Source organism: Streptomyces sp. T028, assembly GCF_048159505.1.
Classification (GTDB): Bacteria; Actinomycetota; Actinomycetes; order Streptomycetales; family Streptomycetaceae; genus Streptomyces.
This window is the reverse complement of record NZ_JBLRVZ010000039.1, coordinates 1-57156: the sequence shown is the minus strand read 5'-3', so window position 1 is coordinate 57156 and position 57156 is coordinate 1. Positions and strand designations below refer to the sequence as shown.

49 protein-coding genes and 4 pseudogenes (1 of these 53 only partly in view) are annotated in these 57156 nt (G+C 72.4%); 18 read left to right on the top strand and 35 right to left on the bottom strand.

From position 1 onward, the window contains the following. On the top strand, positions 1–447 hold the 3' portion of the coding sequence (locus tag ACLZN2_RS34475; protein ID WP_416983373.1) for a YbaK/EbsC family protein. 108 nt of this gene lie to the left of the window's left edge; only the last 447 of its 555 coding nucleotides appear in the window; its start codon lies beyond the left edge, outside the window; it ends in the stop codon at positions 445–447. 92 nt (positions 448–539) lie between these two features. Here ACLZN2_RS34475 and ACLZN2_RS34470 read toward each other — a convergent pair whose 3' ends face one another. Continuing rightward, on the bottom strand, positions 540–1607 hold the full coding sequence (locus ACLZN2_RS34470; protein WP_416983372.1) for a cation diffusion facilitator family transporter: 1068 nt from the start codon (positions 1605–1607) through the stop codon (positions 540–542). 62 nt (positions 1608–1669) lie between these two features. On the opposite strand from ACLZN2_RS34470, the gene ACLZN2_RS34465 reads away from it, so the two are divergent. Then, positions 1670–2029, top strand: a complete 360-nt coding sequence (locus ACLZN2_RS34465; protein WP_416983371.1) for an ArsR/SmtB family transcription factor — start codon at positions 1670–1672, stop codon at positions 2027–2029. Positions 2030–2067: 38 nt separating this feature from the next. Here the strand turns inward: ACLZN2_RS34465 and ACLZN2_RS34460 are convergent, their stop codons facing one another. From ACLZN2_RS34460 to ACLZN2_RS34450, 3 genes are read right to left on the bottom strand one after another with little or no spacing between them, the layout of a single operon-like run. Next, positions 2068–3279, bottom strand: coding sequence for a 4-hydroxybenzoate 3-monooxygenase (locus tag ACLZN2_RS34460; RefSeq protein ID WP_416983370.1), 1212 nt, complete (start codon positions 3277–3279; stop codon positions 2068–2070). 40 nt (positions 3280–3319) lie between these two features. Next, positions 3320–4246 (bottom strand): formylglycine-generating enzyme family protein, encoded by a 927-nt coding sequence (locus ACLZN2_RS34455; protein WP_416983369.1) that lies wholly within the window; start codon positions 4244–4246, stop codon positions 3320–3322. A 54-nt stretch (positions 4247–4300) separates the two neighbouring features. Then, the gene (locus ACLZN2_RS34450) at positions 4301–4708 is read right to left on the bottom strand and encodes a CoA-binding protein (RefSeq protein ID WP_416983368.1); all 408 of its coding nucleotides are present in this window, start codon (positions 4706–4708) and stop codon (positions 4301–4303) included. Positions 4709–4919: 211 nt separating this feature from the next. On the opposite strand from ACLZN2_RS34450, the gene ACLZN2_RS34445 reads away from it, so the two are divergent. The 3 genes from ACLZN2_RS34445 to ACLZN2_RS34435 are packed head-to-tail and all read left to right on the top strand — an operon-like array spanning position 4920 to position 6828. Then, a complete protein-coding gene (locus ACLZN2_RS34445) occupies positions 4920–5633 on the top strand; it encodes a hypothetical protein (protein ID WP_416983367.1) in 714 nt (237 codons plus the stop codon). After that, on the top strand, positions 5630–6169 hold the full coding sequence (locus tag ACLZN2_RS34440) for a SixA phosphatase family protein (protein ID WP_416983366.1): 540 nt from the start codon (positions 5630–5632) through the stop codon (positions 6167–6169). The genes ACLZN2_RS34445 and ACLZN2_RS34440 overlap by 4 nt, the downstream gene beginning before the upstream one ends. A 32-nt stretch (positions 6170–6201) precedes the next feature. After that, positions 6202–6828 carry a YigZ family protein gene (locus tag ACLZN2_RS34435; RefSeq protein ID WP_416983365.1) on the top strand — a complete coding sequence of 209 codons (627 nt, stop codon included), beginning with the start codon at positions 6202–6204 and terminating at the stop codon, positions 6826–6828. A gap of 49 nt (positions 6829–6877) precedes the next feature. On the opposite strand, the gene ACLZN2_RS34430 is transcribed toward ACLZN2_RS34435, so the two are convergent. Next, positions 6878–7618 (bottom strand): class I SAM-dependent methyltransferase, encoded by a 741-nt coding sequence (locus tag ACLZN2_RS34430; RefSeq protein WP_416983364.1) that lies wholly within the window; start codon positions 7616–7618, stop codon positions 6878–6880. Positions 7619–7817: 199 nt separating this feature from the next. Between ACLZN2_RS34430 and ACLZN2_RS34425 the strand changes: the two genes are divergently transcribed. After that, positions 7818–8981: an exonuclease SbcCD subunit D gene (locus ACLZN2_RS34425; protein ID WP_416983363.1), complete on the top strand. Its 1164-nt coding sequence runs from the start codon at positions 7818–7820 to the stop codon at positions 8979–8981. Continuing rightward, positions 8978–12064, top strand: a complete 3087-nt coding sequence (locus tag ACLZN2_RS34420; RefSeq protein WP_416983361.1) for an AAA family ATPase — start codon at positions 8978–8980, stop codon at positions 12062–12064. Before ACLZN2_RS34425 ends, ACLZN2_RS34420 begins: the two co-directional genes overlap by 4 nt. Here ACLZN2_RS34420 and ACLZN2_RS34415 read toward each other — a convergent pair. Beyond that, complete coding sequence (locus ACLZN2_RS34415; protein WP_416983360.1) at positions 12025–12471, bottom strand: Lrp/AsnC family transcriptional regulator; 447 nt, start codon at positions 12469–12471, stop codon at positions 12025–12027. The two genes, ACLZN2_RS34420 and ACLZN2_RS34415, sit on opposite strands and share 40 nt — an antisense overlap. Before the next feature lie 94 nt (positions 12472–12565). Between ACLZN2_RS34415 and ACLZN2_RS34410 the strand changes: the two genes are divergently transcribed. Beyond that, entirely contained in the window at positions 12566–13042 is a 477-nt protein-coding gene (locus ACLZN2_RS34410; RefSeq protein WP_416983358.1) for a rhodanese-like domain-containing protein, read from the top strand. Between the two features lie 15 nt (positions 13043–13057). Here the strand turns inward: ACLZN2_RS34410 and ACLZN2_RS34405 are convergent, their stop codons facing one another. The 3 genes from ACLZN2_RS34405 to ACLZN2_RS34395 form a co-directional block, all read right to left on the bottom strand. Then, positions 13058–13861, bottom strand: coding sequence for an ATP-grasp domain-containing protein (locus tag ACLZN2_RS34405; RefSeq protein ID WP_416983357.1), 804 nt, complete (start codon positions 13859–13861; stop codon positions 13058–13060). 71 nt (positions 13862–13932) lie between these two features. Then, positions 13933–15636, bottom strand: a complete 1704-nt coding sequence (locus ACLZN2_RS34400) for a DUF885 domain-containing protein (RefSeq protein ID WP_416983356.1) — start codon at positions 15634–15636, stop codon at positions 13933–13935. Between the two features lie 119 nt (positions 15637–15755). Next, positions 15756–16235: an Lrp/AsnC family transcriptional regulator gene (locus ACLZN2_RS34395; RefSeq protein WP_416983355.1), complete on the bottom strand. Its 480-nt coding sequence runs from the start codon at positions 16233–16235 to the stop codon at positions 15756–15758. A gap of 60 nt (positions 16236–16295) precedes the next feature. On the opposite strand from ACLZN2_RS34395, the gene ACLZN2_RS34390 reads away from it, so the two are divergent. Further along, positions 16296–17588: a trans-sulfuration enzyme family protein gene (locus tag ACLZN2_RS34390; RefSeq protein WP_416983354.1), complete on the top strand. Its 1293-nt coding sequence runs from the start codon at positions 16296–16298 to the stop codon at positions 17586–17588. On the opposite strand, the gene ACLZN2_RS34385 is transcribed toward ACLZN2_RS34390, so the two are convergent. From ACLZN2_RS34385 to ACLZN2_RS34370, 4 genes are all read right to left on the bottom strand, one after another. Continuing rightward, positions 17585–18847: a GNAT family N-acetyltransferase gene (locus ACLZN2_RS34385; protein ID WP_416983353.1), complete on the bottom strand. Its 1263-nt coding sequence runs from the start codon at positions 18845–18847 to the stop codon at positions 17585–17587. The two genes, ACLZN2_RS34390 and ACLZN2_RS34385, sit on opposite strands and share 4 nt — an antisense overlap. 109 nt (positions 18848–18956) lie before the next feature. Further along, positions 18957–20543 (bottom strand): alkaline phosphatase D family protein, encoded by a 1587-nt coding sequence (locus ACLZN2_RS34380; protein ID WP_416983352.1) that lies wholly within the window; start codon positions 20541–20543, stop codon positions 18957–18959. A gap of 233 nt (positions 20544–20776) precedes the next feature. Next, the gene (locus ACLZN2_RS34375) at positions 20777–21607 is read right to left on the bottom strand and encodes an alpha/beta fold hydrolase (protein ID WP_416983351.1); all 831 of its coding nucleotides are present in this window, start codon (positions 21605–21607) and stop codon (positions 20777–20779) included. Positions 21608–21708: 101 nt separating this feature from the next. After that, entirely contained in the window at positions 21709–22362 is a 654-nt protein-coding gene (locus tag ACLZN2_RS34370; RefSeq protein ID WP_416983350.1) for an NADPH-dependent F420 reductase, read from the bottom strand. A gap of 252 nt (positions 22363–22614) precedes the next feature. Here ACLZN2_RS34370 and ACLZN2_RS34365 point away from each other — a divergent pair, with 252 nt between their 5' ends. Beyond that, positions 22615–23376 carry a GntR family transcriptional regulator gene (locus ACLZN2_RS34365; protein ID WP_416983349.1) on the top strand — a complete coding sequence of 254 codons (762 nt, stop codon included), beginning with the start codon at positions 22615–22617 and terminating at the stop codon, positions 23374–23376. Positions 23377–23436: 60 nt separating this feature from the next. On the opposite strand, the gene ACLZN2_RS34360 is transcribed toward ACLZN2_RS34365, so the two are convergent. The 3 genes and pseudogenes from ACLZN2_RS34360 to ACLZN2_RS34350 form a co-directional block, all read right to left on the bottom strand. Next, positions 23437–24597, bottom strand: a complete 1161-nt coding sequence (locus tag ACLZN2_RS34360; RefSeq protein WP_416983348.1) for an ROK family transcriptional regulator — start codon at positions 24595–24597, stop codon at positions 23437–23439. Positions 24598–24696: 99 nt separating this feature from the next. Then, positions 24697–25354: pseudogene (locus ACLZN2_RS34355) on the bottom strand (response regulator). A gap of 14 nt (positions 25355–25368) precedes the next feature. Then, positions 25369–25806, bottom strand: a pseudogene (locus ACLZN2_RS34350) (sensor histidine kinase); the annotation flags it as partial. On the opposite strand from ACLZN2_RS34350, the gene ACLZN2_RS34345 reads away from it, so the two are divergent. Continuing rightward, positions 25789–26457 carry an ABC transporter permease subunit gene (locus tag ACLZN2_RS34345; RefSeq protein ID WP_416983385.1) on the top strand — a complete coding sequence of 223 codons (669 nt, stop codon included), beginning with the start codon at positions 25789–25791 and terminating at the stop codon, positions 26455–26457. The pseudogene ACLZN2_RS34350 and the gene ACLZN2_RS34345 overlap by 18 nt on opposite strands. A 142-nt stretch (positions 26458–26599) precedes the next feature. Here ACLZN2_RS34345 and mug read toward each other — a convergent pair whose 3' ends face one another. The 4 genes from mug to ACLZN2_RS34325 form a co-directional block, all read right to left on the bottom strand. Beyond that, positions 26600–27154: a G/U mismatch-specific DNA glycosylase gene (mug, locus tag ACLZN2_RS34340; protein WP_416983384.1), complete on the bottom strand. Its 555-nt coding sequence runs from the start codon at positions 27152–27154 to the stop codon at positions 26600–26602. Further along, positions 27151–28593, bottom strand: a complete 1443-nt coding sequence (gene purB / locus ACLZN2_RS34335; protein ID WP_416983347.1) for an adenylosuccinate lyase — start codon at positions 28591–28593, stop codon at positions 27151–27153. Before purB ends, mug begins: the two co-directional genes overlap by 4 nt. Before the next feature lie 131 nt (positions 28594–28724). After that, positions 28725–30248: an aKG-HExxH-type peptide beta-hydroxylase gene (locus ACLZN2_RS34330; RefSeq protein WP_416983346.1), complete on the bottom strand. Its 1524-nt coding sequence runs from the start codon at positions 30246–30248 to the stop codon at positions 28725–28727. Then, a complete protein-coding gene (locus tag ACLZN2_RS34325) occupies positions 30245–31540 on the bottom strand; it encodes an FxsB family cyclophane-forming radical SAM/SPASM peptide maturase (RefSeq protein WP_416983345.1) in 1296 nt (431 codons plus the stop codon). Before ACLZN2_RS34325 ends, ACLZN2_RS34330 begins: the two co-directional genes overlap by 4 nt. A gap of 276 nt (positions 31541–31816) precedes the next feature. Between ACLZN2_RS34325 and ACLZN2_RS34320 the strand changes: the two genes are divergently transcribed. The 3 genes from ACLZN2_RS34320 (at position 31817) to ACLZN2_RS34310 (ending at position 36979) form a co-directional block, all read left to right on the top strand. Further along, positions 31817–32023 carry a hypothetical protein gene (locus ACLZN2_RS34320; RefSeq protein ID WP_416983343.1) on the top strand — a complete coding sequence of 69 codons (207 nt, stop codon included), beginning with the start codon at positions 31817–31819 and terminating at the stop codon, positions 32021–32023. A 223-nt stretch (positions 32024–32246) separates the two neighbouring features. Then, positions 32247–35918 (top strand): FxSxx-COOH system tetratricopeptide repeat protein, encoded by a 3672-nt coding sequence (gene fxsT / locus ACLZN2_RS34315; RefSeq protein WP_416983342.1) that lies wholly within the window; start codon positions 32247–32249, stop codon positions 35916–35918. Positions 35919–35971: 53 nt separating this feature from the next. Beyond that, positions 35972–36979, top strand: coding sequence for a hypothetical protein (locus tag ACLZN2_RS34310; RefSeq protein WP_416983341.1), 1008 nt, complete (start codon positions 35972–35974; stop codon positions 36977–36979). A 13-nt stretch (positions 36980–36992) separates the two neighbouring features. On the opposite strand, the gene ACLZN2_RS34305 is transcribed toward ACLZN2_RS34310, so the two are convergent. The 12 genes and pseudogenes from ACLZN2_RS34305 to ACLZN2_RS34250 form a co-directional block, all read right to left on the bottom strand. Beyond that, complete coding sequence (locus ACLZN2_RS34305; RefSeq protein WP_416983340.1) at positions 36993–39266, bottom strand: hypothetical protein; 2274 nt, start codon at positions 39264–39266, stop codon at positions 36993–36995. Positions 39267–39342: 76 nt separating this feature from the next. Further along, positions 39343–40437: an ATP-binding protein gene (locus ACLZN2_RS34300; protein ID WP_416983338.1), complete on the bottom strand. Its 1095-nt coding sequence runs from the start codon at positions 40435–40437 to the stop codon at positions 39343–39345. Beyond that, positions 40434–41378: a hypothetical protein gene (locus tag ACLZN2_RS34295; RefSeq protein WP_416983337.1), complete on the bottom strand. Its 945-nt coding sequence runs from the start codon at positions 41376–41378 to the stop codon at positions 40434–40436. The genes ACLZN2_RS34300 and ACLZN2_RS34295 overlap by 4 nt, the downstream gene beginning before the upstream one ends. A 119-nt stretch (positions 41379–41497) precedes the next feature. Beyond that, positions 41498–42742: a hypothetical protein gene (locus tag ACLZN2_RS34290; protein WP_416983336.1), complete on the bottom strand. Its 1245-nt coding sequence runs from the start codon at positions 42740–42742 to the stop codon at positions 41498–41500. A gap of 237 nt (positions 42743–42979) precedes the next feature. Then, positions 42980–43996, bottom strand: a complete 1017-nt coding sequence (locus tag ACLZN2_RS34285) for an aminotransferase class I/II-fold pyridoxal phosphate-dependent enzyme (protein ID WP_416983335.1) — start codon at positions 43994–43996, stop codon at positions 42980–42982. Next, positions 43993–45333, bottom strand: coding sequence for a radical SAM protein (locus ACLZN2_RS34280; RefSeq protein WP_416983333.1), 1341 nt, complete (start codon positions 45331–45333; stop codon positions 43993–43995). The genes ACLZN2_RS34285 and ACLZN2_RS34280 overlap by 4 nt, the downstream gene beginning before the upstream one ends. A 146-nt stretch (positions 45334–45479) precedes the next feature. Then, positions 45480–46319, bottom strand: coding sequence for an SGNH/GDSL hydrolase family protein (locus tag ACLZN2_RS34275; RefSeq protein ID WP_416983332.1), 840 nt, complete (start codon positions 46317–46319; stop codon positions 45480–45482). Between the two features lie 91 nt (positions 46320–46410). Then, a complete protein-coding gene (locus tag ACLZN2_RS34270) occupies positions 46411–47424 on the bottom strand; it encodes a hemolysin family protein (protein WP_416983330.1) in 1014 nt (337 codons plus the stop codon). Beyond that, entirely contained in the window at positions 47421–48755 is a 1335-nt protein-coding gene (locus tag ACLZN2_RS34265; protein ID WP_416983328.1) for a hemolysin family protein, read from the bottom strand. The genes ACLZN2_RS34270 and ACLZN2_RS34265 overlap by 4 nt, the downstream gene beginning before the upstream one ends. A 184-nt stretch (positions 48756–48939) precedes the next feature. Next, positions 48940–49173: pseudogene (locus ACLZN2_RS34260) on the bottom strand (GNAT family N-acetyltransferase); the annotation flags it as partial. A gap of 34 nt (positions 49174–49207) precedes the next feature. Further along, positions 49208–49627, bottom strand: a complete 420-nt coding sequence (locus ACLZN2_RS34255; RefSeq protein ID WP_416983327.1) for a GNAT family N-acetyltransferase — start codon at positions 49625–49627, stop codon at positions 49208–49210. A 140-nt stretch (positions 49628–49767) separates the two neighbouring features. Then, positions 49768–50019, bottom strand: coding sequence for a hypothetical protein (locus ACLZN2_RS34250; RefSeq protein WP_416983326.1), 252 nt, complete (start codon positions 50017–50019; stop codon positions 49768–49770). Between the two features lie 33 nt (positions 50020–50052). On the opposite strand from ACLZN2_RS34250, the pseudogene ACLZN2_RS34245 reads away from it, so the two are divergent. Continuing rightward, a pseudogene (locus tag ACLZN2_RS34245) lies at positions 50053–52452 on the top strand (Tn3 family transposase); the annotation flags it as partial. Positions 52453–52545: 93 nt separating this feature from the next. On the opposite strand, the gene ACLZN2_RS34240 reads toward ACLZN2_RS34245, so the two are convergent. Together ACLZN2_RS34240 and ACLZN2_RS34235 are read right to left on the bottom strand one after the other, a co-directional pair. Continuing rightward, entirely contained in the window at positions 52546–52932 is a 387-nt protein-coding gene (locus ACLZN2_RS34240) for a PPOX class F420-dependent oxidoreductase (protein WP_128382426.1), read from the bottom strand. Positions 52933–52940: 8 nt separating this feature from the next. Continuing rightward, entirely contained in the window at positions 52941–53855 is a 915-nt protein-coding gene (locus tag ACLZN2_RS34235; protein ID WP_416983325.1) for an alpha/beta hydrolase, read from the bottom strand. 108 nt (positions 53856–53963) lie between these two features. On the opposite strand from ACLZN2_RS34235, the gene ACLZN2_RS34230 reads away from it, so the two are divergent. Beyond that, positions 53964–54398, top strand: a complete 435-nt coding sequence (locus ACLZN2_RS34230) for a MarR family winged helix-turn-helix transcriptional regulator (RefSeq protein WP_416983324.1) — start codon at positions 53964–53966, stop codon at positions 54396–54398. Positions 54399–54494: 96 nt separating this feature from the next. Here the strand turns inward: ACLZN2_RS34230 and ACLZN2_RS34225 are convergent, their stop codons facing one another. Beyond that, on the bottom strand, positions 54495–56267 hold the full coding sequence (locus tag ACLZN2_RS34225; RefSeq protein WP_416983323.1) for an IS1182 family transposase: 1773 nt from the start codon (positions 56265–56267) through the stop codon (positions 54495–54497). 176 nt (positions 56268–56443) lie between these two features. Here ACLZN2_RS34225 and ACLZN2_RS34220 point away from each other — a divergent pair, with 176 nt between their 5' ends. Both ACLZN2_RS34220 and ACLZN2_RS34215 read left to right on the top strand, forming a co-directional pair. Beyond that, a complete protein-coding gene (locus ACLZN2_RS34220) occupies positions 56444–56875 on the top strand; it encodes a hypothetical protein (RefSeq protein ID WP_416983322.1) in 432 nt (143 codons plus the stop codon). An 11-nt stretch (positions 56876–56886) separates the two neighbouring features. Beyond that, complete coding sequence (locus ACLZN2_RS34215) at positions 56887–57021, top strand: transposase (RefSeq protein ID WP_416983321.1); 135 nt, start codon at positions 56887–56889, stop codon at positions 57019–57021. The last annotated feature ends 135 nt before the right edge of the window (positions 57022–57156 follow it).

Below are 57156 nucleotides of genomic sequence, written 5' to 3'. Positions count from 1 at the left end.
CCCGCCGACCGGATCGTCTACGTCGACACCGACCCGCAGTGGGCCGACACGGCCGTCTTCGTCGAGCACTACGGCCGGGACCTGCTGGAGTGGTCCGCGAACTGTGTCGTCGTCGCGGGCAAGCGCGGCGGTGAGACCACCCTCGCCGCGTGTGTCGTCCTGTCCACCACCCGTGTCGACGTCAACGGCGTGGTCCGCAGGCAGTTGAACGCCCGCAAGGCGTCCTTCGCCGCCATGGACACGGCGGTGGGGGAGACCGGCATGGAGTACGGCGGGATCACCCCGATCGGGCTCCCCGCGGCCTGGCCGGTGCTGGTGGACTCCGCCGTCGTCGACCTGCCGTGGGTCCTGGTGGGCAGCGGACGCCGGCGCGGCAAGCTCCTCGTCCCGGGCAAGGCGTTCGCCGAACTGCCGGGTGCGGTGGTGCTGGAAGGGCTCGGCGCCTGACCGTCGTCAGGCCGCCGTGTGGTGGGCGAGGGCCAGATGCGGATCCGCCTCACGCCGCCGTGTGGTGGGCGAGGGCCAGATGCGGATCCGCCTCACGCCGCCGTGTGGTGGGCGAGGGCCAGATGCGGATCCGCCTCGCCCGGCACCGGTGCCGGATCCGCGTGCACCAGGGCCGCGGTGAGTCGCGGGACCGCGTGCAGCAGCGCGTGCTCCGCGTGCACGGCGATCGCGTGCGCCTGACGTACCGTCGCCTCGCCGTCCACCACGACCGCCACCTCGGCCCGCAGCCGGTGCCCGATCCAGCGCAGCCGCAACTCGCCCACCCCGCACACCCCTTCGACGTCCAGCAGGGCCCGCTCGGCCCGGTCGACCAGCGCCGGGTCGACGGCGTCCAGCACCCGCCGGAACACCTCCCGCGCCGCGTCCCGCAGCACCAGCGCGATCGCCGCCGTGATCGCCAGCCCCACCACCGGGTCGGCGAGCTGCCACCCCAGCGCCGAACCGCCCGCGCCGAGCAGCACGGCCAGTGAGGTGAACCCGTCCGTGCGCGCGTGCAGCCCGTCCGCCACCAGCGCCGCCGAGCCGATCGAGCGGCCCACCCGGATGCGGTACCGGGCCACCCACTCGTTCCCCGCGAAGCCGACCAGTGCGGCCACCGCGACCGCGCCCACATGCTCGACCGGTCGCGGGTTCAGCAGCCGCTCCACCGCCGTCCATCCGGCGAAGACCGCCGACGCGGCGATGGTCAGCACGATCGCGAGGCCCGCCAGGTCCTCGGCGCGCCCGTAGCCGTAGGTGAACCGCCGGGTGGCCGCCCGCCGGCCCACCACGAAGGCGATGCCCAGCGGTACGGCGGTCAGCGCGTCCGCCGCGTTGTGCACCGTGTCGCCGAGCAGCGCCACCGACCCCGAGACCACCACCACGACCGCCTGGGCGAGCGCCGTCACGCCCAGCACCGCCAGCGAGACCCACAGCGCGCGCATGCCCCGGGCCGAGGACTCCAGGGCCCCGTCGAGCTTGTCGGCGGTCTCGTGGGAGTGGGGGGTCAGGAGATGGGAGAGGCGGTGGCGGAGGAGGGAGGCCGCAGGGGAGTGGTGGTGCGGATGCTCGTGCGCGTGTCCGTGGTGGTGCTCGTGCCCGTGGTCGTGCTGCTCGCTCACGTGGGTCCCTTCCGCTGCGCCGGGGGTGGACGCGCATCCGTCCACTCCCTCATTATGTGCGTATGAGCGCACGCACGCACCTATCACCTGCACACCATGTGCACCCGCGCACCCCCGGCGAGGAGCAGCTCGCGCTCGCCGCCGAGCTGCTCGCCCTGCTGGGCGACCGCACCCGGCTCACCCTGCTGCACGCCCTGACCTCGGGCGAGGCCGATGTGACCACGCTGACGGAGGCATGCGGGGCCGCCCGGCCCGCGGTCAGCCAGCACCTGGCGCGGCTCAGGCTGGCCGGGCTCGTGCAGACCCGCAAGGAGGGCCGCCGGGTGATCTACTCCCTCTCCGACGGCCATCTGCGCCGCCTGGTCGACGAGGCCCTGAACGTGGCCGACCACCGCCTCGGCGACCAGCCGCCCCACGACTAGTCGTTATCAATAGGTCGATGGGTCGATGGGTCGATGGATCAATAGCGCTCGGCGCTCCCGAGGTACTGCTCGGCGAAGGCCGCCGCGGCCACCGGCGAGGTGAACAGCCGGCGCAGCCGCGCGAACGTCGTGCCTGCCCGGAACGGATCCTTGGCGGACGTCCCGTGGTAGACCTCCGACAGCCACTGCGAGAACTCCTGGTAGTCCCACACCCGCCGCAGACACGCCTCCGAGTAGCCGTCCAGCCCGTCCCCGTCCCCGCCGTCGAGGTAGCCCACCAGCGCGTCGCCCAGCAGGAACGCGTCATGCAGGGCGAGGTTCATGCCCTTCGCGGCGATCGGCGCGACCAGGTGGGCCGCGTCACCGGCCAGGAAGAGCCGCCCGTACGTCATCGGCTCCACTACGTAGTCGTGCATGTCGAGCACCCGCTTCTCGATCAGCGGGCCTTCCGTGAGCGGCTGGGCGCCCGAGCCGCCCGCGAGCCGTACGTGCAGCTCGGACCAGATCCGGTCGTCGGGCCAGTTCTCCGGGTCGTCGCCGGGCGGACACTGGAGGTAGTAGCGGGTGACCTCGGGGCTGCGGGCCATGTGCCCCGCGAACCCGTTCTCGTGCACGCCGAACAGCACGCAGTCGGAGGACGGCGGCGCCTCGGCGAGCAGCGCCAGCCAGCCGATGCCGTAGTCGTGCCGGGCGATGCGCGCGTGCTCCGGCGGTATCGCGGCCCTGCTGACCCCGCGCGCGCCGTCGGCGCCGACCACGAAGTCACAGGCGAACATCCGCCGTTCACCGCTCTCCCCGCAGCTGTACGACACGGAGGGGTGCCCGGTGTCCAGGTCGTGCAGCTCGACGTCGCGCACCGAGAACCGGGCGTCCCCGCCGCGCACGTCGACGTACTCGCGGACCAGATCGGTCACCAGCAACGGCTGCGGGTACACCCAGTGGTGACGACCCGTCAGATCGCCGTAGGAGAAGCGGTACCGCTCGCCGCCGAAGCGGAACTCGCACGCCGTGTGGCGCTGGGCGCGCGCCAGCAGGTGGTCGGCCAGTCCGCGCTCGCGCAGCCCGCCCACGGCCCACTCCTCGATGACGCCGGCCCGCGGCCGCTGCTCGATGAACGCACGGCTCTCCGTCTCCAGGACGACGCAGTCGACGGACGCGGCCCGCAGGATGTTCCCGACCGTGAGCCCCGCGGGGCCCGCGCCGACGATGACGACCTGAGTGCGCTGGAAGGAAGGGGAGTTGGTGGTCACCCGGTCATTATCGGGTCATGGTCGACCGGGCCGCCGCTCCTCAGACGTCCCGGGCACAGCGGAAACCCGCGTGTCCGCTGGAGCTGTCAGGGGTGTTGGCGCTGCGGGCGGCCACGCGGTAGCGGTTGCAGTAGGAGGCGTGGCACATGTGCGAGCCGCCCCGGATCACCTTCAAAACCGGGCTCTGCGCGGACCATGCGTCCGCACACCACTCCCAGACGTTGCCCGACATGTTGTACAGCCCGAATCCGTTCGGTGCGAACGCGCCGACGGGCGCGGTTCCGCGGTATCCGTCGGCGGCCGTGTTCTTCGTCGGGAAGGTGCCCCGCCAGATGTTGCAGCGGAATTCCCCGCCGGGGTTCAGTTCGTCGCCCCACGGATAGCGCTTCTGCTCCAGACCGCCCCGGGCCGCGTACTCCCACTCGGCCTCGGTGGGCAGCCGACCGCCCGCCCACGCGGCGTAGGCGGCCGCGTCGAACCACGACACGTGCACCACCGGATGGCCCCCGCGTCCGTCCAGAGAGCTGCCGGGCCCCTCCGGCCGGTTCCAGGCCGCCCCGGAGACCGCGCACCACCAGGGGGTTCGCTCGGGGCGCGGCGAGTCGCGGCGCAGCGCGCCCGGCAGGAACCCCGCGAACACGTACGACCACCCGAGCCGCTCGGCGTCCGTGACATGCCCGGTGTCCGCGACGAACTCCGCGAACCGGTCGTTGCCGACGGCGTACGCGTCGATCCGGAAGGGGGCCACCCGCACCCCCCGCACGGGCCCCTCGCCGTCCGCCGGAAAGCCCTCCGAGTCCTCGGAACCCATCAGGAACTCACCGCCGGGCAGCTCCACCATGCCGTCGGCGGCGACGGCATGGAGCGAGGGCACGGGCAGCGCACGCGAGGGCTCGGCGTGGCCGCCCCCGGAGGGCATGCAGCACCGTGCGGAGGCGTTCTGGTTCTGGTTCTCGTTCTCGGGCATACGAGCGCCCAGCATGCCCGGGAATCCTGTGTGCCGGGGAGACCCGGTCCGGCGTCAGCCCAGGCGCGGGATCTCGATCGCCGGGCAGCGGTCCATCACCATCTCCAGGCCCGCCGCGCGCGTCCGCTCGTACGCCGCCTCGTCGACGACGTCCAGCTGGAACCACACCGCCTTCGCCCCCTTGGCGACCGCCTCGTCGGCGACGGCACCGGCGAGGTCGCTGTTGACGAAGACGTCGACGACGTCCACGTCGAAGGGGATGTCCGCGAGGGAGGCGTACCCCTGCTCCCCGTGCACCGTCTCCGCCTTCGGATGGACCGGCACGACCCGCTTGCCGTAGCGCTTCAGCACCGCGGCGACGCCGTACGCGGCCCGCCGGTGGTTCGTCGACAGCCCCACCACGGCCCAGGTGTCACCGAGCCCGGTGAGGATCTTGCGGATCGTCGCGTCGTCGCCGTACACCGTCGGCCTCCTGAGGCATGTCGGACAGCATCTGCCGGGCCGTACAACACGCGGCGCCGGCCCCTGATTCCGCCCCCAGGCCTGCGAACCGCGCCCCTTTCCCCCGCCCGGGGGGAAAGGGGCGCGGGGAACTGCGCGCCCAGCCACAACGGTGCCGCAGACAAACGACGGAACATCGCGCCACTCCCAGCGGAGCGCATAGGCTCGCCTCGTGCTGTGCATCACCGACGCCCGAAACGGCGAAGCCGTCGTCGCCGCCCCCGTCCGCCGTGGTCTGACCCGCGTGCAGGTGCATGCCTCGGGGTACGGCGCGGGCTCGCTCCGTGTCCTGCTCGTCGCCGACGTGCTGGTGAGGGCGCTGGAACTCGCCGGAACACCCGTGTGGACGCTGCTCACCGGCGAGCATCAGCAGGCGGAGCTGCGGGCCGGCGCCACCGCCCTCGGCATGCACCCCTTCGAGGACGGCCACGAACTGGGCTCCGGGGTGGGGGAGGCGCAGATCCTGCACGTGGTGGGTGAGGACGGTCCGGAGCCCGACGGGGTGCGGATCGCCGTGGCCGGGGTGGAGGGCGCGGTCCCGGACGACCCCGCCGTGCTCCGCCTCGCGCTTCTCACCCGGCCCCGCACCGAACCCGTCCGCCTGGACGCGGCGGCGGTGGGCGAGGCCGGCGAGACTCTCGTACGCTGGCGGAGAGCCGTCGCCGACTGGGCGCGGCGACCCTCGCGGCCCGTCCCGGACGACGTGCGCGGACGGCTCCGTACCGCCTGGGAGGACGACCTGGACGTACCCGAAGTGCTGAGGGTGCTGCGGTGGGTGGAGGACGCCGGGCCGGAGCTGCCGTACGGCGCCCGCTTCGAGACGTACGCCTACGCCGACCGTGTCCTCGGCCTCGACCTCACCCGCGATCTGGGAGCCCCGCTGTGAGCGCAAAGGACGGACCGCCGCGCAGGCTCGTGGTGCTGCGGCACGCCAAGTCCGACTGGCCGGAGGGCGTCCCCGACCACAAGCGGCCCCTCGCGGCACGCGGCCGCCGGGACGCCCCCGCCGCCGGCCGCGCCCTCGCCGAGACCGGCTGCGTGCCCGACCTCGCTCTGGTCTCCACCGCCGTACGCGCCCGCCAGACCTGGGAACTCGCCTCCGCCGAGTGGGAGGCCCCGCCCCCGGTCCGCCACGACCGGCGGCTGTACGCGGCCGACGTACCGGAACTCCTGGACGTCGTACGGGAGACTCCCGCCGAGGTCGGCACGTTGCTGCTCGTCGCCCACAATCCGGGCCTGGAGGAGCTGGTCCTCGATCTGGCCGGGGACGACCTCGACCACGCGCTGGACGAGGTGCGGCTGAAGTTCCCCACGTCCGCGATCGCGGTCCTGGCCTGGCACGGGCCCGACTGGCGCTCCCTGCGCCCGGGCACCGCGCTGCTCACCTCGGTGATCGTGCCCCGGGGCAGGAAGGCGAGCTGAGCAGGCCCGCGCGGAGCGCATAGGGTGGCGGGATGCAGGACGAATACCGCACGGTCGCCCGGGAGGGCGTGCACGAGACCGAGGTCAACCGCTCCCGCTTCCTGTGCGCCCTCGCCCCGGCGGCGACCGAGCAGGAGGCCCAGGAGTTCATCGCGTCCGTGCGCAAGGAACACGCCGACGCCACCCACAACTGCTGGGCCTACGTCATCGGCGCCGACGCCGCCGTCCAGAAGGCCAGCGACGACGGTGAACCCGGGGGTACGGCAGGCGTCCCGATGCTCCAGATGCTGCTGCGCCGCGACATGCGGTACGTCGTCGCCGTCGTCACCCGCTACTTCGGCGGAGTCAAACTTGGCGCCGGCGGACTGATCCGGGCCTACGGTGGCGCCGTCGGCGAGGCGCTCGACAGCCTCGGCACCCTCACCCGCCGCCGTTTCCGCCTCGCCATCGTCACCGTCGACCACCAGCGCGCCGGCAAGGTCCAGAACGATCTGCGCGCCACCGGCCGCGAGGTCCGGGACGTCCGCTACGGCGAGGCGGTCGACATCGAGATCGGCCTCCCGGACGCCGACGTGGACGGCTTCCGCGCCTGGCTCGCCGACACGACGGCCGGGACGGCGCTGCTGGAGCTGGGCGGCGAGGCGTACGGGGACGCGTGACCGGCCCGCCTGATGGGCTGCCTGCGTGCCTGCCTGCCTGACGGGCCGGCTATGCGGGGAGCCGGTAGACCGACACATGGGAGCGGGACTCGGCGGTGAACTCCGCCCCCGCCCAGTCCGCGTGCCGGCTCTCCCGCTCGAACCCGGCCAGCTGGGCCATGAGGTCGAGCTCGGCGGGCCAGATGTAGCGGTGCGGGCTGCGGTCCAGCCGGGCCTCGTGGCCCTCCTCGGCGAACGTGAAGTGGTGCGAGACGACGTGTTGCCGCAGCGGGTCGTAGGTGTCCAGGCCGATGTAGCCCGGCTCGGAGTGCCAGACCGTGGCCGGTGTACCCGGGGGCAGCTTGCGCAGTTCGGGCACCCACAGCTCGATCACGAACCGCCCTCCGGGCGCGAGGTGGCGGGCGGCGTTGCGGAAGCACTCCACCTGCTCGGCCTGGGTGAGCAGGTTGGAGATCGTGTTGAAGACCAGGTAGACGAGCGTGTACGTGCCCGGCGCCCGGGTGGTCGCCATGTCGCCGACGACCACGGGGACCGTCGCCTCGTCCGCCTTCGTCCGCAGCTGTTCGAGCATCGGGCGGGACAGCTCGATGCCGGTCACGGGCACTCCGCGCCCGGCGAGCGGGATCGCCACCCGCCCGGTGCCCACGGCGAACTCGAGAGCGGCTCCGCCCTCCGCCAGCGCGGCCAGCCGGTCCACGGTCGGCCCGAGCACCTCGGGTGCGAACATTCCGGTGCCGGGGGTGTCGTAGCGCCGTGCGGCATCCGCGTCCCAGATCTGCTCCTGATCCATTCCGTCAACGATCGCCAGCAGTAAGGGAGTTGTCCAACGGTTTTGCCTTCGGGTTCGCCGTGACTCCGGCAGGTCCGGAGTGTTTACGGCGATTCGTTGTCGTATGCGGACAAAAGGTTGCTGTTGGTGAGGGATCAGGTGCCGAAGGCGTTAGCGTGGTCGGTGTTCACGGTCGGTTTCTGTACGTCGGAGCGGTTTCTTGAGAGTGCTGCACACGTCCGACTGGCATCTCGGCCGGTCGTTCCACCGCGTGAACATGCTGGAGGCGCAGGCCGCGTTCATCGGCAGCCTGGTCACGACCGTGCGGGAGCGCGAGGTCGACGCGGTGGTCGTGTCGGGGGACGTGTACGACCGCGCGGTGCCGCCGCTCGCCGCGGTCGAGCTGTTCGACGACGCCCTGCACCGTCTCGCGGACCTCGGTGTGCCGACGGTGATGATCTCCGGCAACCACGACTCGGCCCGCCGGCTCGGCGTCGGGGCCGGACTGATCGGGCGCGCGGGCATCCATCTGCGCACCGACCCCTCGGCGGCAGGCACCCCCGTGGTGCTCGCCGACGCCCACGGCGACGTCGCCTTCTACGGGTTGCCCTATCTCGAACCCGCCCTGGTGAAGGACGAGTTCGGACTGGAGAAGGCCGGGCACGAGAGTGTGCTCGTCGCCGCCATGGACCGGGTCCGCGCCGACCTCGCGACCCGTGCGCCCGGCACCCGGTCCGTCGTCCTCGCCCATGCCTTCGTCACCGGCGGCGAACCGAGCGACAGCGAGCGGGACATCACCGTCGGCGGGGTCGCCTCCGTGCCTGCCGGTGTGTTCGACGGCGTCGACTACGTGGCGCTCGGCCATCTGCACGGCTCCCAGACCATCACCGAGCGCGTCCGCTACTCGGGCTCCCCGCTGCCGTACTCCTTCTCCGAGACCGAGCACCGCAAGACGATGTGGCTCGTCGACCTCGACGCGGACGGCGCGGTCACCGCCGAGCGCATCGACTGCCCGGTGCCGCGTGCGCTGGCCCGGATCTCCGGCACCCTGGAGGACCTGCTCGCCGATCCCGCGCTCGCCCGGTACGAGGAGGCGTGGGTCGAGGCGACGCTCACCGACGCCGTCCGCCCCGCCGAGCCCATGGCCCGGCTCAGCGAGCGGTTCCCGCACACCCTCAGCCTCGTCTTCGCCCCCGAGCGGGCCCCGGACGACCCGGACGTGTCGTACGCCCGGCGCCTCGCCGGCCGCAGCGACCAGGAGATCGCCGAGGACTTCGTCGCCCATGTGCGCGGGGCGGGGCCCGACGGCCACGAGCGGGCCGTACTGCGGGACGCCTTCGACGCGGTCCGTGCGGACGACACCCTGCGGGAGGTGGCGCGGTGAGGCTGCACCGGCTCGACCTCACGGCCTTCGGGCCCTTCGGCGGCGCGCAGAGCGTCGACTTCGACGACCTGTCCGCCGCCGGCCTGTTCCTGCTGCACGGGCCGACCGGCGCGGGCAAGACCTCCGTCCTCGACGCCGTCTGCTACGCGCTCTACGGCGCCGTCCCGGGCGCCCGCCAGACCGTCCAGGGCCAGGGACTCACCCTGCGCAGCGACCACGCGGCCCCCGGCGTCCGCACCGAGGTCACCCTCGAACTCACCGTCGCCGGACGCCGGTTGGAGATCACCCGGCAGCCGCCGCACGAGCGCCCGAAGAAGCGCGGACGTCCGGGCACGACGGTCGAGAAGGCCCAGACCTGGCTGCGCGAGTACGACGCCGTCGCCGCCGTCTGGAAGGACCTCAGCCGCTCCCACCAGGAGATCGGCGAGGAGATCACCCAGCTCCTCGGCATGAGCCGGGAGCAGTTCTGCCAGGTCGTGCTGCTGCCCCAGGGCGACTTCGCGCGGTTCCTGCGCGCCGACGCGGAGGCACGGGGCCGGCTGCTGGGGCGCCTCTTCGACACCCGGCGGTTCGCCGAGGTGGAGAAGCGGCTCGCCGAGCGGCGCCGGGAGACGGAGGCACGCGTGCGGGAGGGCGACGCAGAGCTCGTCGCCGACGCCCACCGTATGCAGCAGGCCGCCGGGGACGCCATGGAGCTGCCGGAGCTCCAGCCGGGCGAGCCGGGCCTGGCCGAGGCCGTCGTCACCGCCGCGGCCGTGGCCCGCAGCACCGCCCGCGAGCAGCTGACGATCGCCCACTGCCGCCTCGCCGCCACCGAGTCCGCCCAGGCGACCGCCGAGCGCGCGCTGACGGACGTACGCGAACTCGGGCGGCTGCAGCGGCGGTTCGCGGAGGCCCGGGAACAGGCGGAGCGGCTGGAGGAGCGTGCCGAGGCCCACCACGAGGACCAGGCGCGCATGGAGCGGTCCCGCAAGGCCGAGGCGGTGGCACCGGCGCTGGAGCTGCGCGAGGCCGCCGAGACGGAACACCGCGGGGCGGTGGAGGCGGAGGCACGCGCGCGTGTGCTGGTGCGGGCGTCCGCAGGGGGCGGCGGCAGGCAGAACAGCGGACGGGACGACGGACAGGACGACGGACTCGCGGACGCGGGCGGTGCCGGACTCGCCGCCGCCGCTCGCCGTGCTGCCGAGGAGCTGGGCGGTCTGGAGTCGGCCCGGCGGGCCGAGCGGCGGCTGGCCGAACTCCTCGTGGAGCGGGCCGTTCTGGACCGGCAGGAGCGCGCCGACGCGGACGTCCTCCAGGAGGCGGAGTCCTGGCTGGCCGGCTGGGAGGAGACCCGTGCCGGTTACCTGAGCGCGGTCGAGTCCGCCCAGGAGGCCGCGACCCGCGCCGAAGGGCTCGCCGTGCAGCGGGAACCCGCCCGGGGGCGGCTCGCCGCCGCCCGTCGGCGGGACCGGCTCGCACGGGACGCGGACGACGCGCGACGGCACGTCCTCACCGCCACCGAGCGCGCCCAACTGGCCCGTGCCGAGTGGCTGGACGTCAAGGAGCGGCGGCTGAACGGCATCGCCGCCGAACTCGCCGCTCGGCTCACCGAGGGCGAGCCCTGCGCGGTCTGCGGCGCCGTCGACCATCCGGCACCCGCGCGCAAGGACGCCGGGCACGTCGGCCGGGAGACCGAGGAGCGCGCCCTGGCCGTGTTCCAGCGGGCCGACGAGGAGCGGGCCGAGACCGAACAGCGCCTCGGTCTCGTCGAGCGGGAGCTGGCCGCAGCCGAGGGCGAGGCCGGTGACACGCCCACCGAGGAACTCGCCGCGCTCGCCGATGAGTTGGAGCGGGAGTACGTCCAGGCCCGCGGCGGCGCCTCGACCCTGCACACCGCGCACGAGCGGCTGCGGCAGGCCGAGCAGGAACGCGACCGGCGTGTCTGCGCCCAGCAGGAGGCCGCCGTGGGCTCCGCCTCGCGGGTCGCGCGACGCGACGCCCTCGACCGTGAACGGAGCGCCCTGGAAACGGAGTTGGCGCAGGCGCGGGGCTCGGCCGACAGCGTGGCCGCCCGGGCCGCCCAGCTGGAGCGGCGGGTCGCGTTGCTCACCGAGGCCGCGGAGGCCGCGCGGGCCGCCGAGGACACCGCCCAGCGGCTCAAGGACGCCGACGCCCGGCTCGCCGACGCCGCGTACCGGGCCGGCTTCGACACCCCGCAGGCCGCCGCCGACGCCCTCCTCGACGCCGGCGCCCACCGCGAGCTGCAACGGCGCCTGGACGCCCGGCAGTCCGAGGAGTCCGCTGTCCGCGCCGTGCTCGCCGAGGCCGACACCGCGGCCGCCGCCCAGCAGCCGCCCGCCGACCTCACGACGGCACAGGACACGGCGGCCCTCGCGGCCCGGCGGCTGCGCGACGCCGCCTCCGCGCGCGACGCGGCCGCACGGCGCTGCACGGAACTGGACCGGCTCTCGGCCCGCACGGCCGAGGGCGTACGGCGGCTCGCGCCCCTGCGTGACGAGTACGACCGGGTGGCCCGCATGGCCGGCCTCACCGCGGGCACCTCGGCCGACAACGAACGCAAGATGCGCCTGGAGGCGTACGTCCTCGCGGCCCGTCTCGAACAGGTGGCCGCCGCCGCGACGGCACGCCTGCAGCGGATGTCGGCGGGGCGCTACACCCTCGTCCACTCCGACGACCGGGCCGGACGCGGCCGCAGCGGGCTCGGGCTGCATGTCGTCGACGCCTGGACCGGCCGTGAGCGGGACACCGCCACGCTCTCCGGCGGCGAGACGTTCTTCGCCTCGCTCGCCCTCGCGCTGGGCCTCGCCGACGTGGTGACCGACGAGGCGGGCGGGGTCCAGCTCGACACCCTCTTCATCGACGAGGGCTTCGGCAGCCTCGACGACCAGACCCTCGACGAGGTCCTCGACGTCCTGGACTCCCTGCGCGAACGCGACCGCAGCGTCGGCATCGTCAGCCATGTCGCCGACCTGCGCCGACGCGTCCCCGCCCAGCTGGAGGTCGTGAAGGGGAGATCCGGGTCGGTGGTGCGCCCGCGGGGCTACCGGCCGAGCGGGCGCCGGGGGAGCGGCGAGGAGTAGACCACGCTCGTCGTGACCGACCCGAGCGCGCCGATCTTCCCCGACACCTCCTCCAGATGCCGCATCGAACGGGCGGCGACCTTGATGACGAAGCAGTCGTCGCCCGTGACGTGATGCGCCTCCAGGATCTCGGGCGTCACGGCCACCAGGTCGTGGAACGGCTTGTAGTTGCCGTTGGGGTAGCGCAGCCGTACGAACGCCAGGATCGGCAGCCCCAGCCGCTCGGGGTCCACGACGGCCGCGTACCCCTGGATCACACCCGCCTCCTCCAGCCGCCGCACCCGCTCGGTGACCGCGCTGGGCGACATGGCGACGGCCCGCGCCAGCTCGGCGTAGCTGGCCCGTCCGTCCCGCTGGAGGACCTCGAGGATGCGCCAGTCGGTGGCGTCCGGGGAATACACGGTCATGGCCGATGGATAGCAGGGGAATCCCCGGTGGATCAAGGGACGCCCCGGGGATTCTCGCTTCAGCCGTCCGGCCCGGGGCCATAGGTTCTCGGTCATGACGACCGACACCGTGAACCCCGTCCTCCGCGTCGCCCCCGCCGCCCCGGCCGAGGCCGCGGCCTACTTCCGGGCGAGCCTCGTGTTCCACGCCGACGTCTCCGACGTGGCCGCAGCACTCGCCGCGGGCGGCGACCCCGGGTTCGTCGTCCTGGACTCCCGCTCCACCGACGCCTGGGACCAGGGCCACATCCCCGGCGCCGTCCACCTGCCCACCGCGCTCATCCCCGAGCAGGCCGAGCGACTCCTCGACAAGAACGTGCCCGTGGTGACGTACTGCTGGGGCCCCGGCTGCAACGGCGCCACCCGCGCCGCCCTCGCGCTCGCCGAACTCGGCTACCGGGTCAAGGAGATGCTCGGGGGCTTCGAGTACTGGGCGCGCGAGGGCTTCGCCTACGAGACCTGGGAGGGCAGTGAGCAGCGCGACGCCGACCCCCTCACGGTCCCGGTGGAGGCGGAGAACTGCGGCTGCTGACCGCCCACTTGGCGCTCAGTCCCGTACGACGTCCGGAACCGGCCGCAGGAAGCGGTGGTCCGCCGCCCCGAACTCCCCCTCGGGGCGGGCCGCCCGCAGGACCACCTCCAGCGCGGCGTCCGCGTCGCAGGCGTAATGGCCGCTGGCCCAGGCGGCGTTGGCCTCCACCACCGCCCAGCCCGAGCCGTCGACGAGACCCACGTCCACCACGATCGCGCTCGGCAGGCCCGCCCCCGCCGACGCCGTCATCCGCTCCGCGAAGGCCAGCACCTCGCCTCGGCGCGGGTCCTCCGCCAGCGGGGCGACATCCAGGGCGCCCCGGGTCGCGTACCGGCTGCCCGTGCGCACCTCGCCGTCCAGCAGGAACAGCCGGTACTCCACGGCGAACGCCACGATGTCGCTGACCAGCACCGGTTCCGTGCCGTCGACCGCGTCCGGCCCCGGCAGCCCGCCGCCGTCGGGGTAGACCCGGGCCGGGAAGCTCTTGTCGTTCGGCGGCTTCACGAACGCCGGGCGCCGAAGCCGCCACGCCTCGGCGATCGTGGTGAACTCCACGTCCCGCAGGGTGAGTTCGTACGGCAGCCGGGCCAGCCAGTCCTCCGGCGCCTCCAGCAGCCCGACCCCCAGCTCCCGCGCGACCGCGTCCGCGAACAGCGGACCGGCGTACAGCGAGGCACCCGCGGCCAGGCGGGATCCCTCCGGCACCCGCCAGTCGCGCAGCGTCTCCACGCGCGCCCCGCGCCGCCGTGCCGCGTCCGCGAGGGCGTGGCCGGTCGCGGTGACGCGCGGGGAGAGGAACAGGGTCCGAGTGATCGTCATGGGAGACGAGGGTGGCGTACGAGCGGGCCCGGGAACAGCGATTTTCCCGAAGCCCGCTCGCGCCCGTCGTGTCAGAGGCGCGCCAGCTCGTCCACCAGGTCGTCGAGGCCCAGCGACCCCTGGGAGAGGGCCGCCATGTGCCAGGACCTGAGGTCGAAGGCGTCACCCCGGCGCTCGCGCGCCTTCTCCCGGCCCAGCAGCCAGGCCCGCTCGCCGAGCTTGTAGCCGATCGCCTGGCCGGGAATGGTCAGGTAGCGGGTCAGCTCGCTCTCCACGAAGTCCGCCGGACGGCTGCTGTGCGCCCCGAAGAACTCCTGCGCCAGCTCGGGCGTCCAGCGCTCGCCGGGGTGGAACGGCGAGTCCGCCGGGATCTCCAGCTCCAGATGCATGCCGATGTCGACGATGACCCGCACCGCCCGCATCATCTGCGCGTCCAGATAGCCCAGCCGGTGCTCCGGGTCGGTGAGGAAGCCCAGCTCGTCCATCAGCCGCTCCGCGTACAGCGCCCAGCCCTCGGCGTTGGCGCTCACCATGCCGACGACGGCCTGGTACCGGGAGAGGTCCGCGGCGACATGCGCCCACTGCGCGAGCTGGAGGTGATGGCCGGGAACGCCCTCGTGGTACCAGGTGGAGACCAGGTCGTACACCGGGAAGCGGGTCTGGCCCATGGTGGGCAGCCAGGTGCGTCCCGGCCGCGAGAAGTCCTCCGACGGGGGCGTGTAGTAGGGAGCGGCGGCGCTCCCGGCGGGGGCGATCCGCGACTCCACCCGCCGGACCCGCTCGGCGAGTTCGAAGTGGGTGCCGTCCAGCGCCTCGATCGCCTGGTCCATCAGACCCTGCAGCCAGTCCCGGACCTCGTCGACGCCCTCGATGTGCTTGCCGTGCTCGTCGAGATGCGCGAGGGCCACCCAGGGCGTGGCCGCACCCGGCAGGACCCGCTCGGCCTCCTTCCTCATCTCCCCGAGGAGCCGGTGGTACTCCGCCCAGCCGTATGCGTACGCCTCGTCCAGGTCGAGGTCGGTGCCGTTGTAGTAGCGCGACCAGCGGGCGTACCGCTCCCGGCCGGCCGTGTCCGGCGCGCCCTCGACCGCCGGCGCGTACACGTCGCGCATCCAGTCCCGCAGCTCCACGACCGCCGCCGTCGCGGTACGGGCCGCCTCGTCCAGCTCCGCGCGCAACGCGTCCGGCGGCGACTCGGTTCCGGTGGCGACGAAGTCCTCGAACCAGCCGCGGCCGGCGCCGTCCGTGTCCGACCACTCGGTGAGCTGGCCGATGAAGGTGGCGGTCGGGCGCGGCGCCCCGTACAGCTTGCGCTCCAGGCCGAGCGCCAGGGACTCGCGGTAGCCGGCGAGGGCCGCCGGCACCGCGCGCAGCCGTTCGGCGATCGCCGCCCAGTCCTCGGCGGTCCGCGTGGGCGTCACGGTGAACACCTCGCGCACATGGTGCGCCGGCATCCCCAGGTTGCCGACCGCGCGGAGCCCCTCCTCGGCCTCGTGCACGGCCAGCTCCGCGGTCAGGCGCTCGCGCAGGAGGCGCGCGCACCGGCGCTCGATGTCACTGTCCGCGCCGGGCCGCCGCTCCGCCTCGGCGAGCTCCGCCAGGGTGTCCCGGGCCAGCCGCGCCCGCGCCTCCTGGCCCGCGGGCGAGTAGTCGGGCAGACGGCTCGAACTCTCCGCCACGCCTAGGTAGGTACCGGTGACCGGGTCGAGGGCGATGAGGCCGTCGACGTAGGCGTCGGCGACCGCGCGGGGAAGCGGGTTGGTGGTCTGTGACATGCGCACCATCCTCGTACGGGGAGATGCGCACGTCACGGCGTTTGAGCTGACGGCGTAGCACGGTGTCGCGCGTTTGAGCCGGGAGGCGTCGCGGTGTTCGAACCGGCCGCGCGGTGTTCTCACCCGGCACCCGGCGGCAGCAGCGGTCCGCAGTCCCACTGCTGGAAGATGAGCCGGGTCTCCACCCGGGCCACCTCGCGCCGCGCGGTGAACTCGTCGAGGACCAGCCGCTGCAGGTCCGCCATGTCGGCGACCGCCACATGCACCAGGTAGTCGTCGGGACCGGTGAGATGGAAGACGGTCAACGCCTCCGGCAGCGCCCGGATCCGCTCCACGAACGGCCCCACCAGCTCCCGCCGATGCGGCCTGACCTGCACCGACAGCAGAGCCTGCAGTCCCCGCCCCAGCTTGGCCGGATCCAGCCGCAGCTGATGCCCGACGATCACGCCCGAGCGGCGCAGCCGCGTCACCCGGTCCAGGCACGTCGACGGCGCGACCCCGACCTGCGCCGCGAGGTCGCGATAGGTGGTCCGGGCGTCGTTCTGCAGCAGCCGCAGCAGTTGCAGATCCACCGGGTCCAGTACGACAGATTCGGCCATCGGCCGAACGTAGCACGGTGTTCGAATCCCGTGACCCGTGCGTTGTTCACTCTGCGATGCATGGACTCAGCCGCAGCGAGCACGCACGCGCACGCGTACAACGACGTACGTACGTCCCCGGCACCCCGCGCACTGGCCACGGAGGCCGTGCACGCCGGACGGGACGACCTGGCCCGGCAGGGCCTGCACACCCCGCCGATCGACCTGTCCACCACCTATCCCTCCTACGACAGCCGCGCCGAGGCGGCCCGGATCGACGCCTTCGCCGCGACGGGCGCGGAACCCGAGGGCCCGCCGGTCTACGGACGACTGGGCAATCCCACCGTCGCCCGCTTCGAGACCGCCCTCGCCCGTCTGGAGGGCACCGGGAGCGCCGTCGCCTTCGCCAGCGGGATGGCCGCCCTGAGCGCGGTCCTGCTCGCCCGCGCCTCCCTGGGGCTGCGGCACGTCGTGGCCGTACGCCCCCTCTACGGCTGCAGCGACCACCTGCTGACCGCCGGACTGCTCGGCTCGGAGGTCACCTGGACCGACCCGGCCGGCATCGCGGACGCCCTGCGCCCCGACACCGGCCTGGTGATGGTCGAGTCCCCGGCCAACCCGACCCTCGCCGAGGTCGACCTGCGGGCCGTCGTCCACGCCTGCGGCTCGGTCCCGCTGCTCGCCGACAACACCTTCGCCACACCGGTCCTCCAGCGCCCCGCAGAGCAGGGCGCACGGTTCGTCCTGCACAGTGCCACCAAGTACCTCGGCGGACACGGAGATGTTCTGGCGGGCGTGGTCGCCTGCGACGAGGAGAGCGCGGGCCAGTTGCGGCAGATACGGTTCGCCACCGGCGGCGTCCTGCACCCGCTCGCCGGCTACCTCCTGCTCCGCGGCCTGTCCACCCTCCCGGTCCGGGTCCGCGAGGCGTCCGCGACCGCCGCCGAACTGGCCCGCCGCCTCACCGCCGACCCACGCGTGGCCCGCGTCCACTACCCGCGCCTCGGCGGCGCGATGATCGCCTTCGAGGTCCACGGCGACCCGCACGAGGTGATCGCCGGAGTCCGCCTGATCACCCCGGCGGTCAGCCTGGGCAGCGTGGACACCCTCATCCAGCACCCGGCGTCCATCAGCCACCGCATTGTCGACGCGACAGACCGCAGGGGCGCGGGCGTGAGCGACCGCTTGCTGCGCCTGTCGGTGGGCTTGGAGGACGTGGAGGACCTGTGGAGCGACCTGGACTGCGCTTTGGGGGGCGCCTGCGCACCCCCTCCAGGGGCGCGGGGCGATGACATATGCGGCTCCGCCGCGTGGGCGCGACCAGCCACGACGAGTCCGCAGCCGCGATCGATCCCGCACCCCCAGGGCGCTTAGACGTTCCCCAACTCACCAGAGTGAGAGAACGACTCCTTGACCACCCCCACAGAATCCAGCCGAGCCGTGATCACAAGAGTCCCCTCCTCGATCTGGTAATCAAGGGGCAACCCAAGCCCCCGCATCGCGGCCACCATCCCCGTGTTGGACGACTGCGTCACCGCGTACACACTCGCGCACCCCGCCTCGACGGCCATCGCGACCAGCCGTTCGAGCAGCTCACGTCCGATGCCACGCCGCTGCCACTGGTCCTCGACGAGCAGCGCGACCTCCGTCTCGTCCCCGTCCCACAGGAGGTGCCCCAGCCCGACGATCCGCCCGGAGGGCGTCCACACCGCGAGGGTGCGCCCGAACCGGGGACTGAGCAGGTGGTTGAGATAGCGGTCGGCGTCGCCGACAGGCCCGTGGTACCGCAGGGCGAGCGTCCGAGCCGAGCACCGCTCGTGCATCGCCCTGGCCGCCTCCAGGTCCCCGGTGTCGGCCCGGCGCACGGTGATGTCGTTGCCCTCGGGCAGCGTCAGCACGTCCTGGCCGCGCGGGATCCGCGGACCGAGCCGGGCGTCCAGCTCGACCAGGGCACGCGCGCGTGCGAACTCGGTCGGGGTGAACGGCAGATACGGCCGCTCCACGGTGATCACTCCGCCTTCCGGCGCCCGCAGGCGCATCACGGTGTCCTCCAGTACTCCTTCGACGGGTACGTCCGTTGCCCCCTGGCCACGGCCGTCGGCGGGCGTGGCGGGCAGCGAGCGGATCGTGCACCGGCCGAGCAACTGCCGCAGCGCGAGCGGCAGTTCCGCCGCGTCGAGGGCGGTGCGGGTGGCGAGACCGAGGACCCGGGTCGGCGCGTCCACCAGGTCGTGGGCGTCGGCCCGCTCGATCCAGGTGCCCGTGCCGCCCGCGCCGGCGACGGCACGGGTCATGTCGGCCGAGGCGAGCGCGGCCGGGGCGCGCAGCAGGAACTCGTCCACAGTGTCCTCGCCCAGCGGATGCGTCTGCAGGCTCAGGATGTCCACGCGGTGCCCCGCCAGCGCCGTGCACAGCGCGGCCAGGGAGCCCGGCGCGTCCTTCACCGTCGTCCGCATCCGCCACAGGGTGCTTGCCGCGCCGCCGGCGCCGGGCCCGGCCTGCTCCTCCGGGGAGGACGGCCGGGCACCGGTATCACTCGCGGGCGGCGGGTCTTCGTGGCGGCGTGGCGTCCAAGCGGCCTTGAAGAACGCGCAGAGGGCGGCAATTGTCACGTCAGACTTGTTTCGACTCATGCAGCCACTGTGAAGGAGCGGTGTTGCGTGATCACGAACGGTTTGTGACTGACGGGTAAAGGCCGCGAATGCCCGTTTTGTTAACTCTTCTACGACTACTGCTCCGCCGTCACTGCCCCACGCGCCCCGGCTGCAGCACCTGGGTGAACAGCACGGTGCCGTCCTGCTCGCGCAGTCGCACCGTCAGCTCCCCGCTGTCGCCGTCGATGTCGACCTCGCCGAAGAACTGGTACCCACCCGCCGGGGACACGTTGGCCACCGTCGGAGCCTTCACGAACACCCGCTCCGGGCCGAACGTGCCGTCGAGCGCGTTGGCCGGGAAGGCCCCCGCGTTGAGCGGGCCGGAGACGAACTCCCAGAACGGCTCGAAGTCGGTGAACGCGGCCCGTGAGGGCTGGTAGTGCTGGGCCGAGGTGTAGTGCACGTCGGCGGTCAGCCACACCGTGCCGGTGATCCGCCGGTGCTTGACGAACCGCAGCAGCTCGGCGATCTGCAGCTCACGGCCGAGCGGAGCGCCCGGGTCGCCCTGCGCCACGGCCTCGATGTTCGCCCTGCCCTCGGTGGTGTCCGGCACGACCAGGCCGAGCGGCATGTCGGCGGCGATCACCTTCCACACCGCGCGCGAGCGCGCCAGCTCCCGCTTGAGCCACTCCAGCTGCTCCCTGCCGAGGATGCCCTGCGGGTCCACCGTCTGGTCGTCGGCCGAGTTGGCGTTGCGGTACGTCCGCATGTCCAGCACGAACACGTCGAGCAGCGGACCGTGCCGCAGCACCCGGTGGACGCGGCCCTCCTTGCGGCCCGGCTGGAGCGTCGAGATCGGGAAGTACTCGCTGAACGCCCGCCGGGCGCGCGCCGTGAGGACGTCGATGCTCTTCTCCGTGTAGCGGGTGTCGGTGGCGGCGATCACCTCGCCCGGGTACCAGTTGTTACGGACCTCGTGGTCGTCCCACTGGATGATCGACGGCACCTGGGCGTTGAACCGGCGCAGGTTCTCGTCCAGCAGGTTGTAGCGGAAGTTGCCGCGGAACTCCGCGAGGGTCTCGGCCACCTTGGACTTCTCCTCGGTGACGATGTTCCGCCACAGGGAGCCGTCGGGCAGCGCCTGGGTCGCGGCGAGGGGGCCGTCGGCGTAGACGTTGTCGCCGGAGCAGATGAAGAAGTCGGGGTCGAGCTTGGCCATCGCGTCGTAGATGCGGTATCCGCCGAGCTCGGGGTTGATGCCCCAGCCCTGGCCGGCCAGGTCACCGGACCACAGGAAGCGCACCCCGCGCCGGCGTCCGGCGGGCACCGTGCGGAAGGTGCCGGTGACCGGCTCGCCGGTGCGGCGCGGATCGTCCGGGTCCGCCAGGGTCACGCGGTAGTGGATCTGCTCGCCCGCGGGCAGCCCGTGCAGCCGGGTCGTGCCGGTGAGGTCCGTACCGGCGCCCAGGAGGGGGCCGTACCAGCGCCGGGCGTGCCGGAACGATTCGGTGGCGGCCGTCTCCACGATCATTCGCGCCGGACGGTCGGAACGCACCCACACCAGACCGGAGTCCGAGGTCACGTCCCCGGTCTGCACACCCCAGTCGGCCCGGGGCCGTCCGGACAGGGCCAGCGCCGGCGCCGCGCCGGCCGCGACGGGCAGGGTCAGGGCCGCGGACGCGGCCAGCGAGCCGCGCAGGACACTGCGGCGCCCGGGCAGGTGAAGGTGTGACATGGGAGGGCCTCCAGGGACGGGATCCGGCCGATGTGCACCGCCACAACTACTGGTGCACCGCAGCGCACACGGAAACCCCAGGTGAACAACTTCCCGCACCCCCACGGGAGTCGACCCGCCCGCGTCTGTCCCTGTCCCCGTGTCCCTGTCCCTGTCCCCGTGCCCGTCCCGGAGACGCTCCCCTCGTCGGCCGTACGGCGTCCCCGGCCCGTTCCTCGCCTCACCCGGACGGCTCAGCGGCTGCCGTCCAGGATCACTCGGGCGACCAGCGCCGGGTCGTCGTTCATCGGGCAGTGGCCGCAGCCGGGGAGGCGGACCAGGCGGGCGGCGGGGATGATCTGCTTGGCGCGGATGCCCTGGCGGCGGACGAGGAGCCAGTCGCGGGTGCCCCAGCCGACGGTGACCGGGACACCGGGGATGTCGTCCGTGAACTGCACGGTCGTGCCCGCCCGCAGGGTCTGGTCGAAGCCCGTGGCCTGGGCCAGCGCGAGCGTCTCGGCGACCACGGCCTCGGGCGCGCGCCGACCGGGGCGGGCGTAGATCGTGCTGGTCAGGGCCGTGCGGCCGGCCGCGGTACGGGACAGCTGCTCGACCAGGGGCAGGGGCAGCCGACGGGAGATGTGGCGCATGGTGAGCAGGACACCGAAGGCGTACCGGCGTTCGGCCTCCGACCAGAACCCGGCGGGGGACAGCGCGGTGACGGACCGTACGAGCTTCTCGCGGCCGAGCTCCAGGGCGAGCAGGCCGCCGAGGGAGTTGCCCGCGACATGCGGCCGTTCGAGTTCCAGGCTCTCGCAGAAGGCGGCGAACACGGCGGTCGTGGTGGGCAGGTCGTAGGCGAGCCCGTCCGGCAGCGCCGGGGAGACACCGAAGCCCGGCAGGTCCACGGCGATGACGTCCCGCTCGGCGGCCAGGATGTCCACCACCGGGTCCCAGGCCTGCCGGTGATGGCCGATCCCGTGCAGCAGCAGGAGCGGATCGCCGCTGCCCACCCGCTTGTAGGACACGGTGACCGGCTGCGGGCCACTGGGGGTGGTGACCGGGAAGGAGACGGTGGCGGGCATGGGGGAGCTCCTCGTCTGGACGGACCGGCTGACGCCGTAGACAGCTTGTCAGCAATTGCTACCGACGGGTAGCCCTCCAGGTGCCGCAACCCCGGGCGAGGTCAACGGGGGGTGTGCAGTTCCAGGTTGAAGTCGGCGTGCCCGAAGTGGCGCATGAGGTTCAGCCACAGCGGCAGCCACATCTCCACACCCCGCGCCGCCTGGATGCCACCCAGGTCCAGCACCCGGTCCGCCGGCCACCCGAACTCCCCGAGCAGCGCCGTGACCTGCGCCTTCGCCTCCGCGTCCGCGCCGCACACGAAGATCTGGTGCCGGCCCGGCACACGCGCGGGATCGACCATCACCTGGCAGTTGACGGTGTTCAGCGACTTCACCACGCGTGCGTGCGGAAACGCCCGCTGGATCTGCTCGCCCACGCTGTCCGACTCCACGGGCGACAGCCGCACCTCGCCGTCCTCGAACGACAGCGGGTTGGAGACGTCCACCACGACCTTCCCGCCGAGGTTGTCCGCCCCGGCCGCCTCCAGCGCGGCGAGCGCCACCTGCCCCGGCACCGCGTTCACGACCACCTCGGCGCCCGCTGCGGCCTCGGCGAACGTACCGGCGGAGGCGCCCGCGCCCATGCTCGCGGCCCACTCCCGGCCCACCGGGTTGTCCTTCGTGCGCGAACCCAGGGTCACCTCGTGACCCAGTTCCACCAGCTTCCCGCCGAGCGTACGACCGACCTGCCCGGTGCCCAGCACCCCGTACCGCATCGCGACCTCCCGATTTCCGGATGTCTCCGGACCACTGCCGACTCGGTCATTGTGTGCCGGGAGCCCGGATTCCGCCCGGACAGCACCGGGCGCATCCGCTCTCCCGGCGTGCGCCGGTAGGCCTTCCGGCGGATCGCGGATTGGTCTTGACCAAGGGTGGGGGCCGTTTTATGGTCGCAGACAAGTGCAACAACCTTTAATAAACAAGGGCGCGAAATACGCCGCCGGACCACGGTGATTGCGGAGGACAGGGTGGGGACCACGCAACTGGAATCGGTACCGGAACCGAAGTACTGGCATCTCAAGACCGTGCTCAGCGAGGCGCTCGACTCCGAGTTCGCCGTCGGCGAGATCCTGCCGAACGAGCGCGAGCTGGCCGCCCGCTTCGGTGTCGCCCGCGCGACGCTGCGCCAGGCCCTGGAGCAGCTCGAACTGGAAGGCCGGCTGCAGCGCCGCCGCGGCGTCGGTACGACTGTCGCACCGCCCCGGATGGGCGTTGCCGTCGGCTCGGAGCGGCAGGGCTGGCCGGGTGGCGGGGACGACGCCTGGAGCTGCGTCGACAGCGCCCTCACGGTCCCGCCGGCCGCCGTCGCCACGGCCCTGGAGACCCCGCGCGATCAGGCCGTGCACGTGGTGCGCCGCTCCCGCGTCTCCCACGGTCAGCCGGTCGCCGCCGAACTCCTCTACGTCCCGGCCGCCTCCGTGCCCGGCCTGACCGCCATCGACAGCCCGTCCGAGGCGGCACGCGCGCGTGCGGTGCTGCGCGAACTGCAGCACCTTGAACTGCAGGGCCAGGACCGCGCCGTGGAACTGGGCTCGGCCCGCGCGGACGACGCCAGGGAACTCGACCGGCTGCCCGGTGCCCCCGTCCTCGTCGTCACCACCCGCTTCTTCGCGGGGAGCCGTACCGCCGCCCTCTCCGTCGCCACGTATCGCGCTGACACGTGCCGCCTGACGTTCGGCGCCTCGGGTGGGGTGGAGATACACCACGGTCCGGAACGCCAGGCGTCCTGACGGCCCAAGCCCCAAGCCCCAAGCCCCGCGCCCCGGAACTCCTCCGGGGCGCGGCGCGTTTCACAGGTGACGTCCCGTCACCGTTCCCTCCACCGCGAACAGTTGCTCCTCCGCATGGTCCAGCGCCAGCCGCAGGGCCCCCGTCGCCACCGCCGCCTCGCCCAGCATCGACAGCGCCACCCGCGGCGGTCGCAGACAGTAGCGCGCCAACTCCCGCCGCAGCGGCTCCAGTACGCCGTCGATCCCGGCCGCCCAGCCGCCGACGACGACCAGCTCCGGGTCGAGGGCGAGGACCAGCGCGGCCACGTCGTGGACGAGCCGCTGGAGGAAGCGGTCCACGGCGGCCCGCGCCTGCTCGTCGCCCTCACGGGCCCGGGCGAACACCTTGGCCACCGCCTGCTCGTCCAGCGGATGCAGCGGTTCCCCCGTCGTCGACAGCAGGGTCTCCGGGGTCACCTCCCGACCCAGCAGATGCAGCGCCCCGATCTCCCCGGCCGCCCCGCCGTACCCCCGGTGCAGCCGCCCGCCGATCAGCGAACCGGCGCCCGGACTCAGCCCGGCCAGGACGAACACGACGTCGTCGGACTCGGTGGCCGATCCCTTCCAGTGCTCGGCGACGGCCGCCGCGTTGGCGTCGTTCTCCACCAGCACGGGGCACTTGAAGGAGCGGCTCAGCCGGTCGCCCAGCCGCAGCCCGGTCCACTCCGGCAGCGCCGTGCCCAGCCGTACGGTCCCGTCCGCCTCGACGATGCCGGGTGTGGCCACCCCCACCGCCCGCAGCGAGTCGCGTGGCACGCCCGCCCGGCGCAGCAGTTCGGCGACCGCAGCGCGCAGCCGCTCCAGCCGCTCGTCCGCGGACGCCGTCTCGTCGACGTCCTTGGCCTGCGAGCCCAGCAGCCGCCCGTCCAGGTCGGCCAGCAGCGCCGCCACCCGGTGCGGGCCGATCTCCAGGCCCAGCAGATGCCCGGCCTCCGCACGGAACCGGAACCGCCGCGCCGGCCGCCCCTGCCGCCGGGCGACACTCTCGTCGGCCGCCTTCTCCACGACGAGCCCCGCCTCGATGAGGTCCTCGACGACCCCCTCGACGGTCGGCCGGGACAGCCCGGTCACCCGTGTGATCTCCGTGAGCGTCGCGCAGTCCACGGCACGCAGAGCGTGCAGCACCACCGCGGAGTTGATCCTGCGCAGCAGCGAGGGATCCCCGCCGGTCAGCCGCCCCAACGTCCGTCCTCCCAGCTCGTGCGCGTGATGGCCGGATCGTACTCGGCGGGGACGAGCCGGGCGAGTGCGGAATCCGTACCGATGCCGTCACACACCGTCTCAACCCGGCGCCACGAAGCCCGACTCGTACGCCGTGATCACCGCCTGCGTGCGGTCGCGCGCCCCCAACTTCGCCAGCACCGCGCTCACATGCGACTTCACCGTCTCCGTGCCCACCACGAGCCGCCGCGCGATCTCCGCGTTGGACAGCCCGCGCGTCATCAGCCGCAGCACCTCGGCCTCCCGCTCGGTCAGCGGGGCCCGCTCCAGGGTCTCGCGGGCCGCACGGTTGCCGCCCGCCTCGCCGTACTCGGCGGCCAGCCGCCGCACCGACGCCGGGAACAGCAGCGACTCGCCCTCCGCGACCAGCCGTACCGCGTGCACGATCTCGGCGGGCCGGGCCCGCTTCAGCAGGAACCCGTCCGCGCCCGCCCGCAGCGCCTCGTACACGTACTCGTCGTTCTCGAAGGTGGTCACGCCCAGGATCTTCGGCGGCCAGTCCACCGTCCGCAGCACGGCGCGCGTCGATACCGTCCATCAGCGGCATACGGACGTCCATGGCGACCACGTCGGGCCGCAGTTGCCGCACCAGCGGGATCACCGCGGCCCCGTCCGCCGCCTCTCCCACGACCTCGATGTCGCCCTGCGCCTCCAGCACGGCCCGAAGACCCGCGCGGACCAGGGGTTCGTCGTCGACGAGGAGTACGGTCACCGGCATCCGGCCAGCGTAGATCAGCGCAGCGGCAGCTCCGCGCGCACCTGCCAGTCGCCCGCGTCCGGCCCGGTCGCGGCGTGTCCCCCGAGCAGAGCCGCGCGCTCGCGGATCCCGCGCAGCCCGGTGCCCCGCCCGGGGCCGGGTATGCCGGCCGTCAGCGGATTGCGCACCTCGAGGCGCAGCACACCCTCCACGACACCCACCCGGACCCGGACGGCTCCCGCGTGCCGCAGCACATTGGTGAGCGCTTCCTGAAGGATCCGGTAGCCCTCCCGCGACACCGGTCCCGGCACGCCCTCCAGCGGCCCGGTCAGCTCGGCGTCGACCTTCGCGCCGGACGCCCGCGCGGACTCCAGGAGCCGGTCCGCCTCGGCGAGCGTCGGTCTGCCGCTCACCGGACGCTCCGCCTCGCGCAGCACCCCGAGCACCCGCTCCAGATCCGCGAGCGCGGAGCGTGCGCGGTCCTGCTCGCCACAATGGCGTTCTCGGCGCTGGCCGGCATCGACACCGACGGCGACGACTCCGACCCCCTGTTCTCCGTCTTCTTCGGGGTGAGCTTCGGCCAGATCGCGGCGGTCGCCTTCGGTACGACGGCCGTGTCCGCCGAGTTCCAGGGCGGCGCCCTGCGGGTGTCGCTGGCCGCCGTACCGCGGCGGGGCCGCTGGTTCGCCGCCAAACTGACGGCGATCGCCCTGTCGGTCCTGGCGGTCGGCCTGGTCACGGGCCTGGCGACCCTCGCCGTGGGCAGCGCGATGCCGGGCGACCAGGCGGGCGGCCCGGACCTGGCCGAGAGCCTGCGCGGGGTGATCGGCTGTGCCCTCTACCTGACGCTGATGGCCCTGCTCGCCGCAGGTCTCACGTCGGTCCTGCGCAGCGGAACGGGGGCGCTCGGCATCCTGATCCCCTTCCTGCTGATCGTGTCCTTCGTCGTCGGCGACATGTCCGGCAACGCCGCCGACTTCCTGCCCGACCGGGCCGGCCAAGTCGCGCTCCACAGCGGCTGGGACGGCAGCCTCGGGCCCTGGACGGGGCTCGCGGTGACGGCCCTGTGGACGACGGCCGCGGTCACGGCGGGAGCGTGGCTGGTGCGACGCCGGGACGCCTGAGCGGAGCGCGGTGCGCGTCGCGGAGGCGGAGCGGTCGCGGAACACGGCCGCTGGGTTGCCCTCGGCGTGGCCGACCTCGACCCGGACGACGAGATACGACTCCTCCTCGTCGTCACGGAGACGGACCCGCCTCGACCCGCGGTCAGCCCTCCGCCGCCACCCGCAGCCGCGCGAACTCCTCCGCCATGGTCGCCGCCGTCCAGTGGGCGTTGAGGCCGCTGGGGTTCGGCAGCACCCACACCTGCGACTCCCCGATCACCCGCTCCTGCGGCCCCACCGAGGCCTTCCGGTCGCCGAAGGCGGCCCGGTAGGCGGTCACGCCGACCACCGCGAGCCGGCGGGGCTTGAGGCGCGTCACCTTCTCGCTCAGCAGCCGTCCGCCCTCGCGGTACTCCTCGGCGCTCAGCTCGTCGGCCCGCGCGGTCGCCCGCGCCACCACGTTCGTGATGCCGAGGCCGTACGACAGCAGCTCCGCCTGCCCCGCCGGCTTCAGCAGCCTCGGCGTGAAACCGGACAGGTGCAGCACCGGCCAGAAGCGGTTGCCGGGACGGGCGAAGTGGTGACCGGTCGCGGCCGTCATCAGCCCGGGGTTGATCCCGCAGAACAGCACACGCAGACCGCCCGCGACGACGTCCGGTACGAGACGGTCGCGGGCGGCCTCCAGCTGAGCCTGGGTGAAGCGGGGCGAGCGGGTCAGAGGATCGCCCCGGGGGTGTAACCGGCCGCCTCCGGACGCTGTTTCACGATCTCCTCGATCCGGCCGACGACCGTGGCCACCTGCGCGGCCGCCGCGCCCGTGAAGGACAGCTTGTCGGCCATCAGGGCGTCCAGCTGGGCGCGGTCGAGCGGGAGGCGCTCGTCGGCGGCCAGCTTGTCCAGCAGCTCGTTGCGCTCGGCGCCCTGCTCGCGCATGGCGAGGGCGGAGGCGACGGCGTTCTCCTTGATCGCCTCGTGTGCGAGCTCACGGCCCACGCCCGCGCGCACCGCGCCCATCAGCACCTTGGTGGTGGCGAGGAACGGCAGGTAGCGGTCCAGCTCCCGGGCCACGACCGCCGGGAAGGCGCCGAACTCGTCGAGCACCGTCAGGAACGTCTCCAGCAGACCGTCCAGCGCGAAGAACGCGTCCGGCAGGGCCACGCGGCGCACCACCGAGCAGGAGACGTCGCCCTCGTTCCACTGGTCGCCCGCCAGCTCACCGGTCATCGACGCGTAGCCGCGCAGGATGACCATGAGGCCGTTGACGCGCTCGCAGGAGCGGGTGTTCATCTTGTGCGGCATCGCCGAGGAACCGACCTGGCCGGGCTTGAAGCCCTCGGTCACCAGCTCGTGCCCGGCCATCAGCCGGATCGTCTTGGCGAGCGAGGAGGGGGCGGCCGCGAGCTGCACCAGCGCCGTCACGACCTCGTAGTCCAGCGAGCGCGGGTAGACCTGGCCCACGGAGGTGAACGCCTGCGAGAAGCCCAGGTGGGCCGCGATCCGGTCCTCCAGCTCGGCCAGCTTGCCCGCGTCCCCGCCCAGCAGGTCCAGCATGTCCTGCGCCGTCCCGACCGGGCCCTTGATCCCGCGCAGCGGGTAGCGGCCGAGCAGCTCCTCGACCCGGCCGTACGCCACGAGCAGCTCGTCGGCGGCCGTCGAGAAGCGCTTGCCGAGGGTGGTGGCCTGCGCGGCCACGTTGTGCGAGCGGCCGGCCATGACCAGCTCGCCGTACTCGCCGGCCAGCCTGCCGAGGCGCGCCAGCACGGCCACCGTGCGGTCGCGGACCAGCTCCAGCGAGAGACGGATCTGCAGTTGCTCGACGTTCTCCGTGAGGTCGCGGGACGTCATGCCCTTGTGGACCTGCTCGTGCCCGGCGAGGTCGTTGAACTCCTCGATCCGCGCCTTCACGTCGTGCCGCGTGACCTTCTCGCGCTCGGCGATGGAGGCGAGGTCGACGGTGTCCAGGACACGCTCGTAGTCGGCGATCGCCGTGTCCGGCACCTCGATCCCGAGGTCCTTCTGGGCTTTCAGCACGGCGAGCCAGAGCTGACGCTCCAGCTTCACCTTCTGCTCGGGCGACCAGAGCGTGGCGAGCTCGGCGGAGGCGTAGCGTCCGGCGAGGACGTTCGGGATGCGGGGCTTGGCGGGCGCAGAAGTCACGTGTACGGAGTTTACCTGCCGTCCGCAGGGGCCTTCGGACGGTCCACGGAGCCCGTTGTGCGCAGGTGAGGGCCCTGCCCGACGGCGTGTGGCGTCCGCCGCGGACGCCGCTCCGGCTCGCCTCCCCGCTGTCAGGCGGGCAGTGCCCGTTCCGGCACGCCGTTGCGGGCCTGCCAGGCGGTGAGATGGGCGCGCGCGGCGGACTCGGCGCGTATGCGGGCCGAAAGGGGGACCGGCTGCCGGCACAGGGCGTCCAGGGCGTCGAGCATCCGGTCGGCGAAACGCCGGCCCAGAGGCGTCAGCCGCCCCGAGGCCAGGATGACGAGGGTGGCGTCACGAGCGGCCAGGCGCCAGCGCGCGAACTGGACGTGCGCCTCGGTCTGCAGTGTCGGCCCGGTCTCCCGCCGGCGCGCCCAGAACAGGGCGACGCCCAGATGCGCGTACGCCCCGTGGAAGAGGCCGATCAGCGGGCGTGGATCGGGGCGCCAGGGGGCGTAGAAGCGGTCCGGGCCCTCGGAAGGCTCCAGCAGGTCGAACAGGTGCAGTACGGCGGCGAACTTGTTGTGCTGCATCTCGTGCGCCATGGTCACCGCGAAGCCGGTCGCCGTGGCCGGCCGGGACATGCCCACGCAGCCGAACATCTCCGCGGTGCTCCCGCTCACCGAGCCCTGCCCGCTCCTCACCAGCGGCACCAGCAGGCGCGTGTCGGCCGCCAGTTCCCCGTACGTCTCCGGGTGCTCCGCGCGCAGCATCGCGCACCCCGGGCGTGCCACGGCCCGCCACCGGCCCACCTCCGGAGTGCGGGGGCCCGGCGGGCGGACGGCGTTGGGAAAGCCCGGCTGGTCGAGGACGTCGAGGAGGAGCGGAGCGCCGGGCGCCAGGGTGGAGAGGTGGCGAGGGGTGTGCCATCGCCCTCCGGAAGGCGTCAGGACCACGGGGGCTTCCCGGTGCTCCGGCGCGGTCCACCAGCCCGGTTCCCTCGCAGGCTCCGGAGCGAACGGCGGGTCCGGCGGGTCAGTGTCCCGCCGCGGCCCCCGTTCCTCCCGGACACGCGGCTCCTGGCGAGGGCCGGGTCGCCCCGGTTTCTCGCGTGGTCCGGACAGGGTCACCCGGGCCGTCCCGTCCGTGCCGACGACGACCTCCGCGGTTCCGCCGTACGGGGCATCGGCGCGGGGGAAACAGGCGCGGCCGAGTGAGGGCAGCGCCATCCACGGCCCCTCCACCTGCCAGGCCAGCCGCACCGGCAGTCCCGCGCGCACCGCGGCCGCGGCCGCCAGCGCCGTGAACCGGCCCAGCGCGGCCCGGCCCGGGTCCGGGCCCCGCCGCAGCGCTGCGAGCAGTCCGAACAGGGCCGGACCGGCAGCCGGGTGCTTGAGGACGGTCGCCCCGGCGGCCGGGTCCGCGCGGGTGGCGGCGGCGAGGAGCTCCCAGGCCCGGGCGGCCTCCTCGGCGACCGCGCCACCGGTCTCCCGGGCCGCGGCCGTCACGGCGTAGGCGCAGGCCAGCCTTCTGCTGTGCTCGGCACGGGCGAGCAGCCGCAGGGCCTCGGCACCGCCGCCTCCCATGGCGACCGCGTCGAACAGCGCGCTCGGCATCCGGTGCGGGGGCGGCGTGATGCCCTCGCCCCGTCCGTGCTCACCGTTCTCGCCCGTCACTCCGCGCCGTCCGGGCCGGGCAGGCCGTTCTCGCGGCGAGGGCCCTGGGGGGCCGGGCCCCGCGGGCGAGGTGCCGCCGTGAGCCGGCCGAGGTCCGCCGTCAGCCGTTCCCGGACCCGTCCGATCAGCGTGCCGAGTTCCGTGCAGTAGACACTCGGATTCGCGAAGCCGGTCGTCCGGCGATAGCGGGTCGCGTAGTGTCCACCGCCGCACACCTGGTGCAGGGAGCAGGCCCGGCACGTGGGACACAGGCCCTCGCGGCCCCACTGCCGGGCAGCGACTCCGGGATGGCGCAGAAGATCGTCGAAGGTGTGCCGCCATACGTCGAGGCCGGTGCGGGACGCGCCGTCGTACGCGGTGCGCAGGGCGTCGTCCTGGGCGAGGGAGCCGTCGCTCTCCACCACCGCGTAGCGCACCGGGCGTATGCCCAGGGACTCCGTGCGCGGGGCGCCTCCGAGCAGCAGGGCGAGCAGATCGTCCAGGAGGCGGACGCGGGTCTCACGGACCGGCGCGCCGTACCAGCGCTCGAAGACGGCCCAGAGCCAGTCGGCGTAGGGCGTTCGCCGGGCGGGCGCGGGCAGCCCCGGGGGTGGGGTGTCCCAGTTGCCGAGCGGGAGCAGGAAGTCCACCGTCGGCGGCGAGTACGCCAGCAGGCTCTCGTAGGTGCGCACCGGGTCGTTGCGCAGGTCGACCGTGCACAGCAGGCCCCCGAACAGCCGGCGGTACTGCTCCTGGCCGAGCAGACGCAGCCCGGTGTGGACACGGGAGTGGCTGCCGCGGCCGTCGGCCGACCGCCGGTGCCGGTCGTGCGCGGCCCGGCCGCCGTCGGTGCTGACCCCGACGCGGATGTCCAGCTCGCCCAGCAGGTCCAGCCGTCGCCCGGTCAGCCGGGTGCCGTTGGTCTGCAGGGACAGGTGCAGGCGTACTCCGTTCCCGGCGGTCGAGCGCAGCGTCCGTGCCAGCTGGGTGAGTTGGGCGTCAGAGAGGAGGAGCGGCTCGCCTCCGTGCAGCACCACGCCCGCCTCGGTGATGCCGTGCGCGGACAGGTGCGCGGTCATGCGTTCCGCCGTGCGTGCGATCGTGGCGGGCGCCATCACGCGCGGCTGGTCGCGCCAACCGCGGTCGTGGGAGCGGTACATGTAGCAGTAGTCGCAGGCCAGATCACACCGGCTGTGAGCCTTGAGCACGAAGGAGTGGAAGGGGAGGGGCACCCAGCCGGCCGCCGTTCGTTCCGCGACGTCGGCCGCGCCCGGCCATGGCGGCTCGGCAACGTGCAGTGGCGATCGGCTCATCCGCTCCCCCCGGCGGCGTACGCCGCGAACCACGCCGTCGACGGCGGCCCACACCGTGCCACCAGTATTCGGTCGGCCGCAGAGCAGCGTCAATATCACTAATCGGTCAACGGATGTCCACCAAAGTGCAGTTGAGGCAGCCCGTGAGGGCAGGACGGCTGACCTGCCGCGGGCCACGGCGTACGCTGAAGTGGCCTTCTTGTATCCCGCCCGGACCCCCGAGGCGCCCGCAGGGCCGTCGCGGCGGGGTCCACGAGACCGCATGGAGTGGACACCATGGCCCCAGCCGAGGGTGTGGCTCGCGTCGCGGCGGACGACGAGCCGGAGGCCGACATCGAGTCACTCGTTCTCGACCTTTCGGCGCTCACCCCGGACGAACTCGCCGCTCTGCCCGAGTCCGTGCTCGGTGACGTGCTGCGCCGGGTGGGTGTCGGCGCCGCGGAGGGCGACCCGTTCGTCACGGGGCACAAGGAGAGCGCATGAACGGAGGGAAGACCCGCCCCCCTATACTGGCAACACCGTATGCACCATTTGGTGCGGATATCTCCCCCTTGGGCTCGACGGCAGCTCGACAGGGACGTCCGCAGGTGAGTCCTGTCGTGCCGCGCCGAGCGGAGAGGTCATGTCTGACGTCAACCCCTATGGCGGAACGAGTCCGTCGGAGCAGCCCGGCCCTCTCCACCGTCAGGACACGCTCCACGTAAACGTGTTCGAACGCCTGGGGCCGTTCGTCGCCTTTCTCGCCACGTCCGAGAACCTCGGCCTGAGCACCACCCTGCGCAACGTCGCCGACATCCTCGCCGAGGGCAGCCGCAGCGTACTGCTCGTTGACGGCCGGTCCGACGCGGCCGGTCCGCCCGGGCCGACGCCCGCTCCCCGGCCCGGCGAGGTCCACCTCATCACCCTCCGCGACCGCGACGCACGGGCCGCCCTCGCGGACGACCCCCTGGCCGCCGGATACGACCACGTCCTGATCGAGGAGCCGGTCCCCGACACGCCCGACGCGGCTGAGGCGACCCGACAGGCCGCCTATGCCGACGCCTTCGTCGTGTGCTTCGCCATGACCGCCTGGTCGATCGACGGTGCCGCAGCCCTCGCCGACGACCTGACACAGCGCCGGGCGGCCCGCCCCGTACGCCTGCTCGCCCTCGGGCTGAAGAGCGACATCGGTGTGCACGACCGGCTGCGCAACGCGCGCGAACGGGTGCGCCGGAAGTTCGGCCCGCTCGCCCGTGCGCTCGGCGAGAGCGACATCCCCTTCCTGGAGATCCCCTACAACCCGCTCTACCAGGACAGCCGCAGCCTCGCCGTGCACACCGAGGACATCGGCACGGTCACCGGGCTGCGCCCCTACTACGAAAGGCTGGCCGACTGGCTGAGAGACCGGCGCACCGCCCGGCTCACCGACGTCACGGTCGTCCACTCCACCCGACACGCCCCCTGGGCCGAGTGGCTGGGCGAACGGCTCGCCACCCAGGGCGTGCGCACCGAACTGCGCCGCGCCGACACCTACACCGGAGAGCGCCCCGACCCCGGCCACGCCCTGCTCTTCGTCTCGCCCGACGACGGCGACGACACCCTTCTGACCCAGATCGGCGCGCTCTCCCACACCGATGTGTTCATCGTGCTGCTGGACGAGCCGTTCCCGCACACCGAGGCCGCCCATCACGAACGCATCGACCTCCGCGGCACCACCGAGGAGGAAGCGCTGCGACGGCTCTACACCGGACTGCGTCTGCGGACCGAGCCACCCGAGCCGGCCCGCGGCGCTGCGCCCTTCCCGCGGCTGCCCGGAACCAACAACGTCGCCCCGCGCGGCGGCTCCTTCGTCGATCGCGGCGACCTGCTCACCCGGCTCGACGAGGCGGTCCGTACGGCCGGACGCAACGGCGCCTGCCTGGTACTTCACGGTCCTTCCGGCTGGGGCAAGAGCGACGCCGCGCACGAACTGTGCCACCGCTACGGAGCCGGCTACGACGTCGTGTGGTGGGTGCGATCCTGGGAACCCGAGCGCGCCGAACGGGGCCTCGGCCGGCTCGCCGGGCGACTGGGCGCCACCACCGACGGCCTCGGCTCCGGCCCCACCCGCGTCTCCCGCCTGCTGACCCGCCTCTCCCGCCCCGACGACGACCTCGGCAACTGGCTCCTCGTCTACGACGGCGCCCCCGACCCGACCGACCTGCACGGCCTGCTGCCCGTGCCCCACGAACGCGGACACGTCCTGATCACCAGCCGGTCCGCACCACCGGAACCCCCCGAGGGAGGCCCACCCGACGCGGCCGAGGACCGCCCCCCGCACCTGGTCCCCTTCGCCGCCCCGCCGATGACCCCGGACGAGAGCCGCACCCTGCTCGCCGACCGGGTGCCGGGCATCACCGAACAACAGGCCGACCAGATCGGCAACGTCGTCGACTTCGTGCCGCAGGCCCTGCACCTCGCGGCGCACTGCCTGGCCGAACGCGCCGCCGTGCACACCCGCGAAGACCACCTGAACCCCGACGCCGCCGTCCGCGCCGCCGTCGGCGACCTGCTCGGCGAGTACCGGGCGGGGCAGACCGCGCTCCTCGGACAGTCCGACCGGGTGTCCCCGGTCGCCGTGATGGTCCAGGTCGCCCGACGGGTCGTACAGTCCACGCCGGGCGCTGCCGCCTGGCGTGCCGAGAGCCCCGAACACGACGCACTGGGCTGGCTGCTGGACGCCGCGTCCCTGCTCACCGGCCGTGGCATGGGCCTGGACCTGCTGCGCTCGCGCCGTATCCTCTCCGAACTGGCCCGCGACGACGACGCCGTCCACCCGTCCGCCGGAGTCCGCCCGCCCGACGACGTCCAGCTGCCCGACGAGCACATGGTCAGCGTCGCCCTGTGGGCGCTGGCCCAGGTGGGCCTGCTCGACGTCGACTTCGACCGCGCGGCACAGCCGCTCGCACAGCACCATGGACTGCGCGACCTGATCCGGGCCGGTATGAGCGAGGAGGACCGCAGGCACATCGAGTCGGTGCTGCGCGGCATCCTCGCGGAGTACGCGCCGCAGGAGAACCAGGACCTGCCCGCCGACTGGGCCCGCGAGGTGTACGCGCTGCGCCTGTGGGAGGACACCCGGCCCCGGGTACGGCGTTCCCTGCTGCGTCATCTCGGTTCCCTGAGCCAGCGCGGCGAGGCCGCCGATCTCGACCGGCTCCTGGACATCGCCGGCCAGGCCCACGCCTGGTGGCGCGCCGATGACGACGAACAGACCCCCGAGTACCTGCGGCTGCTGAACTTCACCGCTCGTGCCCACCGGCTGCGCGGCGACTACGACGCCTCCCGCCGCTTCGCCCAGGAAGCCCTGGCCGGCCACCGCCGGCTGCTCGGCACCACCCACCCGCGCACCCTGCTGTCCGCCGACTCCTACGCCGCCACCCTGCGCGCCCTCGGCCGATTCGACGACGCCCTCCTCCAACTCCGCCCCGCCCTGGAGCAGTTGGAGGTGCTCCTGGGCTGGAAGCACCACGCCACCCTGCAGCTCGAACACAACGTCGCCCTGACCGAGGCCCTCACCGGCCGCGTCGCCTCCGGCCTCACCCGCCTCCAGTCGCGCTTCCGGTACCGGCAGGCCGTCGGCGGCGTCGACGACGAGACGGCCTGGGACTCGGCCGACCTGCTCGCCCACCTCTACCGCGCGTCGGGCCGGGTCGGCGAGGCGCACGACCTGCTGCGGCAGCGGCTGCGCCGGCACGGCGACGTCTGGGACGGCGAACGCCTGCTCACCGAGGTCGGCCTCGCCATCAGCGAGCGCCGCCTCGCCGACGGCTTCCCCGCCGTCAAGGATCCCCGCTACGGCTACGAACTCGCCCACGAACGCGACAAACGGGCCCTGCGCCTGTACGTCAGCCGATTCGGCGCCGACCGCTTCGACACCCTGCGCTGCCGGTTCAGCTACGCGGCAGACCTGCACGCCCTCGGCAAACCCGGGGACGCGGAGGAACAGGCCCGGCTGTGCGGGGAGACCCTGGCCCTGCGGTTCGGGCCCGGGCACCCCTTCACCGCCCTGTGCCAGGTCCGCCACGGCGTCTACCTGCGTGCCACGGGCGAGTTCCGGCTGGCCGAGGAAGTCGGCCGCACCGCACTGAACCTCCTCGTTCACAAGCTGGGCCGCGCCCACCCCTGGGTCGCCGCCGCCGAGAACTCCCTGGCGGCCACACTGGCCGCCGCCGGAAACACCGAGGAGGCCGTCGTGCTCGCGCACGCCGCCCTCAGCCGACTGCGCGACCTCGGGGTCGCCCACCGCCCCGACGGCCGCCGCGTCAGGCACCATCTGGACCGGCTCACCGCCACCGGCCCCCAGCGCCCGGAACCGGCCTCCGGCTACGACATCGACCTGGAGCTGCCCGACTTCTGACCTCTCCCGCGTCCCCCTCCCGCGTCGATCGCACCCACCGAAAGGCGAGCACCGTGGCAGCGCCCGTACCGCATCCCACCGACACCCTCACCGAGTCCCACTGGACCGAGAAGCGGCACGGCCGGATCACCGCTCTGTGCGAGGAAGAGGTCGCCCGAACCTCCGGGATCCGTTCGATGTCCCACTACAGCAACGGCATCCTCGACTTCACCGTCATGCGGCACCCCAGGGCCCCGCTCAGCAGCCTGGTGACCGAAGCCGGCGACGAGGACGACAACGAGTCGCTGCCCACCAGCCGACTGCTCCTGTGCGCCCAGGACCTCGGAGCCGTGCTGCGGCCGCTGGGCACCGGCGAACTGATGCGCACCGTCGTCGTCAACTCCCGCGGCGGGTTGTGGGGCGGCCGGGCCCGCCCCGGCGAGTTCCTCGCGGCGACCACCGACCTGTCCACCGCCGTGCCCGACATGGACGCCGCCATGAACCGACTGACCACACGCATCCGCACGGAGATCCACTCCCTGCCGGACGAGGTACTCGGAGGCGACGAGCAGGCCCGGCCGCACCTGGCCAGCGCCGGGGCGGCCACCGGCCCGCACGTCGACTTCGGTATCGCGGCCGAGCCCGACAGCGCCTACGAGGCCCAGCTGCGTGACGTGTGGCGGACCCACGTCAACACCACCGACCTGCACTACGCCGCCTACTACCGCAACTGGACGCTCGTCTGCGTCGGTGACGTCTTCGACACCGACGCCCTCGGCCCGCGGTTCATGGACGTCAGCGTCCGCACCCGACGCACCGCCTACCGCGACCTCTCCCGCGGCCTGCGGGGACACGTCGTGCGGCTCACCGACGCGCTCGCGCTGGTCGCCCCGCCCGTCGCCGGTCACGCCCCCGTCGACCGGCTCGTCCTCGACGTACAGGAGGGCGCGGTGTACGTGCACTGGACCGCGGCGGACTCCTTCCTGCTCGGGGTCACCCTCGACCAACGGCAGGTCGGCAACGCCGAACGCCGCCTGAGCGGACTGACCCAAGCGGTGAGCCGTATACCGCTGCCCCGCTGAACGGGCCTGCCGGTCAGGAGGCGGTGGCCGTGCTCAGCGCCCCCCACACCTCCTCGGCCAGCACCTCCACCGTGCGGGCCGAGGTCAAGGGGTGCTGCGGCCCCGCGCCGCCCAGCAGATGCACCGGCAGCACCTCCACCGCGCACTCGTACTCCCGGCAGATCCGCCGCAGTTCGCCCAGCTGGAACTCCGTCGCCCCGCCCGGCGCCGCGGCCCGTGCCCACCCGACCACCGCGCTGCGGAAGTCCTCGGTGAGGGTCCGCACCAGCGTGGCGCAGCCCAGCACGCTGAGATCCGCGGGAGTCGCCGCCGTACGCAGGTCCGCGGTGCGGTCGGCGACGCGGCGGGTCACCGTCTCCAGCATGGCGAGCGCGTCCCGGAAGCGACGCCGGACCGGACCGGGCAACTCCGAACCCGCCACGTCCGCCTCCTGCGCCACGGCGCGGGGCGGCCGCGTATGACTGGTCTGCGCCTCCACCGCCAGGGCCGCCAGACTGTTCCGCACCGCCCGCAGTTCGGCCGTCTGCTGCTCCATGTCCCGTCGCAAGCGCTCGCTCAGCTCCACGAACCCGCTCTCGCTCTGTTCCTGGAACAGCCGCCGCTGCAACTGCAGCAGCGCCTCGTGCACGGCCCGCGCGAAATCACCCGGCTGGTACAGCAGCGGGCGTGAGCCGATCGCCCGGCCCAGCCGGTCCAGCATGGGCTGCGACGCCAGCCCGTTGACCACCAGCAGGGCCTCGAACCGGCCGGGCCGTACCGCGCTGCGCAGCCCGTGCACATGGGTCGTGATGCGCTCGGCGTCGTCGGCCAGCAACACGGACCGGGTGTGAACCACCGCCAGATAGGTGTTGGGCGCGGGCGACAGCCAGTACAGGACCTCGTCCCGGTCGTCCTGGGAGCGCGACAGCCGGGCGGGCACCGGATCGCGGGAGGCGATCCGCCACTGGCCGAGGTCCAGCGCCTCGTGCACGTCGTCCTGGACCTGCCGGAGCGACACCTGTTCGTGCAGCGCCCGAACCGCCCTGAGCACCGTGGCCCCGGACACCTCGCGCACCGCGCCCTCGGAGTCCTCGCTCGACTGCCAGGCGAGCCGGCTCACCCGGAGCACCTCGCGGGGCACGCCGTCGGTGAGCTCGTGCAGCAGCCGCAGGGACTCGTCCTCGAACGGGCCCACGCCGCCACGCCCCGAGCGGGCGGCCGGCGGGGCACTCGCGGCGAGGTACTCCGCCACCAGCTCCCGGGTGTGCGACTCGTCCAGTCCGATCGGCCACAACTGCACCACCCGCTCGTGGATGCTCGACCGGAGAGCCCGCAGCCCCTGGGGCGAGGTGCAGAACACCAGCAGACCACCATGGCTCGTGTAGATGTTGACGAGCCGTTCGAAGGCGTCCATGAAGGTGCGCCGGTTCTCCTCCGGCCAGTCCAGTGCCTTTTCGAGCGAGTCCACCAGCAGGACGTAGGAGCGGCCCACCCGGCCGTAGAGGAAGCCCTGTACGGCGAGCGCGTCGAAGACCCGGTCGATGCCGGCCGCCGCGCTCCCGCCGCCGGACGGGCCGAGCGCCTCCGTGATGCCCCGCTCGCGCAGCGGTTCGGCCGGTTCCTCACCACTCAGCCAGTTCCACACCATGCGCTTGAAGGCGGGTTCGAGCAGCAGGGCCAGGGCTGTCGCGAACCGGCGGTGCTCGGTCACCTCGTTCAGCTTCCCGCGCAGATCGGCGTGCATCACCTCGGGGTCGTAGCGCAGCGCGGAGATCACCTTGTCCGGGTCGAGCGTGCGGTCCCGCAGCCCCTCCGCGATCTGCAGCAGCGTCTCACGGCGCGGATCGTCCTCCTGGGCCCCGACCCGTGCGGCCGTCACATAGGCGTAGTAGTCCCGCACCAGATCCTCGAAGGCCTGCCGGCCCTGCCCGGTGTCACCCGGGCCGCGCAGCCGGTCCCGGTACAACCGCCCCATGTCCTGGACCGGTTCGTCCACGATCCACATCGCGGTTCCCGGATGCCGGGCGCGCACCCACTGGTGCCCATGGCGCAGGGCATGACTCTTGCCCAGGCCGAACCCGCCCACCAGCGCGACGGCCCGACCGCGCCGTCCCGCCGCGGCGGGCGGCGCGAAGTAGTCCGTGATCAGTGTCTGCAGGTCCCTCACCAACGGGGTGTCGATGTGCGCGTTGCCGGAGTCGCCTCCTCGCACGGCCACCTCACCGAGGTCGGACGCCGGGCCCAGGCGCACGACAGGGATCAGCGGGAAGGGGTTCCCGTGCCAGAGCTGTCCATCGACTGGGGCCACGGCGGCACTCCTCGTCTGTCCGGTTACGGCGTTCCGAGCGGCGGTGTGATGCGGGGATCGCGGGGTGCGGGACAGGTCACGACGGCGGTGGCGGACCGGGCTGACGGGGCACCGCCGGGACACTGGAGGAGGAGCGGCGGGCCATCGCGGCCAGGTCCAGGGCGGGTTCACCGAGATCGGCCGGACTGACCAGGACGGGGGCGCCCCGCTGTCTCTGCTCCTCGGCGAGGCTGAAACACCGCTTGCGCAGTTGCCGCACGTCCGAGCTGACCCAGGCGTCGGCGTGCGGGGAGAGCGGGGGCTCGGGGTCCGGATGCGCTCCACGCGTCGACTGGCTGAACTTCACGGTGTCCTCCGGAGTGAGGCTGCCGAGCGAGAGATGGGTGAGTGCGGGGTTGCCCCAGATTTCCTCGACCACCTGGTGTGCCTGTTGGGGGTCGTGGTGACTGACTTCCACGAACAGTACGATCCGGCTGCGCGCGTGTCTCAGGCAGGTGCGGAGAAAATCCGTACGGACCCCGCCGCGTTCGTCCCGCCAGTCCATGTGCGGCACGATCACCAGGAGGAGCGCGTCCTGTTCGGCCAGCAGCGTGCTCAACGACAGAAACGCCTGGTAGACGTCCGTCTGGGCACGGATGTGCGCCAAGGGCGAGTCCGGGAGTCTGCCGCTCAGCGCGTCGACGACCCGGTCGCGCAGCTCTCGGTTGATCTCGTCGACGGCGCGCTGCCCTCGCTTGTCCCGGCTGAAGCGGTCGTCGCGGTTGTCGTAGCCCGCGGTCATCGCCACGAGCGGCTGGGGCGGCCGGATGACGCCGGGTTTCCGGGGCGCGGCGGCCGCCCGCTGTGCGTAGTCGGCCAGCCGCTGCCGGGCCAGGTGGACGCACTGGTGGATCAGCGTGGTCTTGCCCATGCCGACCGGCCCCGTGACCACCACCAGATGGCCGTTGTCGACGTGGGGCAGGATCACCTCCGGCAGCCGGTCGAGCCACTGGGCGAACTGCCCGACCCGGTCGCGCGCGTGGTCGACGTCCACCCACAGGCCCGTGTGGCTCTCCTCCGCCCACGGCACCAGCGGATGGTCGTCCACCGGCCGTGGGGTCAGCCACGGCAACAGGTCCCTGCTCCCCGGCACATGGACGCCGTAGGGGTTGTCCGGTACCGGCTCCGTCATACGGCCGCTCCGGGCCGCCGGGGGAGCCACTGCCGCACGGACCGCCAACCCCAGTACACCCGGCCATGGTCGAGGCCGCTCAGGGAAGCCAGCGCACGGTTCAGCGAGGTCCGCTCCGCCCGCGCCAGGTCGCTGCGGGCGTCCTTGCCCAGCGGTGCCCCGTCGCGGACCCTCGGCAGCGGCTCACCCAACGGGATGTCCGCCGCCACCAGTCGGGCGGCCCGCCGGCGTGCCGGTGAGCCCGGCAGCCGGCCCAGGGCGGCTATCAGCCCCTCGCGACAGCCGCGTACCGCCGTGTGGTCGGCGCCCGCGTCGTCCTCGTAGGCCTCCAGGTACGCGCCGACCGCCCACCGGAACGCGCTTTCCTCGCTCTGCAACTGCTTCTTCAGTTCCCGCCGTTCGGACGACGTGCGTTCGAAGAGCTGGCCCCCCAGGGTGAGCAGCACACCGACCAGCAGCGGCGGCAGCCCCTTCACAAAGGTGAGGAACCAGTCCTCCTCGGCCGGACTCGGCGCCGCGGTCACGGGTGTCCCCGCGGTCGCCGCCATCAGCGCCGAGCAGGCCCGGGCGAAGTCCTTCTGGTGCACGTCGGCCCAGCGCTGCGACGAGATCTGCCGGGGCGTGCCGACCGACCGCACCGACTCGGTCGTCGACTCCGCCGTGAGCAGCCCGAGGCGTACGGCGGCGGCGACGAGGTCGACCCGGTGTGCGTCGGAGAGGCAGTACACGAGCTGGACGTCCCTGCTCGGCGAACCGGCGGCCGCGGCCACCGTCGGTGACGCGGCCACCAACGCCAGGGCCGCGCCGCACACCGCCAGCACGCCCCGCGCGGACCGGCTCGGCCCGCGGGCCGCGACGGCGGCGCACGTCGCCGGACGGACGCCCGGCGGACGCCGGAGCCCCCTCGCTCCCGGCCGGCCGGACCTGGAACCCTGCCGCATACATCCTCCCCCTCCGGCCGCCGTGCCGTGGTGCCCGTACGGCCTCTGTTCCCGCCTCCCGGGCGACGGCACGTGACGGTCCGTCGCCGCGATTCCTCCCCGCCCCGGAACACCGTCGGCTAGGTGACGGACCGCTCCCTGTCCTGCGCGGTCTCGACGGCCTCCGCCTCGCGCGGGGAGGGACGCGGCTCGTCCGTGTCCAGTTCCCCGCGCCCACGATCGGGCACGGGCCCGACGTCCGGAGCGCGCAGGCGGGCGAGGACCAGCTGTCCGATGCCGTGCAGCACGGCCACCGTGATGACGGCGGGTCCCACGGTGGCGGCCGTGCCGGGAAAGTCGTGTTCCAGGGAGAGGGCGATCAGCACGGCCGTGATGCCGTTCTGCTGCCCGAGCCCCAGCGCGATCCGGTCGCGGCGTTCCAGCCCGCGCACGAACAGGGGCATCACCCCCAGTGCCACCACGGCCTGCGCCACGAATGCCGCGCTCCCGAGGACGAATCCCGGCCACCAGGCCACGCCGTGGGCGAGCAGCAGCCCGAGCGCCAGGAACGCGGCGAGATAGGCGCCGCCCACCGCGCGGTCCACCAGCCTGCCCAGCAGCGGGGAACGCAGGAAGAGACCGATCAGAGCCACGGCGAGCATCAGACTCCGGTCCGCCGCGAGCAACAGTGTCACCACGGCCAATACCAAGGTCGCCGCAGCTCCGACTCCGCGGTCCGCGAGGGGCCGCGGCAGCCGTGCCGACACCGCACGCCCCGCCCACCACAGCAGCGCCACGGCGGCGAGCAGGGCGGCGTTGGCGGCGAGGCCGGTGAGGTGGCCGGCGTTGCTCTCACCGAGGATCCGGGGGGTGCCCTGGTGGCCGGCCGCCGCGTACGCGTACCCCGCGAGATAGAGCGTGAGCAGTACGGTCATGGGGTCGTCGAACGACGCCCATGCCTTCAACAGGGACCGTGCCCGTGGGGACATCCGCTCGCCGCGGTCCATGGCGGCCACCGACAGCGGATCGATCTGCGCCACCGCGATACCCAGCACCAGAGACTCGGGCCGCCGCAGGACCAGCGCCATCGTGCCCGTGATCAGAGCGGCCTTGAGCACGACTCCCACGGTGACGGCCGCGACCACCCCGGACAGGTCGGCCCGCAGCGCCTTGAGGTCGATCGCGTACGTACTGCCGTACAGGCCGACGGCGAGCAGCAGCGAGGCGGCGAACAGGTAACCGCCGGAGCCGACCACGGCCGATGCGTTCACCCCCAGCCCGATCACGACTCCGGCCACGAGCGCACCGGCCCCGCCCACCACCAGGCCGGGAATCGCGCGGGGCAGCCACCCCGGACGATCACCGGCGTGTCCGGATGCCGACATGGCTCGTCCCCCCTCCGTTCCGGACCCGCAAGGCCGACCTACGACCGGGGGCACGCGCCGCACGGGGCGTCCACGGCCCCTCCGCGCAGGACGACGAGCGGCCCCGTCGCCGCACCTTGTCTCCACGATGCCCGGCCACGTCCACCAACGAACACGGATCGACGCCAGGTGACGCCTTTCAGACGGTTCTCATCGCTTTCCGCCCACGAGTGTCCGCTTCCGGGCCCTCCGGGGGTTTCATCGCGCCGCCGTCGGTGTCGGGCCGAAAGCGTCAGCAAGGCTGGTCAGGATGGAGCCGGGCCAGCTGCTCTCCCCGAACACGCTGACCGGCATGGCGAGCACGCCGCACTCACGCCGGAGCGTCTCCGCCGGGATTTCAACCGGGAAGAAGTAGTTGCCGGGACACGTCCGGCTCGCTGTGGGAATCGCCGCGAGCACCTCGTCCGGCAACCGTTCGAACAACCGCTCAGCCCGTGCTGCCAGTTCGTCGGCGACCTGCCGGGGCACGTCGCTGTGCTCGGTCAGCAGGCGGTCGGCGAGCCTCAGCTGAGCCGGCGTCGGCGGATCAGCCCGGAACGGCTCGGCCGATTCGGCTTGCGCCGGACCCAGCAGGACCACGCCGAATGTGCGTGGCCACAGCCATCCCTTGGTGACCGAATGCAGGAGGACCGCGCAACCGGTGTCCAGCAACCGCCGTGTGCCGGCGGCGAACGGGGCTCCCAGGTCGTAGACGCTGTCGATCAGCAGGCGGCGGGATGGTGATTCCCGCAACCACGAAATCACCGCGGCGCACTCGGCATCGGACAGATACCGGCCGAGCGGCTTGCTGGGGTTGGCGAGCAGCAGGTATTCGGGCCGGTCGTCCGCCGGCGATCTCGGCAGGGCCGGCGCCGGCAGCGTCGGGTAGGACGCGGGCGCCAGGCCCGCAGCTCGGGCCAGCTCGAAGTAGACCGGGTACACGTCGCCGGGCAGCCACAACCGCGCTCGCACGGCGCGCAGCCAGTGGAACACCACGCCGAGCCCGTGACGGACCCCCCGACAGACCATGGCGTGGCCGGACCACTCTTCCGGCAGCTCGAAACGCCGCAGCCAGGCACGGGCGAGATCGCACCGGTGCACCGTGCTCATGGCGGTCGGCGGTTCCGGTCGCATCGGAGCAAGTGCCCGGTACACGTTGGTCTCGGCGGCATCCAGAAGCGACGAACCAGCAAGGAGCTGCCGCCGGCGGAGTTCCTGGAACTCGTCGAACCTCATGTCGTCGCACCTTCCGGCACGATCTCGCTGGCCCGGTCTTCCAGGGAGGCGTAGCAGCGTCCGTCGGCCATGACGTTCCAGCTGCGTGCGATCCCGTTGGTGCGCTCCCAGAGCAGGCTGGGCTCGGTGTAAGCGGCGATCCGCATCGGCCGGCCCTCCCAGCTGCCCTGGTGGACCGGCGCGCCCCAGGGCAGGCGGCTCGCCAGTTCGAAGCCGTGCTGCTCGGCGAACCGGGTCACGACGGACAGCGACACCTGGTGCTCTCGGCTCCAGAGGTTGGCGGCGCGGTCGAAGTAGAGCGACTCAGTGCTGGTGGAGACGTAGAGCTCTTTGAAGCAGACTTCCTCGACACCGAGAGCCGCCGCCCACGAAAGGTAGTCGGCGACGCCGGCCGCGTCGGCCACGCCGCCGTGCTGGAGCACGCAGATCAGCCTCATCCGCAGCCCCGGCCAGCGGTCACGTTCCATGCGCCAGGTGTCGATCACAGAGCTCACCGGCGTGCGCAACATCATCAGCCGGTCGCTGACGGCGTCGTCCTGATGGTGCCGGGAGACCGCCAGCACGCTCAGGCCCGCGGCGCTCAGGGCTGCCAGTCGGCCGGCCCGGTCGGCGTGCTGACCCTTCGCCAGGGTGTGCGCGTTGGTGATCAGGACGACCTTCGGGAAGGCCGCCGAGCAGGCGGACACCAGCCGTAGCTGCTGTTCGAACGGTATGAGCGTGGGCTCCCCGCCGCCCGTGATCACCGCACGCTCGGCCCCCGCAGCACGGGCGCGCTCCAGCCAGTGGGCGACCGAGTCCCACGGGACCCGTGCCGGTGCTTGGTCGCTGGAGATCGAAGCCGAGGAGAAGCAGAACGAACACCGGGCCTGGCAGGCGGCGGCGACCGGCAGAAGCGACACCGAGCGCGGTCGCATGTCCGCGTAGCGACGCTGTGCCGATCCGTGAAGGTGCAGGGAGGCCGCCATCGCATCCTCGACGGTTGTCGGGCGCAAAGTGAACTCGTCGCCTGCTTGGTCGAGCTCGTGGACTGCCGACAACCGGATGTGAGCCTCGTGCAGTTCCATGCCGAGGCCGGTCGACACGTTGGGCACCAGTCTGTCGGGGTCCACCGTGGTTTCCAGCACCAGCAGCCGGTCGCCGGGAATGGCCAGACGGTCCAGCAAGCGTCGCGCCTTGCCGATACCGATTCCCAACTCCGCACGGGTCAGCAGGTGGAACCGGTCGGGATAGGTGCTCTCCGGAATCCCGGCCTTACCGTAAGCGAACGCGTACTTGTCGAAGCCCTTCGCGAAGTTCGACAGCACGATGACGTGGAAGCGCTGGTCGCCATGGTTCATGTCGTCATCATGCATGAACGGGCCCGGACGACATGGGCCCAACCGCAGGCCCCGAGGCCCATGCTGACGGCGCCGCGATCGGTTCTCCCAGAGGGAGGCGGCGCCCCGTGTCTCATCGGTGCGCGGCAGCCGGGCGGGGCTCCGGGTTAGGGATCAACCCGTCGCCAGTCCGTCACAGGGCCGGGGTTTGTGTCGTCCGCAGGCGTGACCCAGAAGGCTTTGCCCAGCTCGGCGCTGAACTGGGCGCCTGACCGGCCGTCCCCGGAGGAGCGGCCGGTCAGCCGACGGCCGATCCACGGCAGCAGATGCTGCTGGGCGAAGCGGGCGTCGGCGGCCCGGCGGGCGGCCCAGCCGGGCGGCACGGTCGCCGGGATCGGCGTACGCCACTCGGCGTCCTCCGGGTCGTACCCGAGGGTCTGCCAGACCGCCTCGGCGACCCGGCGGTGCCCCTCGGGCGTGAGGTGCAGCCGGTCGACGTCCCACAGCCGCGGGTCGGAGAGCGAGGGGGCGCCGTACAGGTCGACGACGAGCGCGCCGTGCCGCTCGGCCAGCTCGTCGACACAGACGAACAGCTCCTCCATACGCGGCCGGAACCGCTCCAGGACCGGACCCTGGCGCCCGGGGCTGCGCATCAGCACCAGCTGTTTGCAGGAGGGGGCCAGCCGCTCCACCGCCTCCGTGAGCAGGCCCTTGACCATACCCATGTCGCACTTGGGGCGCAGGGTGTCGTTCAGGCCGCCGACCAGGGTGATCACGTCGGCGTCCATCGCGGCCGCCACGTCCACCTGCTCCTTGACGATCTGGCTGATCAGCTTGCCGCGCACCGCCAGGTTGGCGTACCGGAAGCCGGGCGTGCGGGCCGCCATCCGGCCCGCCAGGAGGTCGGCCCAGCCCCGGTAGGAGCCGTCGGGCAGCAGGTCCGACATGCCCTCGGTGAAGGAGTCGCCGACCGCGACCAGGCTGGTGTGTGTGGGTTTCGTCTGCATGGCGACACAGATGGTAGCCCGAGTCCCATACCCAGCGGTCGGTCACCCCTGTCCGAGTGCCGGCCCCACCCCTGCCGGCCCCACCCCTGTCTCACGCCCGCTGCCCGAACAGCTCGCGGAGCACGTCCTCCATCGTCACCAGCCCGGCCAGCCGCCCGTCCGTGCCGAGCACCGCCGCCAGATGCGTACGGCTGCCCCGCATCGCGGTGAGGACGTCGTCCAGGGGCGTCGCCTCACGCACGCGTGCGATGGCCCGCATGTCCCGCAGCCGGAACGGCTCGTCCCGCGGCGAGGCGTCCAGCGCGTCCTTCACATGCAGATAGCCGATGATCCGGCGCCCCTCGTCCACCACCGGGAAGCGGGAGAACCCCGACTCGGCGGCCAGCCCCTCCAGCTCCTCCGGTGTGACACCCACGCGCGCGTAGACGACACGTTCCAGCGGCAGTACGACGTCCCGCACCGGGCGGCGGCCCAGCTCCAGGGCGTCGTGCAGCCGCTCCCGGGCACGGTCGTCGATGAGCCCCGCGTCGCCCGCGTCCTTCACGATCTGGGCGAGCTGCGCGTCCGAGAAGGCCGCCGCGACCTCGCCCCTGGTCTCGATCCGCAGCAGCTTCAGCAGCGCGTTGGCGAACGCGTTGATCGCGAAGATCACCGGGCGCAGCGCCCGCGACAGCGTGACCAGCGGCGGGCCGAGGACCAGCGCGCTGCGCACCGGCTCCGCCAGCGCGATGTTCTTCGGGACCATCTCGCCGAGCAGCATGTGCAGATAGGTGGCCAACGCCAGCGCGATCACGAACGACACGGCGTGGCCGGCGCTCTGCGGCACGCCCACCGCGTGGAACACCGGCTCCAGCAGACGCGCGATCGCCGGTTCGGCGACCACGCCGAGGACCAGCGTGCACAGCGTGATGCCGAGCTGTGCCGCCGCCATCAGCGCGGACACGTGCCGCAGGCCCCACAGCACGCTCGTGGCACGCCGGTCGCCCCGCTCGGCGTACGGCTCGATCTGGGCCCGGCGGACGGAGATCAGCGCGAACTCCGCGCCGACGAAGAACGCGTTGACGACCAGGGTCGCCAGGGCGATCAGCAGCTGTACGACGGTCACCGGTCCGCCCCTTCCCCGTGGTCCTCGGCGAGCGGGGCGTGCAGCAGCACCCGTGCGGCGCGGCGGCCGGACGCGTCGACCACGTCCATGCGCCAGCCCGCGACCTCGACGCCGTCACCGACGGCCGGTATGCGGCCCAGCTCGGTGGCGACGAGGCCGGCCAGCGTCTCGTACGGCCCCTCGGGTGCGTGCAGGCCCACGCGCGCGAGCTGGTCCATCCGGGCCGCGCCGTCGGCCGAGTACAGCGCGCGGCCGTCGTCGTCGGTGCCCGCGGGGGCCAGATCGGGCGTCTCGTGCGGGTCGTGTTCGTCGCGGACCTCGCCCACGACCTCCTCGACGATGTCCTCCAAAGTCGCCACACCCGCCGTACCGCCGTACTCGTCGATGACCACGGCCATCGTTCGTTTGCCGCCCAGCCGGTCGAGCAGCCGGTCCACGGTCAGCGACTCGGGGACCAGGAGCGGCTCGCGCATGATCTCCGAGACGGGCACGTGGAGACGGCGGTCGGCGGGGATCGCCAGCGCGTCCTTGATGTGCGCGGTACCGACGACCGCGTCGAGGCCGCCGTGGTGGACGGGGAAGCGGGACAGGCCCGTCGCCCGGGTCGCGTTCGCCACGTCCTCGCAGGTCGCCAGGGCGTCGAGGGAGATGACCTGGACGCGCGGGGTCATCACGTTCTCCGCGGTCAGGTCGGCCAGGTTCAGGGTGCGCACGAACAGCTCGGCGGTGTCCGCCTCCAGCGCGCCCTCACGGGCCGAGTGCCGGGCCAGGGCCGCCAGCTCCTGGGGGCCGCGCGCGGCGGCCAATTCCTCGGTGGGCTCCACGCCGAAGCGGCGCACGACACGGTTGGCGGTGTTGTTGAGATGGGTGATGAAGGGCCGGAAGACGGCGCTGAACCAGCGCTGCGCGTTGCCCACGGTCCTGGCCACGGGCAGCGGCGAGGAGATCGCCCAGTTCTTCGGCACCAGCTCGCCCACGACCATCAGGAAGACCGTCGACAGCGCCGTACCCAGCACGAGCGCCACCGAGCTCGCCGCGCTGCCCGACAGCCCCACCGACTCCAGTGGCCCCGCGATCAGCGCGGCGATCGACGGCTCGGCCAGCATGCCGACCACCAGGTTGGTGACGGTGATGCCGAGCTGCGCGCCGGAGAGCTGGAAGGTGAGATTCCGTACGGCCTTCAGCGCGCCGGACGCGCCCCGCTCACCGCGCTCCACCGCCCGCTCCAGCTCGCTGCGCTCGACCGTGGTCAGCGAGAACTCGGCCGCCACGAAGGCGCCGCACGCGAGGGACAGCAGGATCGCCACCAGCAGCAGGAGCACTTCCGTCATCGGTTCACCTCCGTCCCATGGTCCGGCAGGGCAGAGAGGATCGCGCGATGTCGCGCACGGCTACTGGGAGGCTCGCCCATGGGCGGACACTCACACCTTTCCAGGACTCGCAGGGGGACCGTGCGCTTCCGCACGGTCCCCCAATAGTAAAGGATCAGCAAAGTCCCCCGGTTCGGGGTGCCGCTCAGCCGGTGAGCGGCTTCACCCAGCGCCGCCATGTCTCCTGCGGCGCGTACCCCGCCGCGTGCCACGCATGATGCGCCGTCTCGTTCCGGGTGAGCACCATCGCGTCCCCGCGCCGTCCGCCGAGCCGTACGAACCTCTCCTCGGCGGCGGCGAGCAGCGCCGAGCCGATGCCCTGACGGCGCCGCTCCGGATGTACCGCCAGCCGGTAGAGATGACACCGCCAGCCGTCGAATCTTGGCTGCTCACAAGCGTGTGGCTGGCTGTGTCTAGAGGGGTTTGACCCAGCGTCGCCAGTGGTCTTCGCGATGGTATCCGCCTGCGGTCCAGGTGTGGTGGGCTTGTTCGTTGGCTTCCAGGACCATGGCGTCGACGCGTCGTCCGCCGAGGGTGGTGAAGCGTTGTTCGGCGGCTTCCAGGAGGGCGGTGGCGATGCCTTGGCGTCGGTGGTGGGGGTGGACGGCGAGTCGGTAGGCGGAGCATCGCCATCCGTCGAAGCCGGCTATGACGGTTCCGGCGAGGGTGCCGTCGCGTTCGGCGAGGAGCAGGGCTTCGGGGTCTCGTGTGATGAGCCGGGCTACTCCGTCGTGGTCGTCGCTGATGCTGGTTCCTTCCGCTGCGTCGCGCCAGAACTGCAGCACGGTGGCGATGTCCGCGAGGGTGGCGTGGCGGATGTGAAGATCACTCATGGAGTGAGCCAAGCAGAGCGCCATTCTGTCTGGCGAACGGTTTCTGTGCCGAGGGTGGACATCGCGGGCTGCTCACCGCTATCGGTGGGGCCAGGAGCTGTCCCTCCTGGCCCCACCAATGGCATGCGTCCTGCGGCTACTCAGGTTGAATCCGTGATGTCCGGTGTCTCGATCAGGCCGTGAAGGTCCAGGCCGGTGGGTGGCAGGCAGCCGGTGATCAGGTGCGGCCGGTACTGGATCTTCTTGAGCTTCCGCTTGATGACGCGGGTCAGGTGTGCGAGGTCGGTGGCGGCGAAGTCGGCCAGGGCCCGCTTGGATAGGCTCCAGATACCTTCCTGCGGGTTGATCTCCGGTGCATACGGCGGCAGATGGAAGATGACCAGCCAGTCCACGTGCTCCGCTTCGAAGTCGAAGAGCTCCTGCTGGAGCTGGAGCGGCTGCGTCGGCCGCCGACGCGTACGACCGGCACCAGCATGGCGAAGGCGCTGGAGCGGGTGGAGGAGATCTCCTCCTTTCGGCTGGGCCGGGTGAAGCTGGACAAGGTGCCGCCGAACCGGCTGGCGACGCTGGCCCGGGTCGGGGGGTCGAGGCACCGATCCTGGAGCGGGCGCCGGAGCCGCGACGCACCGCGCTGCTGGCCTCGGTGGTCCGGCACCTGGAGGCGTCGGCGATCGACGACGCGCTGGACGTGTTCGCGCTGCTGATGCAGGTGAAGCTGCTGAACGTGGCGAAGCGGGCCACGGACAAGGAGTGGCTGGCGTCCCGGCCCCGGCTGGCGAAGGCGTCGCGCACCGTGCAGGTGGTGTACCGGCTGTGGAGCGCGCAGCTGGACCTGGTCGCCGACGCCGGCGCCGATTTGGACGCGCTGGCGATGTTCCGGGCGCTGGAGACGAGGTCGGGCCCCGCGCGGAGGTCGAGGCGGCCGTGCGGCTGCTGGATGAGTTGCTGCCGCCGGGCGACGAGGAGTCCCAGGCGGAGATGCGCCGCCAGCTGGCCGGCCGCTACAGCACGGTGCGCCCGTTCCTGTCCCTGCTCGGCGAGTCGGGCACGCTGGGTGCGGCGGCCGGCGGCCGGCGGGTGCTGGAGGCGGTGAAGCGGCTGCCTGCGCTGTCGCGGCGCACGGTGAAGGCCAAGCCGCTACTGCCTAGGGTGATCGACCAGAAACTGGTGCCGCCGGCCTGGAAGAAGGCGGTGTTCTCCAACCCTGACCTGCCGGTGGGCGCGGTGGACCGGGACGCCTACGCGGTGTGCGTGCTGGAGCAGCTGCACCGGGCTCTGGGGCGCCGGGATGTGTTCGCCTCCCCGTCGAATCGCTGGTCCGACCCCCGGGCTCGCCTGCTGGACGGGCCGCAGCGGGAGGCGGTGCAGGCCGATGTGCTGCACAGGCTGAGCCTGGAGGCGCCGGTCGAGCAGCACCTGGCCGAGCGGGTCGGTGCGCTGGACGCGGCGTGGCGGCTGATGGCCGAGCGCTTGGAGGAGGCCGGGCAGGACGCGAAGCTGTCCTTCGAGGTGCAGCCGAACGGCCGCTTGAAGCTGAACGTGGACCGGCTCGGCGCGCTCGGCGAGTCGAAGTCGCTGCGGTGGTTGCGCCGGACCACCGCGGCGATGCTCCCTCGGATCGACCTGCCGGATCTGCTGTTCGAGGTGGACTCCTGGACCGGGTTCCTGGACACCTTCGTGCACCTGGACGGCGGCCGGCCCCGGATGGAGCGGGTGAAGACGTCGCTGGTGGCGCTGCTGGTCGCCGAGGCGTGCAACATCGGCTACACCCCGGTCATCGACGCGAACGACGAAGCGCTGACGCGGGCCCGGCTGGTGCACGTGGACCAGTACTACCTGCGTGCCGACACGATCGGCGCCGCGAACGCGGCGCTGGTGGCGGCCCAGGCCAGGGTGCCGATCGTGGAGCACTGGGGCGAGGGGCTGCTGGCGTCGGTGGACGGGCTGCGGTTCGTGGTCCCGAAGCGCACGATCAGCGCCGGCCCGTCGCCGAAGTACTACCACTTCAAGCGCGGCATCACCTGGCTGAACGCGGTGAATGACCAGGTCGCCGGGATCGGGCAGATGGTGGTGCCGGGCACCCTGCGCGATTCGCTGCACATCCTGGACACCCTGCTGAACCTGGACGCCGGGGTGCGGCCGGAGATGGTGGCCACCGACAACGCCTCCTACTCCGATATGGTGTTCGGGCTGTTCTCGCTGCTCGGCTACAACTTCTCGCCCCGCTTCCGGGACCTGGCCGACCAGCGGTTCTGGCGGGCCGAGCTGCCCGGGGGTACGGGCGGCGACTACGGGGTGCTGGAGCCGCTGGCCCGCAACCGGGTCAACCTCGCCAAGGTGACGACGCACGGCCGGACATGCTGCGGGTGGCCGGCTCCCTGGCGACCGGGCAGGTCCGGGCCTACGACCTGCTGCGGATGTTCGGCCGGGAGGGACGGCCGACGCCGCTGGGCACCGCGTTCGCCGAGTACGGGCGGATCGCCAAGACGCTGCACCTGCTGCGCGTGGTCGACCCGGTCGACGCAGGCGTACAGGTCGGGGCAGGAGGACCAGCTCGGCGCGCTCGGCTTGGTGCTGAACGCCGCGGTGCTGTGGACCACCCGCTACCTGGACGCCGCCGTCGAGCAGCTGCGGGCCCTGCCCGCCGACCAGCGCGAGCACGACGTCCTGGACGAGGAGGTCGCCCGGCTCTCGCACTCAAGCACGCCAACCTGAATGTCCTGGGCCGCTACAGCTTCCGCGGCTCTGGCCCGGCCGGCGGAGCGCTGCGGCCCCTGCGCGACCCGGCGGAGGCCGAGGGGGAGGAGGACGGCGAGGACGAGTAGGCGCAGCGGTCCGCGAGAACCGGACGGCGGCCGAGGTCCACTCGGCGCTCGACAGTAGTGACCAGCATGCACTCGCCGCGATCCGCATACGCGTCACGGCGTCGGCGTCACCCGGATGCCGAGCGTTCCGGCCTCACCTCGGCGCAGTCGGCTGCCGAGGAGGCTGAGGCGGCCGATGATGCCGTACTTGCGGGCGATGAGCTGCCGATAGCGGGCCGTGGTGGCGGCGTCGCAGATCTCGGCGGTGGCGGGAACCTGGTCGCCCGTCGAATTGCCGCGCAGATCGCAGGGGCCGACGAGGACATCGGCGCGGGCCCGGATCCGCTTGACCTTCCAGGAGTCCGCGGCCGTCCAGACGCCGAGCGCGTCGCCGTCACGCACCACCCAGACGGGGGTGGCGACCGGGGTGCCGTTCCTGCGGTAGCTGGTGACCAGCAGATACTTGCCCGTACCGAGCCGGTCCAGTGAGGCGTCGTCCATGCCCGCAGTCACAGGTTGTTCGCGTAGAAGCTGATGAGTCGTTCGACGGCGGCGTCGACGTATGCGGGTTCGTCGTACATCTCGTAGTGGCCGGCGCCGTCGATCACCATGAGGTCGACGGGGTTGGGGGCCAGCTTCCACAGCTGCATGCCCATGTCGTAGGAGCCGGTGTTGCCGATGCGTCCGGCGAGGATGACCTGCAGTGGCTGGGTCATGAGCTGATCGGCCAGGTGGAAGGCGTCGTAGCCCAGCAGGAGGGAGTCGCTGCGCAGGAGGCGCCGGTTCGTGGAGTGTTCGTTGCCGCCGCGCTCGGTGCGGTAGTAGGTGACGGCCTGAGTGGTGTCGATGTCGGTCAGGCCCGCTGCCGCGGCGTCCTCAAGGGTGTCGGGCAGCCAGTTCACGCGGGTCGTCTCGCCGGAGCGGGCCTCTTCGGTACGTGCGTCCGCGAGGGCGTCGAGTGCTGCGGCCGGACCGTCGGGGGAGAAGCTGCGGAACGCGGCGCCGATGTTGACGGGGACGACCGTGCCGACCGCCTTGATGCGGTGGTCCGTGCGGGCGGTGTGCACGGCGTAGCCGCCACCGGCGCAGATGCCGAGGACGCCGATGCGCTGTGGGTCGATACCGGGGGTCGTGGTGAGCGCGTCGATGGCGTAGGAGATGTCCTCACCGCGGCGGTAGGGGTCTTCGAGGTCGCGGGGCTCGCCCTCGCTCTGGCCCTGATGGGCGGGGTCGAGGACGAGCGCCGCGATGCCGCGGGCGGCGAGACGGGAGGCGTAGTTGGCGCCGATCTGCTCCTTCACGCTGCTGCCCGGGGTGGCCAGCACCACGGCGCGCAGCGGTGCGCTGCTGTCGGCGTTGTCGGGCAGGTGGAGGTCCGCGGCGAGGTTGATGGGACCGCGCGGGATCGTGAGGTGCTGAAGCATGTCTGGCTTCCTTCGTGAGATTGTTGTTCCATAGGAGTCCAGTACAAGGCGGCATCTTGTACGATATAGAATTAATACGAAACTGTACCACATGGATGGAGGATCGCAATGTCAGTCGACGGGGCGCAGCTGTGGACGCTGAACCAGCGGCTGCTGGGCGTAGTGATGGATGCCTGCACACGGGAGCTGGCCGAGCTCGGTTTGGAGACGAAGGAGTTCTTCGTCCTGGCCGAGGTGGAGGCATCGCCGTACCCGGCCGAGATCGCGACCGCGCTGCTGCTGCCCAAGGCGAGCGTGACGGTCTACGTCCGCAACCTCGTCACCAAGGGCTTCATCCGCCGCGAGATCGACGAGGCGGACTTGCGGCGTCACCGGCTCGTACTGACCGCCGAGGGCACGCGGGCACGCGATCGAGCACTTGCAGCCCTCGCGGCGGAGTACGACCGCAGGTTGGCGAGGGTTATCCCCCAGGACCGCGTTGAGCTGCAACGCATCCTCAAAGCGATGCTCGCCTCGCCCGCGTCAGGCAGTATGCGCGAGTGATTCGTCTGTCCGGTGCTCTGATGCTGCGATGTGCTTGTCCTGATGAGGATTCTTGATTTCGGCTCTGTCCGCAGTTCCGGATGCTGTTGGTGATCTCTAGGTCGTCAGCCTTTGGCAGAGCCGCTGGAAGTGACTGGGTGGCCGTGGCGGAGAAGCCGGTGTGGTGCCGGGCGGGAAGTATTCGCTGAGTCGGACGATGTTGGTTCCAGCAGCTGTGAGCACGTGCTGAACGTGTGTCTTCGCCAGGCCGCGGTAGCGGCAGTGGCGCAGGCCATGAGCGTGGACCGTTTCTGAGACAGTGGCCTCGCAGCCTGCGCGGATGGCAAAGCGCCGCTGCCAGTTGCTGGTCTTCTGGTCTTTCCTGACCTGTGACTGGATCTTCTGCTGGGGCTCGGGCAGCAGGAGGATGTGGCGCCCTTTGCCATCGACGTTGCCGGTGCACTTCTCGCGGTCGTCGCATTCCCGGCATGCCTTGCGGGGGAAGAGGACGGACAGCCGAGGATGCCCGTCGCCCAAGGTGGCCTTCCAGGGCGGGCTGGTGATGCCGTTCGGGCAGGTGAGGGTGCGGTTCTCCCAGTCGATGTGAAAGTCCTCTTTCGTGAAGCCCGGCCGCCGGGCGGCTTGTGGGTCGTCGCGGACCGGGCCGAGCAGCGGAATGTCCCATGTAAGGGCCGCTTGGTGGATGCTGTCCGGGGTGACGTAGCCGCCGTCGACGACGTGCTCGAGGGGCTGAAAGCCCTGACGGGTCAGCTGCCGGTGGATGTCGTCGAGGGCGTCGATGTCCTGCTGCGGCGCCGGGCGGGTGACCACCTGAACGATGACGTTGGGGCTCGTCTCGTCACAGGTCTCGGTCTGGTGATCGCGATAGCCGATCCAGTCGCGCTGGCCGGCCGCGGTGACCTTCTGACTGTAACGGGCCTCGGGATCGTGCGGGGTGACGATCTCCATCGTGGACCACGGCACCCGTGCCGAAGCAGGATCAGGTCGGCCGTCTGCTGAGGTTTTGCCTGTGTTCCTCTGCCCGGTCGCCCTCCGGCTGGCCCGGTCACGGGTCGACTTCGCTGCCCGCCAGCGCAGTTGGCCCGCTTCGTCGTGCCAGTACTGCTGGACCCAGACCTGCCGCATGACCTGCACGGACCTCAACTCCCGCAGACCAGGCGGGGCATCGTCGTGATAGACGGCACGCAGGATGTGCAGCCCGTCCTCACCTACCCGCAGCACCCAGGCGATCAACGCGTCGCCGCCGCGGGGCAGCCGGTCGTAGCGCATCGGCCGGCCATACCGGTCTGCCCAGTCAGCAGTCACGAGAGCAGCCAGCCACCCCTCGCCCTGCAGTGCGAGGTCCTCCAGAGCACAGCGCAGCGTCTCAGTGACCAGTTCACCCCGGTTCAGACGGCGCACCGCCGCCAGCACGTGGGTGGAATCCGTCCGGATCCGTCCCCGCCGCTTGACCAGCCCGGCTTCTGCAAGCCGGTCCACCACCAGCGCCAGGAGCCGGTCCGCGCGGTCGCCTTCGGCCACCCGGCCACGGAATTCGCTCAGGACAGTGAAGTCGAATCCCGGATCATCCAGCTCCAGGCCCAGGCAGTACTTCCAGTCAAGGCGGCAGCGGACTGCTTCCGCAGCCTGTCGGTCGGTGAAATTCTCCGCGTACTGCAGCACCGACACGAGAGCCAGCTGAGCAGGCGACATCCCACGCCGTCCGTCAGTTGGATACCAGTCGGCGAAGTCGGCATCCGCGAACAGGCCGTCCAGCCGATCGCGCACCCACATCGCGGCTGTGCCCCGCGGATTACTCGCCCTGGCCATCCGCACCGTCAACGGCGGAATAACACGCCCCGAAACCAAACCCATTGCCACTGCGGTCACCCCTCCGACCGCCGAAACCGCCCCGCTACGACCAGCGCAGCATCACGAGGACATGAACACAGGCACGGTCAGCAGACTTCACCCCACCGAGTGAAGATCACCAACAGTATCAGTTCCGTGAATCCCCCAGGTCAGTGGCTGGAACGCGGGATCGTTGCGGCAGCGTACTTCCTGCCGTGGCGAGCAAGACGGTTGAGGATGTGCTGTTTCCCGGGATCAATGTACGGGTGGAGGGGGTGAGCGACTTCTCCGGCATTCTGGTGGTGGAGGCAGTGTCGACGGCCAGTCCAGGCCGGTGTCCGAACTGCCGCAAGCAGGCCCGCCGCGTACACAGTACGTATCAACCCTCCCTGGATGAGCGGCCGTTGGGCGCGCGCCGCGTCATTGTCCGGCTGCGCGTGCGCTGGTACTTCTGCGATCGCGGGAGCTGTTCCCGCACGACGTTCGTCGAGCAGGTTCCGGGGCTGTCCGCGCGCTACCGCCGTTCCAGCATCGGGCTGGCGGGCTGGCTGCGGTCAATCGCGACCGAGCTCGGCGGCCGCCCTGCCGCACGGCTGTGCCGCCGGTTGCGGCTGACCGCTGGCCGGACGCGTCTGCTCAGCTGCTGACAGCGCCGGTGGTGCCGGACCGTGCCCCGAGGGTGCTGGGGGTGGACGAGTTCGCCTTCCGCAAGGGCTGCACCTACGGCACCGTGCTGGTCGACGTCGAGGCCGGCCGGGTCGTCGACGTGCTGCCCGACCGCACCTCGGGGTGAGCTGTACTGAGATTTGTGGAGTCCCTGATGCCAGGGCTACGGTCCTGGCGAAGGAGAACCACCAGCACCATGGCAGCACCCCGTAAATACCCGGACGAGCTCCGCGAGCGCGCGATCCGTGAGGTCCGCACCACC

Coding starts and splice junctions, on each gene's coding strand:
- ACLZN2_RS34405 (WP_416983357.1), bottom strand. CDS start 13,861: ATGACGATCACTCGGACCCTGTTCCTCTCCCCGCGCGTCACCGCGACC.
- ACLZN2_RS34235 (WP_416983325.1), bottom strand. CDS start 53,855: ATGCTTCAGCACCTCACGATCCCGCGCGGTCCCATCAACCTCGCCGCG.
- ACLZN2_RS34385 (WP_416983353.1), bottom strand. CDS start 18,847: ATGAGTCGAAACAAGTCTGACGTGACAATTGCCGCCCTCTGCGCGTTC.
- ACLZN2_RS34320 (WP_416983343.1), top strand. CDS start 31,817: ATGGCCCCAGCCGAGGGTGTGGCTCGCGTCGCGGCGGACGACGAGCCG.
- ACLZN2_RS34410 (WP_416983358.1), top strand. CDS start 12,566: ATGACGACCGACACCGTGAACCCCGTCCTCCGCGTCGCCCCCGCCGCC.
- ACLZN2_RS34400 (WP_416983356.1), bottom strand. CDS start 15,636: ATGTCACAGACCACCAACCCGCTTCCCCGCGCGGTCGCCGACGCCTAC.
- ACLZN2_RS34285 (WP_416983335.1), bottom strand. CDS start 43,996: ATGAGGTTCGACGAGTTCCAGGAACTCCGCCGGCGGCAGCTCCTTGCT.
- ACLZN2_RS34375 (WP_416983351.1), bottom strand. CDS start 21,607: ATGCCCGCCACCGTCTCCTTCCCGGTCACCACCCCCAGTGGCCCGCAG.
- ACLZN2_RS34230 (WP_416983324.1), top strand. CDS start 53,964: ATGTCAGTCGACGGGGCGCAGCTGTGGACGCTGAACCAGCGGCTGCTG.
- ACLZN2_RS34295 (WP_416983337.1), bottom strand. CDS start 41,378: ATGCGGCAGGGTTCCAGGTCCGGCCGGCCGGGAGCGAGGGGGCTCCGG.
- ACLZN2_RS34275 (WP_416983332.1), bottom strand. CDS start 46,319: ATGCAGACGAAACCCACACACACCAGCCTGGTCGCGGTCGGCGACTCC.
- ACLZN2_RS34435 (WP_416983365.1), top strand. CDS start 6,202: ATGCAGGACGAATACCGCACGGTCGCCCGGGAGGGCGTGCACGAGACC.
- ACLZN2_RS34300 (WP_416983338.1), bottom strand. CDS start 40,437: ATGACGGAGCCGGTACCGGACAACCCCTACGGCGTCCATGTGCCGGGG.
- ACLZN2_RS34280 (WP_416983333.1), bottom strand. CDS start 45,333: ATGAACCATGGCGACCAGCGCTTCCACGTCATCGTGCTGTCGAACTTC.
- ACLZN2_RS34290 (WP_416983336.1), bottom strand. CDS start 42,742: ATGTCGGCATCCGGACACGCCGGTGATCGTCCGGGGTGGCTGCCCCGC.
- ACLZN2_RS34465 (WP_416983371.1), top strand. CDS start 1,670: ATGAGCGCACGCACGCACCTATCACCTGCACACCATGTGCACCCGCGC.
- ACLZN2_RS34415 (WP_416983360.1), bottom strand. CDS start 12,471: ATGACCGTGTATTCCCCGGACGCCACCGACTGGCGCATCCTCGAGGTC.
- ACLZN2_RS34255 (WP_416983327.1), bottom strand. CDS start 49,627: ATGAGTGATCTTCACATCCGCCACGCCACCCTCGCGGACATCGCCACC.
- ACLZN2_RS34265 (WP_416983328.1), bottom strand. CDS start 48,755: ATGACGGAAGTGCTCCTGCTGCTGGTGGCGATCCTGCTGTCCCTCGCG.
- ACLZN2_RS34325 (WP_416983345.1), bottom strand. CDS start 31,540: ATGAGCCGATCGCCACTGCACGTTGCCGAGCCGCCATGGCCGGGCGCG.
- ACLZN2_RS34430 (WP_416983364.1), bottom strand. CDS start 7,618: ATGGATCAGGAGCAGATCTGGGACGCGGATGCCGCACGGCGCTACGAC.
- ACLZN2_RS34370 (WP_416983350.1), bottom strand. CDS start 22,362: ATGCGGTACGGGGTGCTGGGCACCGGGCAGGTCGGTCGTACGCTCGGC.
- ACLZN2_RS34390 (WP_416983354.1), top strand. CDS start 16,296: ATGGACTCAGCCGCAGCGAGCACGCACGCGCACGCGTACAACGACGTA.
- ACLZN2_RS34395 (WP_416983355.1), bottom strand. CDS start 16,235: ATGGCCGAATCTGTCGTACTGGACCCGGTGGATCTGCAACTGCTGCGG.
- ACLZN2_RS34380 (WP_416983352.1), bottom strand. CDS start 20,543: ATGTCACACCTTCACCTGCCCGGGCGCCGCAGTGTCCTGCGCGGCTCG.
- ACLZN2_RS34240 (WP_128382426.1), bottom strand. CDS start 52,932: ATGGACGACGCCTCACTGGACCGGCTCGGTACGGGCAAGTATCTGCTG.
- ACLZN2_RS34455 (WP_416983369.1), bottom strand. CDS start 4,246: ATGCCCGAGAACGAGAACCAGAACCAGAACGCCTCCGCACGGTGCTGC.